The organism is Phenylobacterium sp., from assembly GCF_016124325.1.
Classification (GTDB): Bacteria; Pseudomonadota; Alphaproteobacteria; order Caulobacterales; family Caulobacteraceae; genus Phenylobacterium.
The window spans coordinates 339,571-380,239 of the sequence record NZ_WGNY01000019.1 but is presented as its reverse complement, the minus strand read 5'-3'; the positions used below and the strand labels follow the sequence as shown (position 1 = coordinate 380,239).

Genomic DNA, 40,669 nt, shown 5'->3' with positions numbered 1-40,669 from the left:
GATCCAACTACCTGCACGCCATGATGACCCTGCAGCCCGACGCGCTGAACCTGTCGGCCCGCGACACGGTCTTGCTGATCGTGCCGATGTATCACGCCAACGCCTGGGGCGTGATGTACTCGGCCCCGATGGTGGGGGCCAAGCTGGTGCTGCCGGGCCAGAAGCTGGACGGCGCCGCCCTGCACGAGCTGATGGAGACCGAGGGCGTCACCTATTCCGCCGGCGTGCCCACCATCTGGCAGATGCTGCTCGCGCACCTGAAGGAGACCGGCGGCAAGCTCTCCACCCTTCAGCGGGTGACGGTGGGCGGCGCGGCCTGTCCGGAATCGATCATCCGCACGCTGCACGACGACTACGGCGTCGACGTCATCCAAGGCTGGGGGATGACCGAGACCTCCCCGCTCGCGACCGTCTCGGTCCCTAAGGTCCCGGGCCTCGACTTCGAGGCGCAGCTGCCCGGCAAGCTCCGGCAGGGACGGCTGGTGTGCAACCTCGATCTGAAGCTGGTCGACGACGCTGGCCAGCGCCTGCCGCACGACGGCCGGACCTTCGGCCGCCTGATGATCAAGGGCCCGACGGTGGCCAGCGGCTACTTCCGCGCCGAGGGCGGCGAAGTGCTGGACGACGAGGGCTTCTTCGACACCGGCGACGTCTCCACCATCGACCCCGAAGGCTACATGCAGATCACCGACAGGGCGAAGGACGTGATCAAGTCGGGCGGCGAGTGGATCAGCTCCATCGACGTCGAGAACCTGGCCATGGGCCATCCCAAGGCCGCCCTGTGCGCCGTGATCGGCGTGGTCCATCCCAAATGGGACGAGCGGCCCGTACTCCTGGTGCAGCTCAAGCCGAACGAAGCGGCCGAGAAGCAGGAGTTCCTGGACTTCCTCGAGGACAAGATCGCCCGCTGGTGGATGCCCGACGACGTGCTGTTCGTCGACGAGATCCCCCTGGGCGCTACCGGCAAGATCGACAAGAAGCTGCTGCGCCAGCGGATGACCGGCTACGCCCTGCCCTTCGACGCGGGGCTCAGGCGGTAGGCGGCTCCAGCCGCTCGGCGAGGTCGATCACGCGGGCCACCATGCCCCCGAGAAGTTGCGCCGGCAGCGGCTCCTTCAGCGCGCCGGTCTCGTCGAAGGCGTTGAGCGCGAAGGGGATCATCACCTGCTCGGTCGCCACCACCACCTGGATGGTGGACAGGATCTGGCGCAGGTGAGCGACGCCCCGCAGCCCGCCGAACGGGCTGATCGAGGCGGCCATCAGGCCGGCCACCTTGCCGCGGAAGCCGCTCAGCGCCACGAGGCCCTCCCCGTCGGTCGGACGCGAAACCCAGTCGATGGCGTTCTTCAGCACGCCGCTGACGCCGCCGTTGTACTCCGGCGAGGCGATCAGGAAGCCGTGGTGGCTACGGAACAGCGCCTTGAGGTCGCGCGCGCCCTGCGGGAACGCATTGGCCTCGATGTCCCCGTCGTACAGGGGCAGGTCGAACGCCTTCAGGCTGATCTCGGTCACCTCGGCGCCGCGGGCGCGCGCCTCGGCGGCCGCCAGGGCGACCAGGGCCTGGTTGAGCGAGCCGGCGCGGGTGCTGCCGGAAAGGGCGAGAAGCTTGACGGGCATCGGTGTCCTTCGTGGTGGCTCAGACGGCGGAATCGGTGGGGACGTCCTCCTTGACGTCCGCGGCGAGGTTGCGGCCCACCTGGGTCAGGGCCTTCCTCAGCACCTCGATCTCGGTGGGGGTAAGGCCTTCGAGCGCGACGCGGTTGACCTCGGCGACGGCCGGCATCAGCACGGGGTGGAGCGCTCTCGCCTCCGGCGTCAGGAAGACGTGCACCTTGCGGCGATCCTCGATGCTCTTCTGGCGGGTGACAAAGCCGCTGCGCTCAAGACTCTTGAGGGCGATGACGGTCGTGGGTTCGCGCATGCCCACGCGGCGGCTGAGTTCGCGCTGGGTCAGGCCGTCCTCCCGCCACAGCACGCGAAGGAATCGCCACTGTCCGCTGGAAACGCCATGGGGCGCGGTTCGCACCTCCAGGGCGCGGGAAAACGCCCGGAAGGCGATGCGGGTGAGGTAGCCGATGCTGTTGCTGGGATCGGCGTAGAATCCGGTGTCGCTCATCGGCTGACCATTCCACCGCCAATCAAGCGCTGCAATCAGCGGCTGTTGACAGGCCCCTCTACCGTTTCTACGAAATGCATAGAATGCTAATTATTTAGGTCGTCAACCGATGTCGTTCCCCGGTCTGCCCCTCCTGCCGACAACGATCGTCGGCAGCTATCCGCAGCCGGACTGGCTGATCGACCGGGAGGGGCTGAAGAGCCGGCTGCCGCCGCGGGTGCGGGCCCAGGAGCTGTGGCGAATCGAAGGTCCGATGCTGGCCGACGCCCAGGAAGCCGCGACCCTGGTGGCGATCAGCGACCAGAAGCTGGCCGGCATCGATATCGTCGGCGACGGCGAAATGCGGCGCGAGAGCTATTCCAACCGGCTCGCCACGGCGCTGGAAGGCATCGACATCGACAATCCCGGCGTCGCCATCGACCGCACGGGCGCGGCCAACCCGGTGCCGCGCGTCACCGGGCCCATCCGCCGCGCCGGCCCTATCGAGGCGCAGGACGCGGGCTTCCTCAAGCAGCGGGCCGGCGGCTGGGTGAAGATCACCATCCCGGGTCCCTTCACCATGACCCAGCAGGCGCAGAACGACTACTACGCCGACGACCGGGCGCTCGCGATGGACTACGCCGACGCGGTCAACGCCGAGGCCCGCGACCTGTTCGCCGCCGGGGTCGACATCGTCCAGCTCGACGAGCCCTACCTGCAGGCCAAGGCCGACCAGGCGCGGGAATTCGCCATCGACGCCATCAACCGGGCCGTGAAGGACGTGGGCGGGCTGACCGCGCTGCACATCTGCTTCGGCTACGCCCACGTGCACAAGGGGGCCGCCAAGCCCAAGGGCTACGGCTTCCTCGAGGAGCTGGAGGCGTCGAACGTCGACATCATCTCGATCGAGGCGGCCCAGCCGAAGCTCGACCCCTCGATCCTGCGCGAACTGCCCAGCAAGCACATCATGTACGGCGTGATCGACCTGAACGATCCCAACGTCGAGACGCCCGAGATCGTGGCGGCCCGCATCCGTGAGGCCCTGCCCTACATCGACGCCGAGCGGCTGATCATCGCTCCGGACTGCGGGATGAAGTACCACAGTCGCCACGTCGCCTTCGGCAAGCTCAAGGCGATGGTGGACGGCGCGGCGATCGTGCGCCGCGAGCTGCAGGGCTAGCCAGCCGCCGTCAGCCAGTCGGCGAGGATGCGGTTGGTCGTGGCCGGCCGCTCCAGCGTCGGCAGATGACCGCAATCCTCGATCACCTCCAGCCGCGAGCCGGGAATCGCCGCCAGCATATCATCCTGGTGCGCCGGCGTGGTGATGCCGTCCTGCGCGCCGCGGATCAGCAGAGTCGAGCACGCGATGGCGCCCAGGGACGGGCGGCTGTCGGCGCGGGTCATGATCGCCCGCTGCTGGCGCAGGAAGGTCTCGGCCCCGGTCTCCGCCGCCATCCGCCGCACGACATCCAGCAGGGGCGTGTCCTCACGGCGCGCGGGGTGCACCAGGATCGGAATCCGCTCCTCGACCACTTCGGCGAACCGCCCGGATTCCACCAGCCGGATATAGCCCTGCCGCCGTTCGGTCTGGGCCGGCCCGTCGTTGGGGGCGAGCGTCGCGATCAGCACCAGCGAGATCACCCGTTCCGGCGCCTGGCGCAGCACTTCGAAGGCCGTGAAGCCGCCCATGGCGTGAGCGACCAGATGGAACCGGTCCGGCGCCTCGTCGAGCAGCCGGTCGGCGATGCCGGCGATCGTCTCGTCGCGGCTGTGGTCGGGGAAGCGCAGGTCGTAGTCGCGCGACAGGGCGGCGGCTTGCGGCGCCCACACCTCCTGGGTCAGGAGCTGGCCGGAGGCGAAGACGACGGCGGGACGGGGCATCAGACGACCTGGTTCTGCAACGGCTCGCCTGCCCGAAGGCGGCGGCAGTTCTCGAAGGCGGCGGCGAGGCTGCGCTCGAGCGTCTCGGGCGTCAGCCAGGCCATGTGCGGCGCGACTACAACATTGGGCAAGGCGAGCAGCGGATTCGCGGGATCGACGGGCTCCTGGCCGAACACGTCCAGCCCCGCCCCGCCGAGACGACCGGAAGCCAGCGCCTCGACCAGCGCCGGCTCGTCGACCAGCCCGCCGCGGGCGGTGTTGATCAGGATCGCGCCCGGCCGCATCGCCGCGATCGCCTCGCGCCCGATCAGGCCCTGAGTCTCATCGGTCAGCGGAATGTGGAGCGAGACGATGTCGGCCTTGGCCAGCAGGGTCTCCAGCGCCACGGCCTCGCCCGGCAGGTCCGGCTTCGGACTGCGTGCCGTGTAGATGACCTGCGCGCCAAGCGCCTCCAGCGCCATGCCCAGCCGCGAGGGCGCCGAGCCATAGCCCACGAAGCCGACCGTGCGCCCGGCGATCTCGCCCGTGCCGTCGATCTGCGCCGGATCCGGCGACCACCCCCACCCCGCCCGCGTCAGCGGATCGAGATAGGAGAGCCGGCGCAGCACGGCGAGCATCAGGGCCAGGGTCATCTCGGCGACCGCCTGGCTGTTGGTTCCAGGCATGTTGGCCACCGCCACGCCTGACGCTCGGGCGGCCTCGAGGTCGATGGTGTTCACGCCCACGCCCAGCTTCTGGACCAGCCTCATGCGCGGCGCCTGGGCCAGCATCGCCGCCGTCACGGGCTTGAGAACGTGCAGCAGCACCTCGGTGTCGGCGATTTCGCGGGCGAGGCCCTGTTCGTCGTCCTCGTCGACGACGACCGCATCGACGGCGAACTCGGCGGCGAACCGCGCCAGCTGGGCGCGGAAGCCCTCGCTGGCCCGATAGTGCAGCAGCGCCTTCACCGCAGGGCGGCCGCCACCGACGGCGCGAACGCCGAGGCGCCGGCGAAGGTCGCGCCCTCGCCCATCGCTTCCTCGATGCGCAGCAGCTCGTTCCACTTCGCCATGCGCTCGGAACGGGCGAAGCTGCCCACCTTGATCTGGCCGGCGTCCCAGCCCACCGCCAGATGGGCGATGCTCACGTCTTCGGTCTCGCCCGAGCGCGCCGAGACGATGGCGCCCCAGCCGAGCGCCTTGGCCGCGTCCAGCGCCGCCTTGGCCTTGGTGACCACGCCGGCCTGATTCACCTTCACCAGCACGGCGTTGCCCGCGCCGGCCGCGGCCGCCTTCGCGACTCGGTCGGCATTCGTCACCAGGATGTCGTCACCGATCAGCTGCACGCGGTCGCCGAACCGGGCCGTCGCGGCCGCCATTCCGTCGAGATCGTCCTGCGACACCGGGTCCTCCACCGACAGGATCGGATAGCGGGCCACCCACTCGGCCACTCGCTCCACCATGGCTTCGCTGGAAAATTCCGCGCCGTCGAGGCCCAGGCGATAGCGGCCGCCATCGAACAGCTCGTTCGCCGCCACGTCGAGCGAGATGAACACGTCCTCGCCCGGACGGTGGCCCGACATCTCGATCGACTTGGTGAGCGCCGCCAGAGCGTCCTCGTTGGAGTCGAACATCGGCCACCAGCCGCCCTCGTCTGCGGCGCCGGCGAGCCGTCCGGTCTCCTCCATCAGCCGGCCGGCCGCGCGGAAGACGTCGCCGGTGATCTCCAGCGCCTGACGCACGCTGTCGGCGCGCGGCGCCATGACCATGAAATCCTGCACGTCGGTGCGGCGGCCGGCATGCGCCCCGCCGCCGAAGATCTGGATCTCGGGCAGCGGCATGCGCGGGCTCGTCCCGTCGGCCAGATAGGCCCAGAGCGGGAGCCCTTCGGCCGCTGCGGCGGCATGCAGGGCCGCCAGCGAGACGGCGACGGTGGCGTTGGCGCCCAGGCGGGCCAGGTTGGGCGTCCCGTCCGCCTCGACCATCGCCGCGTCCAGGCCGGACTGGTCGCGCACGTCGCGGCCCTGCAACAGCTTGGCGATCTCGCCGTTGACCGCCGCCACGGCCCGATCGACCCCGAAGCCGCCGAACCGGGCCCCGCCGTCGCGCAGGTCGATGGCCTCGTGCGCCCCGCGCGAAGCGCCGGCCGGCGCGCAGGCCCGCCCGGTCGCCCCGCCTTCCAGCACGACGTCGGCTTCCACCGTGGGACGTCCCCGCGAATCCCAGATCTGGCGCGCGCGCACCGTCGTGATGGTCGTCTTCATCGGCTCTCCAGGCGCTCGCGCCACCGCGCGGCCAGTTGGGTCATGTCGGCGGCGGGCCTCGCCACCAGCGATCGCGCGGTCTCGCGCACGAAACCGCGGTCGGCCTCGGTCTGCAGATAGTCGGCCGGCGACTTGCCGTCGACGCGCGCCAGCAGGATCGCCGCGGTGAGCTCCGCCGCGCGCACGGCCAGACCCGCCTGCGCCTCCCAGGTCACGCCGTCCAGGTAGCCGGCCTGCAACGCTGCGAACGCGTCCAGGAACGCCGGGGCGTGCGCCGGCTTCCACACCGTCTTCAGCAACAGGTGCGTCGAGCAGAACGCCAAGTCGAAGGCCGGGTCGCCGTACCAGGCGCATTCGGCGTCCAGCAGCACGGGCCCGTTCGGCCCGCAGAGGATGTTCTTGGGGCTCACGTCGCCATGGACCAGCGAGATGCGCGACGCCGCCGTTCGATCGGCCAGCGCGGTCAGGGCCGGCGCCAAGTCCGCATGCGCCTCGGCGCAGCGGCGCAGGAACGGGGCCAGGCGCAGGTCCTCGAACAGCGCGGTGGTCTGGAATCGCTCGGCGATGTCGGCCCGGCCGGCCGCGCCGGCGTGGATGGCGGCCGCCATCCGCCCGACCTGCCCCGCGAACGCGACGTCGACGCGGCCCGCCGCAAGCTCCGCCTTCCAGACGCTGTGCGTGGCTGGATCGAAGAAGGCCATGACGAAGAGGTTGGCGTCTGGATCCTCGTAGAGCACCTCCGGAACGGCCTCGCCGGCGAACGCCCGCGCCGTACGGAGCCATTCGACCTCGTAGTGCGACCGCTCCACGGGCGCGCGCCAGTCGGCGGCCACCCGTAGTTTCGGGAGCGCGCGCTTCACGCAGACCGGGCCGGTCGGCAGGTCCAGGCGGAAGACGTCGCTCGAAACGCCGCCCGTCAAGGGATGCAGATCGGCGGTCGCCCCCTTGGGCAGGAAGCCGCCGACCTCCAGCAATCGGACAATCTCGGGATTGGTGGTCACGGCAGATACTTAGTATCCTAAGTGAAATTGGTCCAGACACCGTCGCCACGCCGGCGAACCGTCAATCAAATTGACGAAACGGCAATCCTGGCCTTTAATGCGCCCAATGATGATCGGGCGTAGGCTCGGAACGAACAGGAGGACAACATGGCTCAGCCGACCAATCGTGAATTCGACATCCGCGGCGTCAACCACCTCGCGCTGGTCTGCAAGGACATGGCCAAGACGGTGGAGTTCTACCGCGACGTGCTGGGCATGCCCCTGGTGAAGACCATCGACCTGCCCGGCGGCATGGGCCAGCACTTTTTCTTCGACATCGGCAACGGCGACTCGCTGGCCTTCTTCTGGTTCCCGAACGCGCCCGAGGCCGCGCCCGGCATTTCGGCCCCGGCGCAGCTTCCCGGCGGCGGCGACATCCGTTCGGCCCACGGCTCGATGAACCACATCGCCTTCAACGTCCCCGCCGAGCGGTTCGACGAGTACCTCGCGAAGCTGGAAGCCAAGGGCGTGAAGCTGGGCAAGGTGCTCAACCACGACAACTCCGCGAGCCAGGTCAGCGAAGAGATCACCGACGACGTGTTCGTGCGCTCGGTCTACTTCTGGGATCCGGATGGCGTGATGCTGGAGTTCGCGGCCTGGACGCACACCGGCTTCACCGACAAGGACGTGGCGCACGAGGCGGTCGACGCCGAGGGCAAGAAGTCGCGGTCCGTGGTGCTTCAGGCTGATACGCGAGCCCTCGAAACGGCAAAATAGCCACACCCGGCGGGAACCGTGAGCGACGCTGCGAAGGCGGCGTCGCTTCCCGTTGACAAGAACACTTAGGAATCTAATTATAAATCTAAGGACCGGCGCTGGAGCGGTGGTCCCGGCTTGCTCTCACGTCAATTTCCTTGACGATCAGGGCGAGCGAGCACACACGCGGACCAAGTTCGACCACGAGAACGTCGACGGGGTTTCAGAGGGGGAGGCGGCGATGAACGCCAGGATTCTATTTGCCACCACCATGCTGGTGAGCGGGCTCGCCGCGAGCGCGCTGGCGGCCGAGGCCACGGCGGCGACCGGCGTCACCGAGGTGGTCGTGACCGCCCAGAAGCGCGCCGAAAACCTGCAGGACGTGCCGATCTCGATGGAGGTCGTGTCGGCCAAGGCCATCGACGCGTTCCACGCCGACACCTTCCGCGCGATCAGCGTGCCGAACGTCAACGTCGGCAACATCGGCGGCAATGACGTCATCTACATTCGCGGCTTCGGCTCACCGTCGCAGAACTACTCCTTCGACCAGGCCGTCAGCATGTACGTGGACGGCATCTACGCCGGCCGCGGCCGCCAGTTCATGGCCCCGTTCTTCGACCTGGAACGCGTCGAAGTGCTGCGGGGGCCGCAGGGCGCTCTGTTCGGTAAGAACACCGCCGCCGGCGCCGTCAGCATCATCTCGGCCCAGCCGACCTCGACCTTCGAAGGCGCGGTCACCGGCGTCTACAACTTCAACCAGGATGGACCCGAGCTTTCGGGCTACGTCTCGGGGCCCATCTCCGATCAGGTCAGCGCGCGTCTGGCGGTCAAGCTGATGGACAAGGACGGCTTCATCGAGAATCTCGGCCAGAATGGCCGCGATGAGCTCACCACCAAGCAGGCGCTGGCTCGCCTCACGGTGAAGTACGCGCCGACCGACACCTTCGACTACGTCGGCAAGGTCGAGTACGCCCAGCTTCGGCAGCGGGGCAACGTGACCGTCGCGGGCCCGCTGACCGGCGGCCAACAGCCGGTCAAGACCCGCTACACCGACGACGGCCCGCTGGGCGAGGCCGGCTTCGACACCATCGCCTGGAACGTCGCCGGCACCGGCACCCTGGACCTCGGCGCGGTCACGGTCGTGTCGGTCAGCGGCTTCTCGACCTTCAAGGCCAAGCACACCAACGACTTCGACCAGGCGGTCCCGGGTGGGGGCCTCACGCCCCTGACGGTGGCGAACAACTATCCCGAAACGTTCCAGCAGTGGTCGCAGGAACTGCGCCTGCAGTCGCCGACCGGCGAGAAGCTGGAGTGGATCGTCGGGGCGTACTACGACAACCAGCAGTACATGGTTGACCAGTACAACTACTACTTCATCGCCGGCCTGGGCGAGTTCATCCCCTACAGCCACTTCAAGCAGCAGTCGGAATCCTGGTCGGCCTTCGCCCAGGGCACCTATCACGTGGCCGACAACTTCCGGATCCTGGGCAGCCTGCGGTACTCGCACACCAAGAAGCGGGGCGACTTCAGCGTGAAGTCCCTGCTTGGGCCCTTCCCGTTCCGGCCTCTGACCACCGCGAACGCCCGGATCTCGGAAGGCAACGTCGACCCGTCGGTCACGCTGCAGTACGACGTCGCGCCGGCGATCATGGTCTATGCGACCTATGGCCAGGGCTCGAAGTCGGGCGGCTTCGTCAGCAACACCTACGGCACGACCAACGCCACCTTCACCTTCGACCCCGAGAAGTCCCAGAACTACGAAGCGGGGATCAAGAGCACCCTGGCCGACGGCCGGCTGGTTCTGAACGGCGCGGTCTACGACACCAAGTTCAAGGATCTGCAGGTCTCGACCTACAATCCGAACATCCAGAGCTACATCGTCGGCAACGCGGCCAAGGCGAGCAGCAAGGGCGTGGAACTGTCGGCGACCTGGTATCCTGCCACGGGCTTCGACATCACCGCGCTCGGCGCCTACCAGGACGTGAAGTACGACGACTATCCGGGCGCCCAGTGCCTGGCCACCCAACCGATCACCGAGTGCAACCCGACCGTTCCGGCCAGCGTCGCGGCCAACAACCTCAAGGGCAAGCCGCTGCCGAACATCTCCAAGTGGAGCGGCACGCTGAAGGCGCACTACGTCACCCCGATCAGCGAGGATCTCCAGCTCGCGAGCACCGTGGCCGTGTCCGGCCGCTCGAAGTTCTTCAACTCGGACGACGAGAGCCCCGCCTACGGCAAGCAGAAGGGCTACGCCAAGGTCGATGCGCGCATCGAGCTGTCGCCGCCCGACAGCAAGTGGCACGTGGCCCTGGTCGGCACCAACCTGACCAACAAGCTGACCACCAGCGGCTCGTTCCGCCTGCCGGTGCCGGTGACGACGGTGACCCGCGCCCTCTACTGGGTCGAGCCGCCGCGCAACATCTCGATCGAGGCCGGCCTCAAGTTCTAGCCCTGGAGAGGCGGCGGGCCGGTTTCGGCGGGCCCGCCGCAGACTTCTGCCCGCCCCGATCCCGGCCATCCGGAGCCGCCGCATGATCGACGTCCACTTCGTGCCCACACCCAACGGGAACAAGGTGACGATCATGCTGGAGGAAGTGGGTCTTCCCTACCGGCTCGTCCCCTACAACATGCTTGAGGGCGAGCACCTGACGCCCGAGTTCCGGCGCATCAATCCCAACGGCCGGCTTCCAGCGATCGTCGACCACGAGCCGGCCGATGGCGGCGGGCCCTTCGCGGTCTTCGAGTCCGGCGCGATCCTGCTCTATCTGTCCGAGAAGGCCGGCGGCGCACTGATGCCGGCGGACCTGCGCCGCCGCTCTCTCGCCCAGCAATGGCTGATGTGGCAGATGGCGGGCCTGGGGCCGATGCATGGCCAGGCGCACCACTTCATCCGCTATGCGCCCGAGGGCCAGGACTACGGCGTCGCCCGCTACGGGGCCGAGGCCCGCCGGCTCCTGGCGGTTCTGGAGGCCCGGCTGGCGGTCGCCGAATACCTCGCCGAGGAATACTCGGTCGCCGACATCGCGTCCTGGCCATGGGTGCGGGCCACCTACGCCATCAGCTTCGACCTAGAACCCTACCCCTCGATCCGGCGCTGGATGGACGCGGTCGGCGAACGGCCGGCCGTCAAGCGCGGGACCGAGACCCGCAACGCCCCCAACCTGCAGAAGCTGCGCCCGGTGCTGACCCCACAGCAGTGGTCCAACCTGTTCGGCGAGAACATGCTCAAGAGCTTCGAGGGCTGATCGCGCCGGATGGATCAGGCCGCAGCCATCACCGCCGCCCCGCCGGCCGCCGCGCGGCCCGGGCGCGTCCTGGCGCTGCTGCTGCTGACGGCCGTCGGAACCACCAACTTCATGGATCGCCAGATCCTGTCGGTTCTGGCCGAGCCGATCCGCCAGGACCTGGGGCTCAGCGACACTCAGTTGGGCCTGCTCACCGGCCTCAGCTTCGCGTTCTTCTACGCGATCATGGGCGTGCCCGCCGCGATGCTGGCCGACCGCTATCATCGCGTCCGCCTCGTGGGCGCCGCCTGCTTCATCTGGAGCCTGTTCACGGGGGCCTGCGCCTTCGCGGGCTCGTTCCTGCACCTGGCGATCGCCCGGTTCGGCGTGGGCGTCGGCGAGGCCGGCGGAACCGCGCCGTCGCTCTCGATCCTGGCCGACTACTATCCGCCGCGCATGCGGCCGGCGGTGATCGGCCTCTTCACCGCCAACGGCCCGTTGGGCGTGTTCGTGGGCGCCACCTTCGGTGGCTGGGCCGCGGGCCAGTTCGGCTGGCGCAGCGCCTTCCTTCTGGTGGCCGCGGCCGGCCTGCTGGCCGCCCTTTGCCTCGTGATCTTCGTGCGGGAGCCGCAGCGCGGAGCGCTCGATCCCGCCTCCGCCGCGCGCACCAAGCCCGCCCCGCTGGGCGCGACGGCGCGCGTGTTCCTGTCGCGGCCGACGCTCCGCTGGCTGGTGGTGGCCAGCGCGCTGGGCGCCTTCGTCAGCACAGGCATGCTCGCCTGGATCCCGGCCTTCCTGATGCGCGTGCAGGGGATGCCCCTGGCGGAGCTGGCGCGCTGGTTCGGGCTGGCGGCGGGCGTCTGCTTCGGCATCGGCATCGCCGGCGGGGGCGCGCTGGTGAACTGGGCTTCGCGCCACAGCCTGACGGCTTATGCCTGGGTGCCCGGGCTTTCGATGCTGCTCACCGCGCCGACCCTGGCCCTGGCGCTACTGGCCGGCGACTGGCGGATCTCGCTGGCGCTGATGACCGTCCCGATGATCTTCTCGACGATCTACGTCGCCCCGGCGCTCGCCTTGGTGCAGAACCTCTCGCCCGTGGCCGCCCGCGCCACCGTCACGGCTCTGCTGATGCTGGCGTTCAACATCGTGGGCCAGGGCGGCGGCCCGGTGGCGATCGGCATGCTGAGCGACCTCCTGGCCTCCCAGGGCGCGCCCGACCCGCTACGCTTCGCCATGCTCGCGCTCACCCCGACCGCGGTGATCGCGGCGCTTTGCTACTTCGCCATGTCGCGTTTCGTCGTGCGCGACGCCGAGGCGGTCGCCCGCGAGGCCGGCTAGAGCCTTCCCGGATCAGGTGGGATCACCTGATCCGGACGAGAAGGCTCCATCTTCAGGAATTCAGAGCCTGTCCGGGCGGTGAACCGGTAGCCACTTCACCCTGACGGGCTCTAGGACCAGAAATCGTCCCAGTGGGCCTGGTCGCCGACGCTCTCCCAGTGATCGGTGAGCTTGCCATCCTCGAAGCGCCAGAGGCCGAAGCCCCAGGTGTCGAGGGTCTTGCCGTTCCGCTTCGCCGTCATGCGATGCACCACCAGCCCCCAGGTGTCGTCCGCAAAGAACGTGCCTTGCAGCGTCTCGTGGAAGGTGTTGTCGGTCAGGGCGTGGATGCGAGCGATGTGGGCCTTGAAAGCCTCCGGCCCCACGTAGGTGCCGGCCAGGATGTTCTGCCCGGGCGAATGCACCGTGAAGTCGTCGCGCATGTTGCCCCACAGGGCCTCGCGGTCCTTGGCGTAGATGCGCTTCAGAAGTTCGAGATTGTTCATGCGTCGCCCGTTCGTTCAGTTCGCCATCGTGCCGCCGTCGACGGCGATGTCGGTTCCGGTGATGAAGGCGCTCTCGTCCGAGGCCAGGAACAGCGCCGTGGCGGCGACCTCCTCAGGCTCGCCGATCCGCTGGAGGAGCTGGCGCGCGACCGCCCGTTCGGTCCAGCCCTGCTGCTTCATGAGAGGTTCGGTCTGAGCCGAACGGATCATGCCGGGCGAGATGGTGTTGGCGCGGATGCCGTACTGCCCGCCCTCGCAGGCGTACTGCCGCGTCATGGCCGTCACTGCGCCCTTGGCCGCGGAGTGGGCCAGCATCCCCTGCCCGCGCGACCCCTTCTTGGCCGCGGTCGAGGCGGTGTTGATGATCGAGCCGCCGCCCGCCGCGATCAGGTGCGGCCAGGCCGCGCGGCAGAGATGGAAAATGATGTCCACCTCCTCCACCTGGGTCTTGTTGAAGGTGGCGTAGTCCATCTCGCCGACAAAGGCGAAATAGGCCATGGCGGCGTTGTTGTAGACCACGTCGATGCGGCCGTAGTGCTCCAGCGCGAAGGCCACCAGCTCGTCCGCGCCCTCGGGAACCGACAGGTCGACGGGCTGCAGCGACACCATCTCGCCACCCGCGGCGCGCGCTTCGTCCGCCGTCCTACCCGCGGCGGAATTGATGTCACATCCCACCACTTTCGCACCCTCGCGGGCGAACATCAGAGCCGCCGCGCGGCCCATGCCGCTGCCCGTGCCCGTGATGATCGCAACCTTGCCTGCGAGACGTCCCGCCATCCTGCTCTCCCTCGCCTTTTGCGCCTATTTGCGATCCAGCAATGCGGCCACCACCGGCCGCGAAACGTCGGCGTCGCCGCGCTGGCCGCGGAACTGCGCCGGGACCTCGCCCAGCGTTCCGTCGCGCACGGGCTGGTCGTGACGCCATTCCACCAGCGTCTGCCGATCCGCGATCTTCCAGCGGCCGTCGCGGCGCTCCAGCCGGTCGACGTAGCGGCCGCCAGCCACGCCCTCGTAGGGCTCCTCGCGCCCGCCCCAGAAGGTGTCCGGGGGCGCCGTGGTCGGCACGGCGTGGAAAGCGGTGACGTAGGTCTCGGCCCAGGCCGTGTCGCCGTCGATCTCGATCAGCATGTTGCCGGTCTGGTGCAGCGTGCCGCTGAGCGGCCCCAGCATGTTGCGCCCGCTCTGCTCGACTTGCGGGATGGTGCGCACCGCGTCGAGGAAGCGCGAGGTCCCATCGGTGTGGAAGACGGTGTCGATCAGCTCCCAGCGCTGGCGGTCGACCATGTGGCAGAAGCGGTTCACGACGTCGGCGATCTCGGCCCGGGCGGCGAGTTCATCGAGGTCGGGGGTCTCGGCCTGTGCGGCGCCGCCTTCCCAGGCCGCGATCACCGGGCGCGAGACATCGGCCTCGCCCCATTGCCCGCGGAACTTGTCCGGCACTGCGGACAGTCCGCCTTCATTGGCCGGGCGGTAGTGGCGGAACTCGGCCGCGGACTGCCGCATGGCGATGCGCCACCGGCCGCCCCGCTTCTCGAAACGGTCGATGTAGCGGGCGCCGAACACGGCGTCGTAGGTCTCGCCCGTGCCGCCGAACGGCCCGCCCGGCGGCGCGTCGGCCGGCACGCGATGGAACGCGGTCAGATAGGTCTCGGTGTGCGCCACATCGCCGTCGAGCGCGATCAGGATGTTGCCCACCTGGTGATGGGTGACGCCGACAGGCTTCAGCAGCGCCTCGCCCTGCCGCACGAACTCGCGCCACGACCCGCCGATCACCGAGAGCTGACACGTGGCGTCCTCGTGGAAGACCGTGTCCATCAGCCACCAGCGGCGGCGGTCGGTGGCGTGGCAGTATCGGTAGATGACGTCGGTGATCTCGGCGCGCGCGGCAAGCGCGGCGGGGCTGTAGTCGGCGGAACTCATCGACACCATCCTCCCCAGACGGACGCCCGCTGTTGACGCGGGTCGTCACTTAGAAGCCTAACTAACTCGTCCTAGCAGACCAACCCGCATTCGTGAAAACCGTAAACTTGATTGACGTAACGGGACGCGCCCAGGCTGGGATCAAGGCGCGGAACAGCGTCGCCAGGGAGTGAGATGAAGGACCTCAGAGACAAGACCGCCTTCGTCACGGGCGCCGCGAGCGGCATCGGACTGGCGACCGCTCGCGCCTTGGCTGCGCGGGGGGCGCGACTGATCCTGGCCGACATCGACGGCGCCGGCGCGGAAGCGGCGGCGGCCGAACTCCGCGCCACGGGCGTCGACGCCCTGGGCCTCGCGCTCAACGTCGCCGAGGAAGCCGCTTGGATTCGGGCGGGTGAAGCCGCCTCGGCGTTCGGCCCCGTACGCATCCTGGTCAGCAACGCCGGCGTCGGCGGCGGCTCCGGCCCGCTGGAGACCTACGATCCCGAGGTCTGGCGCTGGGTCTATGCGGTCAACGCCCACGCCCACCTCTATGCCTGCCGAACCTTCCTGGGCGCGATGAAGGCCGCCGGCGAGCCAGCCCATGTGGTGCTCACCTCGTCGCTGGTGGCGATCGTGCCGCCGCCCATCTCGACGGCCTACATCTCGTCGAAGTTCGCGACCTTGGGCATCGCCATGGGTCTGCGCAACGAGCTGGCCGACACGCAGGTCGGCGTCTCTGTGCTGTGCCCCGGCATGGCGGCCACCGGGATCGTCGCCACCACCGCTCGGCTGCGGCCCGGCGCCGCCGAGCAGGGCGAGGCGGCCCAGACGGCGCAGAACATGACGGGAGTGCTCGCGGGCGGCATGGCGCCAGGGCCGATCGGCGAACGCGTCGTCCGCGCGATCGAGGCGGACGAGGCCTTCATCATCACCCACCCCGAGTGGAAAGATATGGCCGCGGCCCAGTTCGACGAGCTGCTCGCGGCTTTTGGCGAGTCCGCCGACCCCGACTATCCGGGCGACGACATTGCGGCCCTCGTGGTCGCCAACGGCGCCCGCCGCATGAACGTGGCCGTGGGCCGCTAGACCAGACATCAGGGAGATCGATCCATGTCCGATGACGCCGCAATGCGCGCGCTCGCCAAGCACTTCTTCGACTGTGTGGAAAAGGGCGACGTCGATGGGCTGGTCGCCTGCTACGCGCCCGACGCGAAGATCTGGCACAACACCGACGGTCTGGAGCAGTCGCCGGAAGACAACCGCAAGACGCTCAAGGGCATGGCCGAGCGCATCATCGATCGCCTCTATGACGAGCGGCGCGTCAACGTCTTCCCGGAGGGCTTCGTGCACCAGCACGTGCTGCGCGGCACGCGCAAGCACGACGGCGTCCGGGTCGCCCTGTCGGCCTGCATCGTCTGCCAGGTGAAGGATGGCAAGATCACCCGCCTGGACGAATACTTCGACTCCGCCGCCGTGGCGGAATTCCGCAAATTCGCTTGATTGGGAGGCCGCCATGCCCGTGCTGCGCCAGGTTCCGCGCTCCGAGGTCACCTCGGACGTCATCAACGCCTATTATGATCGCCTGTTCGGGCCGGGGCGCGATCCGGTCGCCGAGCCGGGCACCGCGACCGGCACCCCGGGCGATTGGTGGACCGTCTTCGCCATCGCGCCCGACATCTTCAAGCACGCGGTCGACGGCTTCGCGGTCTATCGCCACCCGGACCGCAAGCTCGACCCTGTGCTGCGCGAGCTGGGCCAGACCCGCGCCGGGTGGGTGAAGGGCAGCCAGTTCGTCTTCTCGCAGCACTGCAAATCGTTGCGCGCGCTCGACGTCCCGGAAGCGAAGATCGCGGCGATCCCGCACTGGCAGGTCTCCGACGTGTTCGACGACAAGGAGCGCGCGGTGCTTGCCTACGCCGACTGCCTGACCGGCGGTGACGGGCGTACCCCGCAGGCCGTCTTCGACAAGCTCAAGACGTTCTGGAGCGACGACGAGATTTTCGAGTTCACCTACATCACCACGCTCTACGCCATGCACGCGGTGATCACGCGGGCGCTGCGGATGGAGTTCGACGACCGCGACGAACCGATCGTCGAGGTCGCCGCTCCTGAAGGCTTCGACGCCCACGACTTCCTGGGCGGATCGCGCCGGTAGCAGCTAGTCCGACGCGAAAAGGGCCCCTCCCCGTGAAGGGAGGGGCCCCTTCAGCCTCACATCTTCCAGGTCAGCGTCACGCCGTAGGTGCGCGGCGGCGCGTAGGGAACGAGCACCTGCTGGTAGGGCGCGAACGCGGTCACATAGGTTGGGACCAGTTCGTTGCTGAGGTTTTTGCCCCAGACCGCGATCTCCCAGCGCTTGTCCGGCGAGGTCAACGACACGCGCCCGTCCCAGTTGATGAAGCCATCCTGCTTCTGGGTCGCGATGTTCGAGGCCTCGAAGTAGCTGTGCGACTGGTTGGTGTAATCGACCCGGCCGAGCACACCCCAACCCTGGATGTCGAAGCCGTACTGCGCGCCGAGGTGGATCTTGTCGTGCGGCGAACGCGGCAGGTCGTTGCCCGTGTAGTTGGCGCTCGCCCCGCTCGCAAAGTCAGTGAATCGCGCGTGCAGATAGGCGTAGCCGCCGTCGATCTGCAGGCCTTCGATCGGCGTCAGCACGAACTCGGCCTCGACGCCCTTGATCCGCGCGGTGGCCGCGTTGCCCACGACCACGCAGCACAGCGGCACCAGCTGCGAGACCTGCAGGTCCTTGTAGTCGGTACGGAATACCGAGAGGTTCACCAGCAGCCGCTTGTCCCACCAGCTGGTCTTGGCCCCGCCCTCGTAGCTCCAGGCATATTCGGGGTCGTAGGCCGTCGATTGGCTGGGGCCTGACCCGGCGATGCCCTGGAAACCACCGCTCTTGAAACCGCGGGTGGCCGATGCATAGACCATGGCGTCGGGCGTCACCTGCCAGTCGAGGGCGAACCGCGGGGTGAACGCGTTCCACGACTTGGAGCCGCGCACGTCGTAGTCGGCCGCCAGCGGCGGCGGCAGGCCCGTTCCCGACACCTTGCGGCCAATGAAGTGGCCGCTCTTCTTCTCCCACGTCTGACGCAGGCCGGCCGTGGCGGTGAGCGTGTCGGTGATGGCGTAGCTGGCCTGGCCGAACAGGGCCCAGCTATGCCCCTTCACCATCTGCGGATAGGTGGCCACGCCGGTGATCGTGGGCGCCGGGAAATCCTGGCGCAAATCCTCGATCCGCGTGTTGTCCTCGTTGAGGTAGTAGACCCCCACCTGCCCCTTCAGGCGGCCGTCCATGGTGTCGAAAGCCAGCCGCAGTTCCTGGCTGAACTGCTTGTTCTTCTCGTGGTCGGTCTCGGTGGACTCGATCTGGTTCGGCGGATTGACCGGGTTGGAGAAGAACGGGGTGCGGAAGTTCAGCGTCGCGGCGCGATAGGCCGTGATCGAGGTGATCTCGCCCAGCGGCGACTTCCAGTTCACCTCACCGCGGTAGGTCTGCAGCCAGCGCCGAAGATAGCCGTCGGTGTAGGCGTTGACGACACGCGGGTCGGGATTGATCCCGACACAGTGCACGCCGCCCTGGAACGCCGCGTTGCAGATGTTGTGCCTCGGGTTGCCGCGCTGATCCTGATCGGTGAAATCGGCCGCCAGCACGACATCCAGGTCGTCGCTCGGCAGATAGCGCAGCGCCAGCGTCGCAGTCTTGAGGTCCTGGTCGTTGACGTCGTGGCCCGTCGTCTCGTTGAACTCGTAGCCGTCGCGCTTCTTGAGCGAGCCGCCGATCGAGACGAACAACTGGTCGTTGATCGGCAGGTTGCCGCGCGCGTTCAGCGAAATCCGGTCATAGTTGCCGTACTGGCCTTCCAGGCGCAGGGCCGGATCGGCGCCGGGCTTGCGGCTGACGTACTGGATCAGGCCGCCGATGGTGTTCTTGCCGAACAGCGTGCCCTGCGGACCGCGCAGCACTTCGACACGCTGCAGGTCGAGAGCGTCGATGTCGGGCGTGCCGCCGCGGCCGGCGTAGACGCCATCGACGAACACCACGACCGAGGCGTCGCCGCCGGCGTTCTGGCTGATCCCGAAGGCCGAGCCGATGCCGCGGATGGCGAAGTTGGACTGGATCGGGTCGACCGCGCCGGCGGTGAAGCCGGGCGTGCGCAGGGCGATGTCCTGGATGGTCTCGATCGACTGCCGTTCCAGCGCCGCGCTCGAGAAGGCGCTGACCGCCACCGGCACCTTCTGGATGTTCTCCTCGACCCGCTGGGCGGTCACCACCAGTTCGGACACCTCGGCGGCCGAACTCTGGGCGGCCGCCTGGCCGGCCGCCATCAACGCGACGCCGAACGCCGCCCACGAAACGCCATTGGCGAGTGACTTGATCATTGCTTCTTCCCCCTGCGCTTCGTCGTCACGCGCGAAGCTTTGATGACAGGAGGCTACATCATATTCGATAGAATGCTAAGCATTTGGTGAGGCCGACGGCGCAGGTTCGTTCAAGGCTGCGGCCGGCTCAGCCGCCGGCCTGCTCGGCGGCCTCCACCGCGCGGGCGAAGGGCTTCAGGCCCAGGGTGAGAATCAGAGCCGACACGGGCAGCGCCACGCCGGTAACCAAGGCGAGGCCGTAGCGAAGGGCGCCGTCCGAACCGAACACCTGCTCGGTGACCAGCGCGATGGCCGTCGGGCCCAGCCCCAGTCCGACCAGGTTGGCCACCAGGAAGTAGATCGCCACCACCCGCGCGCGCAGCCGCGCCGGCGCGATCATCTGCAATGCCGCTCCGGCCACGCCGCCATGGATGGTGCCCAGCAGCATGCCCGCGATCAGCAGAGCCAGGGCGATCCCGGCCGTAGGCGCCAGCGCCATGCCCACGAACAGCGGCAGCAGGATCACCGCGTTCAGCCGGATCACGCGAAGGTGGGCGTCCTTGTAGCCGCGCCGGTAGAGCCGGTCGGCCAGCCAGCCGCCTAACAGCAGGCCGCAGGCGTCGCATCCGGCCGTGGCCGCGCCGAACCACAGCCCGGCCTCGGTCACCGCCATGCCATAGGTGCGATGGAGAAACTGCGGGATCCAGGCCATGGCGCCGTACATCACCAGCGCTACCAACGACATGCCGGCGAAGTGCGACGCCAGCGCCGCTTTGCGGGCCTGGAGGAAGGCGATGAACTCGCCGTTGTCAGCCGCTTGGACACCCGCGGCATGGCGGCGAGGCTCGCGCACCGTGAGCGCGATCAGGGCTGCGACCAGCAGGCCCGGCAAGCCGATCCAGACGAACGTCAGCCGCCAGGGCGCCATTTCGCCCAGCAGCGGGGTGACCACCGGTGGGCCTTCGGTGACGAACCGCACGACGAGCGACCCGGCCACCAGCGCGATGCCCGATCCCAGCGGGACGCCGATGGAATAGACCGCCATGGCCCGGCCCAATTTCTCGCGCGGGAAGTAGTCGCCCAGCAGCGAATAGGCGGCTGGCGACAGCGCCGCCTCGCCCACGCCCACGCCGATCCGCGCGGCGAACAAACCGGCGTAGTTGCGGGTCAGCGCGCAGGCCGCGGTCATCAGGCTCCAGGCGGCGACGCCGGCCGACATCAGGGTCCGCCGACTGCCACGGTCGGCGACCCAGGCCAGTGGGATGCCCAGGACGCTGTAGAAGATGGCGAAGGCGAAGCCCATCAACAGGCTCATCTGGGTGTCGGAAATGCCCAGATCCGCGCGGATCGGCCCCACCAGCAGGCTCAGGATCATCCGATCGATGAACGAGAGCGTGTAGGCCACCAACAGCACGGCCACGACGTACCAAGCATAGGCTGTCGACACCGGCGCCTCGGCCTCGGCGGCCGTCCCCCTCGGCGCCGCCATGATCTCCACGTCGGCCATGCGTTCCTCCAATTGCTTAGATCTCTACACAATTGGACGTGCGCGGAAAGGCGCGATCAGCCGTTGGCTTCGGCAACGATCTCGGAGGCCAGCTGGAACGCGGCGTTGGCGGCCGGGACGCCGCAATAGATCGCGCTCTGGAGGATCACCTCCTTCAGAGTTTCCAGCGCGACCCCGTGCTCGAGGGCGGCCTTGAGGTGCAGGCGCAGTTCGCCCTCGCGATTCAGCGCGATCAGCATGGCGACCGTGAGCAGACGCCGAGTGTCGTGGTCGAGGCCTGGCCGACTCCAGATCTCGCCCCAGGCGTAGCGCGTGATGAGGTCCTGAAACTCGGCGGTGAACGGCGTGGACCTTGCGGTCGCTGCATCCACGTAGGCCTCGCCCAGCACGGTGCGCCGGTTGGTCATCCCCAGGGCGTGGCGTTCGCGTTCGTCCATCAGCAGGACTCCAGGTGCTTCACGAGCGCGGCGGCGAAGGCCTTGGGCCGCTCGACGTTGGAGAGGTGCGCCGCGTCCAACTCGACGTAGGTCGCGCCAGGGATGGCGTCGGCCAGACTGCGCGTCTGCTCGGGCGGCGTCGAGACGTCGAGCGCGCCGCCGATCACCAACGTAGGCGCCGCGATCCTCGCGATCTGGCGGGTCAGGTCGGCGTCGCGCAGCACAGCGCAGCAACCCGCATAGCCCTGCGGCGAGGTCGCCAGCAGACCATTGCGGAAAGCCGCCACGTCGGCGGCATGTTCCGTACGGAAAGTTGGGGAGAAGAACCGGGCCATGGCCATCTCGGCGACGGCGCCCAGGCCCTCGGCGCGGACGAGGGCGGCCCGCTGGGTCCAGGCCTCGGCGGCGCCGATGCGGGCGGCCGTGTTGGCGAGCGCCAGCCCGCGCACCCGAGACGGCGCGCGCAAGGCGAGCGCCTGGGCGATCACGCCGCCCAACGAGAGGCCACAGACGACCGCCCGCTCGACGTCCAGGGCGTCAAGGATCCGCAGCACGTCGTCGGCCAGGCGCGGCAGCGCGTAGTCGCCAGCCGGTGCGTCCGAGCGGCCATGCCCACGGATGTCGGGCCGGATCGTGCGCCATTCCGCCAGCGCCGGCATCTGTTCCGTCCACATGCGATGGTCGCACCCGATGGAGTGCAACAGGACGACCGGCGGCGCGGCTTCGGGACCATCGACGGCGGCGAATAGGCGCGCGTCGTCCTCAGCGACGGCGAGCATCACGCGCCGTCCATTTCCAGCAGCCGCCGGGTCAGCGCCTCGGCCTCTCCCACGTCGTCTCCGACGTCGGCGGCCGCGAGGTTGCGGGCCATCGCCACTGTGTCGACCTGCAGGCCGGCGGCGACGTCCGCCATCGCAACGACCGCCCCGTGGGCCAGTTGGAACAGTTCGGCCAGCACCGGCGCCTCGGCCTGCCAGCCACCCAGGTCGCGTTCGTGCGCGCCGGGCGCCGCCGACATCAGGGTCGCCGCCAGGTGCGGCGTGCGGACCGCCGCTGACAGCGCGATCTGGCAGCCTGCGGGGTTGCGCTTGTGGGCCATGGCCGACGAGCCGCCTCGGCCCTGAACCCGCGGCTCGAACGCCTCGGCGACCTCTCCTTGCGCCATGAGAGCGACGTCGCGAGCGACCTTGGCGACGGCGCCGGTCAGGATCGCCAGCGCCGCGCCCAGCCCCGCCACGGCCTCGCGGCGCGCGTGCCAAGGGGCCGCCGACCCGGCAAGACCCAACGTTTCGGCGACGCGCTCGGCCACGGCCACGCCGCGACCGTCCATGTCGCCCAGAGCGCCCACCGGTCCGCCCAGTTGAAGCACCAAAGCCAAGCCTGCCTCGCGGTTCAGGCGCGCCACCGCGCCCATGATCCCCGCTCGCCATTGCGCGGCCTTCAGTCCGAAAGTGATCGGCGCCGCCGGTTGCAGCAGCGTGCGCGCTAGCATCGGCGTCGCGGCATGGGTTCGTGCGAGCGCCGCCAATGCGACCTCGAGCCGCTTCGCGTCACGCATCAAGAGGCCCATGCCAGCCTTGGCCTGCAGCATCAGCGCGGTGTCGGCGACGTCCTGGCTTGTCGCGCCCCGATGGACCGCGCCAGCCGCATCGGGAGCACGCTGGACGATGCGCTCCCGCAGAAGGGCGACCAATGGAATGGCGAGGGTTCCCGCATGAGCCGCCCGCTCGGCGAGATCGTCGATGTCGAAACGCGCCTCGCAAACCTCCGCGACAAGCGCTGCGTGCGCGGCCGGAATCACGCCTTCGGCGGCTTGGGCGCGCGCCAGGGCCGCCTCGAAGCTGAGCGCCGCCGCCACGAGCGATTCATCGCCGAACGCCTCAAGCATCTCGGCGGTCGACCCAGCCCGATCCCGAATCCTGGCGCCCATCAGCAGTCGAAGAAGACCGTTTCACGCGGTCCTTGCAGGACGATGTCGAAACGGTAGCGACCCGCCGCCACAGAGCGGGCGATCAGCGTCTCGCGGCGGTCATCGGGTACGACAACCAGGGCCGGATCCTCGTCCAGCCCAGGTTGCCCTTCGAAGTATATCCGGGTGACGAGCCGGCGCAGCAATCCGCGCCCCAGGACGCCGACGGCGATATGGGCCGCCTGGAGAGCGTTGCCATGGCCGGCGACGCGTCCAGGCATCACCGTCCGAAATGCATAGCGGCCGTCATCGGCGGTGGCGCAGCGGCCGAAGAGCGCTCCGAAGGCGCCCTCTCCGTCCGCCTGCCAGACCTCCACAAGTGCGTCCGGAACCGGCACGCCCTCGCCGTCGAAAACGTGGCCTTCAACCTCGATCACCTCACCGGGGGGCGTCACCCGGGCGGGCGGCGTCAGCAGGAAGTGGTCGGGGGGAGTCAGGTCTGGCCGCGCCCCGGCTTCGGAGAGCGAGACGAGATCGGCGCCGCCGGGTTGCGGCAGCGCGTAGTGGAAGAATGGCCCCACGGTCTGCCAAGGTGTCTGACCAAGCCGCCCAGCGCTCACGCTCAAGCCTCCATCGGCGTCGCCGCGTGACCGCGCAGCACGATATCGAAGGCGTAGCCCAACGCTTGGCTGGGCTCGGTCAGCGAGAGATCGAAGCGCGCCACGAGCCGCTCGCACGCGTCGGCCGGTACGGCCTGGGCGATCGGATCCAGCGCAATCAAAGGATCACCCTCGAAGTACATCTGCGTCACGAGCCGCGTGGCGAACGCCGGCCCCAGCAGCGAAAAGTGAATGTGCGCGGGACGCCATGCGTTGTGATGGTTGCCCCATGGATAGGCGCCCGGCCGAATGGTCGTGAAGAGGTAACGTCCCTCCTCGTCGGTGACGACCCGTCCCATTCCCGTGAAATTCGGATCGATCGGGGCGTCCCACTGGTCGCGGGCATGAATGTAGCGGCCCGCCGCGTTGGCCTGCCATATCTCGATGAGGGTGTTGGGAACGGCACGGCCGTCTTCGTCCAGCACGCGACCAGCGACCTTGATACGCTGGCCCAACGGCTCGCCACGGTGTTGCCGCGTCAGATCGGCCATCGCCGGGCCCAAAAGACCGGCGCCGCCGCCAACTGGACCGCTAAGCTCGCCCTCCATCTGCGGAAGGCGAATGAGAGGCTGCATCGGCGAGCGCAAGGCCGTCGATCGGTAGGCCTCGAAGAGATGCGGCGGATGCGCCGTCTCGTCCTCTCGGCGGTACTCGGAATCCAAAGTCATTCGATATCTAAGTATGTCGCCCCCGCCCTGTCCAGCGGGCGCCGGCCCATCCCTGCGGTTGCCAGCGGGACGGGCCGCCAGGCCGCACGGCGCCGCCGCAAGGCCCAGCGCCCAAGGCGGGGTCAGAGTCCGCGCCCGCCACGGACCGCGCCGAACATCGGCTGGGACGTGGAGCGGCGCACGCCGGCGTCGATCCAGGCCTGCAGGTCACCCACGGTGTAGACCACGCGCCCGCCCAACTTGCGGTAGGCCGGCCCTGTCCCGGTGCAACGGTGCTTCTCCAGGGTCCGGCCGGACAGGCCCAGCCAACGGGCGGCCTCCTCGGTCCTGAGCAGGCGGGGCGGCAGGGCGGACAGGGCGTCGGGCATGGCGGACCTCCGAAGCGACCCCGCCGTCGTACGCGTCCCTGCGCCCGGGCGGCAGGGCGCAAGCCTACCCACGCCTCGACCCTGCGAGCGCCGGCGCCACCGCGCCTGGACGCCGGCGTTCCCCTTCCGGCGAACGCGCGCTAGGAACATGGGCGCGGTCGCGACCGGCCGCGCGGCGAGCGCGAGATGTGCGACACCCTGGTCAGCCTGGCCGGCTCCACGCTTCGGGGCGGCGCCCTGTTCGCCAAGAACAGCGACCGCGAGCGCAACGAGGCCCAGGCGTTGGAGTTCGTCCCGGCCCGGCGCGCCGCGGCCCCGGGCGCCCTGAGGGTCACCTACATCGAGATTCCCGACGTCGGGTCGACCCACGCCTGCCTGATCAGCCGTCCGTTCTGGATGTGGGGCGCCGAGATGGGCGCCAACGAGCACGGGGTCGTCATCGGCAACGAGGCGCTTCACGCCCGGATCCCAGCCCAGCGTCGCCGCGCCCTCATCGGCATGGACCTCGTCCGGCTCGGCCTCGAACGTGGCGCCACGGCCGCGGAGGCCGTCGCCGTGATCACCGAGCTCCTCGAGCGCCACGGCCAGGGCGGAGACTGCGGCCACCTCGGCCGCTTCTACTACCAGAACGGCTTTATCATCGCCGATCCGCAGGAAGCGTTCGTCCTGGAGACCGTCGGCCGCGACTGGGCGCTCGAGCGCGTGCGCGACCGGCGGGCGCTGTCCAACGCCTACTCCATCGGCCCGGGATTCGACGCCATCAGCCCGGGCCTGCGGCGTCAGGGCGTCGCCGCCGGCCTGCCCGAACGCTTCGACGTCGCCGCCCTCCTGATCGACGAGGCCCGCGACGCGGTCTCATTCGGCAGAGGCCGTTGCGCCCGGGGCCAGGCGCTCCTCGACGGCTTCGGATCGGGCCTGGAGCCCGGCGCGATGATGAGGATCCTGCGCGACCACGGTGACGCCCCCGACTGGAGCCCGGCGAACACCCGCAACCGCACCCTCTGCATGCATGCCGCGCAAGGCGCCCGCCGCAGCCAGTCCGTCGCCTCGATGGTCAGCGAACTGACGCCCGGCCGCGCGGTGCACTGGGTCACGGGCGCATCCGCCCCCTGCCTCAGCCTCTTCAAGCCGATCGTCCTCGGCCAGGCGCTTCCGCCCTTCGGGCCGGCGCCGGACGACCGCTGCGACGGCGCGAGCCGGTGGTGGCGCCACGAACGCCTGCATCGCCGCGCGCTGCAGAGCGACTTCGGCCAGGTCCTGGCCGAGATCGCGCCCGAGCGCGACGCCCTCGAAGCGTCGTTCCAGGTCCGCATGGATCGCGCCCACGCGGAGGGCGGCCTCGACGCGGCCGTCGCCCGGTGTTGGCGCGAGGCCGACGCGGCCGAGGACCGCTGGCTCGCCGCCCTGCCGCCCCCGGTCCCGGCCGCCACGCCGCATCGCCGAAGCTGGGCGCGACTCGATCAGGTCGCCGGCTTGAGGCCGTTGGGCCGCTAGGCTCTCGAAAGGCGTGCAACGGCGCCCGTCTCCGCCGTCTTCACCCGGCGCGGATGGCTCGCCGCCCCCAGGCCGCCCCGCGGCGCGAACAGGTCGACGCCGTCCCCCGTGGGACAGGGCGAGTCCCATTCACGGGATGGCCAAAGTTCGTTGTCAGCGTCCGACTTCAAGGCATAAGTCTCCGACCGTTCCTGTCGGGGGAGATATGAACATGCTTCGGAAATCACTGTTCGCGGGCGTGGCGTTCTCGCTCTTCGCCACCTTGGCCTCCGCCCAAGAATCCCCGCCCGGCAGGATCCAACCCACCCAGGACAGGAAGCCGCCCGCCGCCACGACCGCCGAGCCCAACGCCGGCGTCCTGTTCGCGCCGGAACGGGTCGACTCCGAGGGAGTCGCCACGATCCGCGGGGAGAAGATCCCCTACCGCGCTGTGGCCGGGACCATCGTCGTGCACCCCAGGGGCTGGGACGACGCGGCCCGGCGCGAGAAGAGCCCGGAAGGGAAGGAGCTGGGCGCGGGCGCCAACCCCGAAGCCGAGGCCTCGATGTTCTATGTCGCCTACTTCAAGAAGGGCGCGCCGAGCGCCGAGCGGCCGGTCACCTTCATCTACAACGGCGGCCCCGGATCCTCGACCATGTGGCTGCACATGGGCGCGTTCGGTCCGAAGAAGGTGGTGACCGTCGACAACGGCACGCACACGCCGGCGGCCCCCTACAGCATCGTCAACAACGACAATTCGATCCTGGACGCCACCGACATGGTGTTCATCGACGCGCCGGGAACCGGGTTCTCGCGGATCGCCGGCAAGGACAAGGAGAAGGCCTTCTGGGGCGTCGACCAGGACGCCTACGCCTTCGAACAGTTCATCCTGGCGTTCCTGAGCCAATACGGTCGCTGGAACTCCCCCAAGTTCCTGTTCGGCGAGAGCTACGGCACCCCGCGATCCGCCGTGCTCATCAACAACCTGACCACCGGCGACAGCGTCGACTTCAACGGCGTCATGCTGCTGTCTCAGATCCTGAACTTCGCCCTCAGCGTCGACGGGGTCGACAACAACCCCGGCAGCGACACGGCCTACATCACCGCCCTGCCCACCTATGCGGCCACCGCCTGGCACTACAAGCTCGTGCCGAACGCGCCCGCCGACGTGACCACGTTCCTGAAACAGGTGGAGCACTGGGCGACGACGGACTACGCCACCGCACTGCTGGCCGGCGCCGAGCTCGATCCCGCCGCCAAGCGAAAGGTGGCCGAGCAGTACGCCGCCTACACCGGCCTGCCGGTCGACTATGTGCTGAAGGCGGACCTGCGCATCACCGGCGGCATGTTCGAGAAGACCCTGCAATCGGCGCGCGGCCTGACGACCGGCCGCATCGACACCCGCTTCTTCGGACCCGACATGGACCCGCTGTCCAAGGAGGCGGACTACGACCCGCAGGGCGCGGCCCTCTCGTCCGCCTATGTCACCGCCTTCAATGAATATGCCCGGGGCGTGCTCGGCTACGGGGCGGGCAAGACGTTCAAGCCCTCGATCCCGGTCTTCCGCTTCTGGGACAACGCCCACCAGCCGCCGGGCGCGCGCTTCCCCCCGCGCGCCATGCTGAACGTCATGCCCGACCTGGCGACGGCGATGAAATACAATCCCAACCTCAAGGTCTCGCTCATGGGCGGCTACTACGATCTCGCCACGCCCTACTTCCAGGGCTGGTACGAGATGCACCACCTGCCGATCCCCGACAGCCTGCAGGCCAACATCGAGTACCACTACTACCCGTCCGGCCACATGGTTTACGCTCAGGACGCCTCGGCGCGGGCGCTGCACGACGACGTGGCGGGCTTCATCACCAAGAACCGTCGCTAGCGGCTCGCCGAAGCCGGGCCCCTCGCAGCGCCCAGCGACCAAAATGCACACGGGCGGCCAAGCCGGTGCGCCGGGGGGAGCGTCGAAGCGTCGCCGCCATACGGATCCGGTTCGACGTCTAGGTGCGGTTGGGCGCGGCGGCGTCGACCGTCCGCACAAGGTCGCCTACGAAGCGATGGTTCAAGGCGATCAGGGCCTCGCGATCACGCGCCGACCAACCGGCCAGCGCATGCGCCAGGGCCTGGCGCCGGGCGCCTACGATCGCATCGACCATCTCGCGGCCGGCCGCCGTCGCCTGCGCGGTCCGGATGCGGCGGTCGTTGGAGGCCACGCGCCTTCGCACCAGTCCAAGCGCCTCGAGCTTCGCGATCTGACGGCTGACGGTCGTGGCGTCGCGCCCGGCCTGATCGGCCAGCTCGGCCACGCCCAGCGCGCCCTGCATGCCGAGGCGGACGAGTAGCGGAAACAGAGCGCGGTCCAAGTCCACGCCCGCAAGCCGAAGCAGCATCGCATCACGCTGCGGGCTGTTCAGAAAACTTGTCAGGTCGAGCAGCACGGCCGCGAGCGCGTCCAAACTCCGTGTATTTTGCATCTTTACTCAGCCTGGCCTTCGCGACAAATTAGCTGCATGATACATGCTTGCTCCGTGCTCGTCATCGCCGGCAGCGTCCGGCCGAAGCGCATATGCCTCGACGTCGCCGCGTGGGTCGCCGCCGCCGCGCGCGACGTGCTGTCCAATCAGGTCGAGGTGATCGATCTGAAGGACTGGGCCTTGCCGATGGACGGGGAGCCGGGCCTTCCGCATCGTGGGGACTATCGCCTCGAGGCGACGCGCGCCTGGAGCCGCAAGGTCGGGGCGGCGCAGGGGATGGTCTTCGTCACCCCGCAGTACAATTGGGGATACCCGGCGCCGCTGAAGAACGCCCTGGATCATCTCTACACGGAGTGGGCCGGAAAGCCCGCCGTCATCGTCGCCTACGGCGGCCACGGGGGCGACCGCTGCGCCCGCCAACTGCGGGAAGTGTTGACCGGACTGCACATGCGCCCGATGCGCACGACGCTGCGCCTGCCGCTACGTCGCGACCTGATCGAAGCCGACCTCGCCTCGATCGACGCCGCGGTCGAGTTCGCGCCTCAGGAACGTCGGCTTCGCCGGGCGCTTGGCCAGCTGGGGCGCTGCCTGCCGGGGCCGGGTTGAGCGCCCGCATCGCGCCTCAATTGCGAATAGTTCGCAACTAAGGCATCCTGCATCCAGGAGGCCCCATGACATCCGAGATCGCCACCATCGCGGAGTTGGAAGCCTGCGTGGGCGTCGCCGCCCTCCCGGTGAAGATGAAGATCATCGACCACCTGGATCCTCAGGCTCAGGCCTGGATCGCCGCATCGCGGCTCGCCTTCGTCGCCGTCGGCGGCGAGACCGGACCCCGGGTCAGCATCGCCGGCGGTGACCCCGGATTCGCCGAGACGCCCGATGCGCGGACGGTTCGCGTGCCGCTCGAACGTCTCGATGACGCCCGCGATCTCGCGCCCGGACAGGGGGCCGGCCTGCTGTTCCTCGCCGACGGCGTCGGCGAGACGCTGCGCGCCAACGGCCGGGTCAAGGCCGTCGCGACCGGCGCCGTCGAGGTCGAGATCCAGGAGTGCTTCCTCCACTGCGCCAAGGCGCTGATCCGCTCCGATTTCTGGACCGCCTCAGCGGCCGACGCGCCGCCGGACATCCCCGCCTTTCTGGCCGCCACCCGCTTCCTCGCGCTCGCCACCATGGATGGGTCCGGCGGTGTTGACATCAGTCCCAAGGGCGACCCCGCCGGCCGGCTCGTCCGGGGCGATACCGGCCGCGTCATCCTGGCGGAACGCCCCGGCAACCGCCTTGCCTTCGGCTACCGCAACATCCTCCAGCGACCGGAGGTGGCGGCGCTCTGTATCGTCCCCGGCGCCACGGCCGTGACGATCCTGCGCGGCCGGGCGAGCCTCACGTCGGACGAGACCGTGCGCGCGGCCTTCGCCGTCGAGGGCAAGACACCCGTCCTGGCCACCCGGATCGATCTTGGGGCCGCCGAACGCCGCGAAAGCCCAGCGCTGGCGCGCGCCGAGCCTTGGACGGGCGGGCGCAAGGCGCCCATCGATCCGGCCGCGGTCTCCGTCGCCCATGTGAAGCTGAACAAGGCCCAGGGCGTGCCGGCGACTCTCGTGCGCCTGGCCATCAATCGGGGCCTGGTGGCCAAGGGGCTGGAGCTCAACTACCGCACCGAGCTCTACTGAGCGCGCCTCCGAAACGTCCACGCCGAACCGCAGGTGCGTGTTGCGAAGGCCGGCAGGACCCGGGGGGTCGGCCTCGGCGATCGATGGACATCGCGTCGGGACTTCGGCCCTTCCCCTTAGAAATCGCCAGATCGGCCCGATCTTAATTGCAAATGACTCGCAACTGCAATTAGGCTTGCGGGATGGAACCGCGGCAGACAGGGAGCGCCCGAACCCATGGATCGCGCCATCCGACCCGACCCGGCGGCCGCTTGCGACCTGCGCCAGCTCGACTACGGCGAACATCTCCTGGTCTGGAGCTTCCGGGCGATCGTCGCGGGACGCTGGGACTGCGAGGCGATCCGGCGCGAGCACCGGCAGGCGTTCGGCGCGGCGGCCGAACCGGCGCGCCAGGCGCTGCGGGCCTTCGCTCTTGAGACCGAGCGGAGCGCGCGACATCCGATCACGCTCGGACAACCCGGTCTGCTCGGCGTCACCCGCGACGAGCAGCGGATCCTGGCGGCCCACGCCGCAGCCCAGTCCGATGACCGCCCCGGCTTCGAAGCGCACATGTCCCGGCTGATCGGCCGCGCCGCGGGGCCCGCCTTCTACCCCCTGGCGCGCCTGACGGCCCGGGCCCTGGCGGACCGCGGCCACCGCCTGGGCGCGGCGACGCGCGCGCCGCTGCGGGCCCCGCCGCCGGCGCGTGACGCCGCCCCGCCCGCCGCCCCTGTCCCCTTGGAGCCCACAATGAGCCGCCACGACCCTCGCCCCATCGCCCCCTCGACCTCGGCGCCCGGCCCGACCCTGGCGCCAGCCGAGCGCCTGCTGATCGCCAGCCTGTTGGCATGGGCGCAGGCGCGCCGTCAGGGTCTGCCGCCGCAACGCGCCCTCGGCGCACTGCTGGCCGCGCGCGCCTCGCCCCGGGCGGCGGCGCTGTTCGCGGCCTGGGCGCAGGCGATCGAGGCCGACAGCCTGCGCCCGCTCCAGGCGGAGTGTCCGCATTGCGGCGGAGCCGGCCCCGACGTCCAGCGGCTGGTGGCGGCCTGCGGCGTCGCCCCCGTCGACCTCGGCCTCGGCGAGCGCCTGCTTGCGCCGCTGGTGCGCGACCCTGCGATGGTGATGATCCTCGCCCGTTCGCTCAACGCCGCCCTCGCCGCCAGCGGCTGGCCCCTGCCGGCCCGCCTGGGCCCGCCGCCCGAGGGGTCGGCCGGCGAGCCGCCGCAGACCCTCCACTGACACTTGGGACGCCAGGCGGACGACCGACGCCGGCTTCGCCTGCGCGAGGATCAGGCCGGTGCGCGTCCAACGGCGCGGGACCCGGCCGACCCGTGACAAGGTCGGGATCGCGACCGCGGGGATATCGATCGGCGGCCTCCAGGCGATCCATCGCGAAGCCGACGGAACGACCGACTTCGCGCGGGCGCCGGGCGGGCCGAAGCCGGCGTCACGACCAGATCTCGAACGGCTCGAAGATCTCGCGGCCGTTCAGGAACTCCGGCAAGAGGGTCGCCAGCCGCCCCGGATAGAAGCGCGCGGAGCTCGCTGCGATTTCGGCGAGCGTCCACCAGCGGTGATCGAGGTGGTCTTCCTGCTCATAGTCGAGCCGCGCGGCGTCATCGATCTTCGGGGTCGCCGCCCGCAAGACGATCTTGACCACCAGCTCATGCTGCAATCGCCGTTCGCGCCTGTATCGAAACGTCGCCGTGCGGCGCCATGACGGCGGACCCACGTCGCGGGCCTCAGCCGAGATGCCGGTCTCTTCGCGCAGCTCGCGCAACGCCGCCTCCAGGTAGGTCTCGCCCGGATCGACGCCGCCGCCGGGGAGCTCCCACCAGTCGCCGAATTCGGGCGCCGTGGCGTCGCGGGTTCGCAACAGCAGGATGCGGCCGTCACGATCCAGCACCACCGCCCGTACGGCGCTCCGCTCCACAAGCGGCAGATCGTCCGGCAAGCTGACCAATACGCCCCCAGGGATGCAATCGCCCAATCGCGCCGACGACCCGGCTCAGAACGAGCCTTCCAGCGTCACCCCGAAGGTCCGCGGCTCGCCATACAGCGCCTGCTGGCGCGTGACATTGAGGTAGCTGTAGTCGAAGTAGTGGCGGTCCAGCAGGTTGGTCCCGGTAAGGTAGACGCCCCAGCGAGCGCGACGCCAGCCGACCTTCGCATTCACCAGCGTCCGCGCCTTGAGCTGGCGCTGGCCCTGGTCAAGGACCGCCTGATAGGCGGCCGAGCGGTAGCTGGCGCCGAGGTTGACGAACCAGCCGTCGGGGCTGGCCCAGGTTCCTCCGAGCGCCAGCGTCCAGCGCGGGGCGCTGGCGAACTCGTTTCCGGACAGGTCGTCGACGGCTGCGCCGGTCACCTGGAAGTCCTTGAAGTGCGTGTTGGCGTAGCCGGCGGAGGCGTAGAGATTGAGCGTCTCGGTCGCCTGGAAGCGACTCTCAAGCTCGAAGCCGTAGACCCGGGACTTGCCGGCGTTCTGGGTCTCGTAGTCGTAGACGTTGCCCGACAGCTGCACGTTCACCTGCTGGTCCTTCCAGTCGATGTAGAAGGCGTTGGCGTTCAGCGCGAGCCGGCGATCCAACCACAGCGACCGGAGCGCGAGCTCGTAGTTCCAGGTGTATTCGGGCTTGTAGGCGTAGAGCGCGCCGCGGCCGGGGTTCACACCGGAGCCGCCGGAGCGATAACCGCGCTGAACCGTGGCGCTCAGCGACACATCGTCGTCGAACGCGTAGGTGACGCCGGCCTTCGGCAGGAAGGCCTTGAAGCTGGTCTTGGCCGCAGGCGACGAGGCATTGGCGGCCGCCACCTGGGCCAGGATCAGGCTGTTGATGTAGGCGACGGTGTCGCCTAGCGGCCCGAACGCGGCCGGATCGGGCAGCGGGGTGGTCAGCGCCACCGTGTTGTCGTTGGCTCGCACCTGACGCTCGTAGTCGTAGCGAAAGCCGCCGTGCAGCGTCACATGCGGGGCGACCCGCCAGGTTCCGTCGCCGAACAATGCCGCGGTCTCCACCGTCTGCGGATAGAACTGGCTCGTGTCGATGTAGAGGCGCGCGGGATAGAAGGCGCCGATCGCGGCGGGCAGGCCCAGATCGCCGACCGGGCTCAGGCTGAAGACGCTGTGCGAGCGGTCATGCTTGTTGTCGAGGCGGGAATAGTAGGCGCCGACCAGGCCCTGCAGGGGGCCGGCGTCGACATTGAGCCGCACCTCCTCGCTGAAGGTCTTCTGGTCCTGGGCGAAATCGCCGTACGCGCTGTCCTGCGGGAGGTTGTCCCCGTCGTAGACCGTGGTGCTGCGGATGTGGCTCCAGGTGGTGACCGAGGCCAGCGTCAGGGTCGACCACAGGCGCTGGCTGACGTCCAAGGTGGCGATGTCGCTGCGGGCCCGGTCCTCGGTGTCGCGATTGCCCAGGATCTGGCGATCGCCCCAGCTGTCCGCCACGTCGGCGAAGGAATAGGCGGCCCCGTTGCTGTGCAGGTCGTGAAGATACGCGATCTGAACCCGCAGGCCCGGCAGGGCGTCGGGCGTGACCAGCAGCTTGGCCCGCACCGAGTCCGAATCGCGGAAGCCGGCCCGGTCGTCGTCGCGGGTGGGATTGTCGATCACCCCGTCGGCGCGGGCGTGCTCGGCGGCCACGCGGAAGGCGACCTGGCCGGCGACGATGGGCCCGCCGATCGCCGCGCCGAACCGGCGCTGCCCGTCCGCGCCGGTCACGATCGCCCGCGCCTTGCCGGTCCAGTCGAAGGTCGGATCGGCGGTCTTCAGGATGATGGCGCCGGCGAGCGCGTTGCGGCCCTGCAGCGTCGACTGCGGCCCCCGCAGGATCTCCACCTGGGCGAGGTCCCACAGGTCCAGCGGTCCCGTGTTGACCGCCGAGCGGGGCAGCGGCGAGCCGTCGAGGTAGACGGTCGCCAGGTCGCCGGTGCCCACGCCGGTGACGTTGTCGTTGGCGATGCCGCGGATCGTGAAGCCCTGCTTGCCGAAGGTGGAGTTGAGGTTGGCGGTGCGGTTGATGAGGTCGTAGACGTCCACGAGGTTCTGCTCGGCGATGTCTCGCGCCGTGACGAGCGCCACGCTGGTGGGCGTGTCCTGGATCGAGCGGTCCGTCTTTTCCCCGGTGACCACCAGCTCCTCCAGCTGGGTGGGATCCGCGGCGGCGTCGGCCGCCAGGGCCCCCTGCGCGACGCCCGCGAGCAGCGCGGACAGCAGGACCGATCGAGCAATGTGCATGCGAACCCCCAAGGACTAGACCCGTCGGCTCGCTAAGAAAGTTGCAGTTGCGAGTCAATCTCATTATCAATTTCTCGCCGAACGACTGGAGAGCGGGCGCGGCCCGCCGGGGAGAGGAGTTGCAGCTGACCGTGGCCACCCTCGCCCTGACGGCCGGCCTCCTGGCCGCGGCGATCCTGAAGACGGCCTGGCGCGGCGCCTCCGAGGCCCCGCGGGGCCGGGTGGTCGCGGCCTGGGCGCTGGTCGCGGCGGCCCTGGCGGGATCTCAGCTGGCCCTGGGGCCGGCGCTGGGGCCCTTCGCGGTCGCAAGCTTCCTGTCGCTGGGCGCCCTGGTCTGGATCGCCGCGGGCGTGAGCGTCCGCCGGCCCCGAAGCCGCGCCGCCCGCGACGTCGCCCTCGAGCCCTCGGAACGGCCATCGATCGTCTGGCGCGGCTGGCTGCGGGCGCTGCTTGCCGGCCCGGTCGGGGGGCTCGCCGCCCTGGGTGTCGGCCTGGCCTGGGCCGTCTGGATCCCCGGCGCCCCCCAGACCCGGATGGTGGTCGGCGGGATCCTCGTGGCGCTGCTCTGGGCCGGCGCCATGGCCTGGACCCTGGCCGACGACCGGATCCTGCGCGCCGCCGGCGTGCTCTTCGGCGTGGCCCTCGTCACCTTCACCGCGTCCGCGCTCCGGGGATTCGCATGACCGCCGCACGACCGACGCCCTGGCCGAAGGTTCCGGCGCCCTTCGTCCGCGCCGTCCTCGCAGGCCATTCCGCGCTCGGCCTCGCCTTCGCGGCCCTGATCTTCCTTGTCTGCTTCTCCGGCTCGGCCGCGGTCTTCCTGCAGGAGTTCCAGCGCTGGGAGCGGCCGGCCGATCCCATCGTCGAGGCCGTTTCGCCCACCGCCCTCCAACATGGACTCGAGGAAGGCCTTCGTCTGCAGCCGCAGGCCAAGACGCTGTTCCTGAACCTGCCCGCCCCCGGCCTGCCGCGTTACCGGCTGATCGCCTACGGTCCCGCCGGCGACAAGAGCTGGGCCCTGGACGCCGACGGTCGCGCCGTCGCCGTGCGCGAGGCTCCTTGGTCCGACTTCGTGCAGGATCTCCACATCGCCCTGGAGCTGCCGACGACCTGGGGCCGCTTCGTGGTCGGCGCCACCGGCGTGGCGCTGCTGTCCTCGCTGATCTCAGGCCTGCTCGCCCATCCCCGCATCTTCCGCGACGCCTTCCACCTGCGCCGCGGCGGCGCAAAGCGCCTGCAGGAAGCCGACCTCCACAACCGCATCGGCGTCTGGGCCCTGCCGTTCCACCTGACCATCGCCCTGACCGGCGCGCTGCTCGGCCTGGCGACGATCATCGTCGGCGTCCTGGCGCTCATGGTCTTCAAGGGCGACGTGGAGAAGGCCTACGCCCTCTTCGCCACGCCGGAGCCGGCGCACGACACGCGTCCGGCGCCGCCGCCCAACCTGCCCGTCATGCTCGCGACCCTCTCGCGGCTCGCCCCGGACGCCACGGTCACCTACGTCATGGTCGAGGACCCGCGCCAGGGTGGCCAGCACATCAACATCGGGGTGGAGCGCCCTCGCCGGCTGTCGCGCGAAGCCTACGGCTTCGATCGCTCGGGCAGGCTCCTGGGCGGATCGGCCTATGGCGCGCGCAATCTCGGCGAACGGCTCTACTCTTCGATCGGGACCGTGCATTTCGGCTGGTTCGGCGGCCTGCCCGTGAAGGTCGCCTACGGCCTGCTCGGCGCAGGGCTGACGGCGGTCACCGCCAGCGGGGTCTCGATCTGGCTGGCGCGCCGCCGCGACAAGGGCCGGCCGGCCCCGGGGTGGGAACGGGTCTGGATCGCCGCGGTGTGGAGCCAGCCGCTCGCCTATGCGGCGGCGGCGCTGGCCGCCCAGCTCGGCGGCCCGACGCCCCTCGCCGTCTGGGCCGGCGCGACCCTGGCGGCCCTGGCGCTGACCGCCCGTGTCCGGGCCGAGCCGCTGTCCCGCGGCCTGCGCGCCGCCGGGGCCGCGGCCCTGGCGATGTCCGTCGCGGCCCATGCGATCCGGTGGGCGGGCCGGTCGACCGACCCGGCCGGCTGGGCGGTGGACCTCGCGTTCCTGGGTCTGGCGCTGCTTCTCGTCGCCCCGGAGGCCGCCCGCCTGCCCATCGTCCGGCGCCGCCGGCGCGCATCCGTGGCCGACGCGCCCTGACCGCGGCAAGGCGCCGCTCGGCGGCGAATCCGGCGCCAGGCCGGCGACGACCGGCTCGGCTTCTCCGCCGCTCCGCCACAGCGACTTTGACACAGACACAGAGTGCATGAACAACTTGTGACAAGTTCAGGTTGTTCGCGTGCGTGGCATGGATCTCTTGCAGGACCAGGATGCGGTCGCCCGGCGCGCGACGCTCAGGACCGTCCTGAAGCACTTCCGAAAGCGCAGCGGGCTGAAGTCGGCCGAGATGGCAAAACTGATGGGCAAGGGGCTGCGGACCTACCAGCGCTGGGAGTCCGGCTACTACGGCGTCCAGGTCGAGCCGATCCGCCGCTTCGCCGAGATCGTGCACGCCGATCCCTGGGGGATCATCCTGGCCGTGGAATTCGGCTCGGCGGATTTCGCGGTCGACACGGCCGGAAACAACGCCGCCTCGCTCCTCCTCGTCGCCCTGCGTCGTCTGCATCGCCGGCCCGGCGGCAAGGCGCTGCGCGACCTCGATCCGCGCTCTCTGCTGCTGACCTACACGCGCGGCTTCGACCTCTTGGTCAAGCGGGCGGAGGAATACGCCGCCGACCTCGAGCAATGGATGTTCGACGCCGGGCTCGGCGGCGGCGACGACGACGAAGATCCGGACGACCGTTCGCGCTAGCCGAGCCGGGCGGCGACGGTCGGCGACGGCGGGTCGGCGATCAGCCCCAGGGTTCGAGCGCGGACCACGGCCTGCACCCGGGTGCGCACGCCGAGCTTGGCGCACGCGCGGGCGACGTGTCGCTCCACGATCCGGTGGGAGACCCCGAGGATGACACCGATGTCTCGCGAGCTCTTCCCTTGCTGAACCCAGAACAGGCATTCGGTCTGGCGGGGCGACAGGGTCACCTCCTGGTCCTGGGTTCGAACTTCCGAGATCGCAGCCCGATCTTCATGCAGCGCACGCATCACAGCATTCCTTCGAATACCGGGCGCCCAACACGTCCCGGCCTTCGAAGGCGTGCAATTACTGAGTCTCGCCCGCGGTTCCCCGGCCGCCGCCGCAGGACGACCTAAGTCGTTCCACGCGCCAGGATCGGCGCGTCACGCGCCAGATTGTGGCGCATCCGGCCCGCCGGGCGGGCGGAAGCTTACGCCCTCGCCGCATGGGGCCCGGCCCGGCAGCCTTCTGGCGAAAGGACGCCGCCATGCTGGACCCCCAAGCCTTCGTCGATCTCGCCGCCCGGTGCGCGCCCGGCGTCGCGCCGGCCACCCTGCTCGCGGTCGCGCGGACCGAAAGCGGCCTCGACCCGCTGGCGATCGGCGTGAACGGCCCGCGCGCCCGTCGCCCCGTGGCCGCGACGCCGGCCCAGGCCGCCACGGCCGCCCGGGCCCTGATCGCCGCCGGCCGGGACATCGACCTCGGCCTCGCCCAGATCAACGTCCGCAACCTGCCGCGCCTGGGCCTGTCGCTCGAGGCGGCGTTCGATCCGTGCCGCAACCTGGCCGCCGCCGGGAGTCTCCTGCGCGAAGCCTACGCCCGCGGCCGCGCGCGGCGCGGGTCCCGGCAGGCGGCGCTGCGGGTGGCGCTCAGCCTCTACAACACCGGACGCGTCGAGGGCGGGTTCGCGAACGGCTACGTGGCCCGTGTGGTCGCCCATGCCCGGTCCCCCGCCGCCCCCGCTCGGCCCGAGGCGCGTCCGGACCCGGCCGACTGGGACGTCTTCGCACGCGCCGCACGGCGCCCGGACCGCTTCGTCATGACCCTCTCAGGAGCCACGCCGTGATTCTTCCGCGCCGGACCCGCCGCCTCGTCCTCCTCGCCGGCTGCGCGTCGTTCGCCGCCGGCCCCGCCTTCGCCCAGGCGGTCGGCGGCGATCTCGGCGGCTTCATCCAGAACATCATCGACCTGCTGAACAGCGGCGTCGTGCGCGGCCTCGCCGTCCTGGCGGTGATCATCACCGGCATCGTGTGGATGTTCGGTCAGATCGACCTTCGCCGCGCGGGCACCGTGGTGGTGGGCATCATCGTGATCTTCGGCGCCTCGACGATCGTCGACCTGATCACCGGCGGCGGGGCGGGCTGATGACGACCGAGCGCCTCCGGGAGGATGTCCTCTTCCTGGCCTGCACGCGGCCGGCCCTGGCGCTCGGGGTCCCGATGGAGGCGATGGGCGTCAACCTGATCGTCTCGACCGTGGCGTTCCTGGGCGGCGGCTCGCTGCTCTACCTGCTGATCGCGCCCGCCCTGCACATGGTCTTCCGGGCGATCTGCCAGGCCGACCCCAACGCCTTCCGCGTGCTCCACCTGTACCTGGAGACCAAGGGCCGCGCCCGGGACGCCGGCCTGTGGGGCGGCAGCTCCGCGGGCCCATTGCCGGCGCGTCGCCGGTCGGGACAGGGGCGCCACGATGTCTGAGCTGGCCCGCCACGCCGTCCCGGAGCCCGCCCGCCGCCGGGGGGCGCCCGCCGCGCGCGCCCTGCCCTACGCCCGGCACGTGAACGACCGCGTCGTCGCCCTGGACACCGGGGCGCTGATGCTCTGCTTCCGCCTGGACGGCGCGAGCTTCGAGACCGCCGACATCGGCGACCTCAACGCCCGTCACCTCCGCCTCAACGGGGTCTGGCGCAACCTCGCCTCGGACCGCCTGGCCATCTGGCACCACCTGGTCCGCCGCCAGGCCGATCCTCCGGGCGAAGGCGCGTTCCGATCCGGCTTCGCCCGCGACCTCGACGCTGCCTACCGGGCGCGGCTCGGGCGCGAGCGGCTCTACGTCAACGAACTCTATCTCACCCTGGTGCTGCATCCGGGACGCGACGCGGGGCGCCGGACCCAGGCCTGGGTCGGCCGCCTGCTGCGCGCGAGCCAGGTCGATCTCGAGACCGACGACGCCGTACGCACGCTCGAGGAGGCGGGCCGGGCCCTGGTCCAGCATCTGGCCCGGTACCGGGCCGAGCCGCTCGAGCTCTACGCGCGCGACGGGCTGGTGTTCTCGGCGCCGATGGAAATGCTGCGCCGGGTGCTGACCGGCGAGCCGGGCCGCGTCCCGCTGGTCCGCGGCCACCTGGGCGAGGCGATATACGCCGCGCGCCTGATCTTCGGCCGGGAAGCGCTGGAGATCCGCGACGCGGCGAGCGCGCGCTACGCCGCGATGCTCGGGATCAAGGAATACCCCGCCGTCACCCGCCCCGGGATGTGGGACGGCCTGCTCTCCGCGCCCTTCCCGCTGATCGCGTCCCAGTCGTTCAGCTTTCTGTCGAAGGCCGCGGCCCAGGCGGTGATGGCGCGCAAGCAGAACCAGATGCTCTCCGCGCGGGACCGGGCGGCCTCGCAGATCGAGGATCTCGACGGCGCGCTCGACGAGCTGGCGTCGAACCGGTTCGTGATGGGCGAGCACCAGGCCTCGGTGCTGGTCCAGGGCGAGACCCCGCGCGCGCTCGCCGAACATCTCTCGCGGGCCCGCGCCCTGCTCGCCGACGCCGGCCTGGTCGCCGCGCGCGAGGACCTGGGACTCGAGGCCGCGTTCTGGGCGCAGTTTCCCGGCAACTTCCGCCTGCGCCTGCGGCCGGCGGCGATCACCAGCCGCAACTTCGCCGCCTTCGCGCCCTTCCACACCCATCCCGCCGGCCGCGCCGACGGCAATCACTGGGGCGCGGCCGTCACCACCTTGCGCACCTCGGCGGGTTCGCCCTACGCCTTCAGCTTCCACAGCGGCGACCTCGGCCACACCTTCATCTGCGGCCCCTCGGGGTCCGGCAAGACGGTCGTCCAGAACTTCATGCTGGCCCAGCTCGAGAAGCTGGGCGTCCAGCAGGTGTTCATCGACAAGGACCGCGGCGCGGAGATCTTCGTCCGGGCCTGCGGCGGGACCTAT

Annotated in this window: 42 protein-coding genes (1 of these 42 cut by a window edge); 21 read left to right on the top strand and 21 right to left on the bottom strand. The window is 69.9% G+C overall.

Features of this window, described 5'->3' with window-relative positions:
- The coding region (locus GC203_RS12570; protein WP_293454824.1) for an AMP-binding protein at positions 1 to 1,040 on the top strand (1,040 nt) is incomplete at its 5' end.
- Here the strand turns inward: GC203_RS12570 and GC203_RS12565 are convergent.
- Positions 1,030 to 1,617 carry an NAD(P)H-dependent oxidoreductase gene (locus tag GC203_RS12565; protein WP_293454821.1) on the bottom strand — a complete coding sequence of 196 codons (588 nt, stop codon included), beginning with the start codon at positions 1,615 to 1,617 and terminating at the stop codon, positions 1,030 to 1,032. The genes GC203_RS12570 and GC203_RS12565 overlap by 11 nt on opposite strands.
- A gap of 19 nt (positions 1,618 to 1,636) precedes the next feature.
- Complete coding sequence (locus tag GC203_RS12560; RefSeq protein WP_293454818.1) at positions 1,637 to 2,116, bottom strand: MarR family transcriptional regulator; 480 nt, start codon at positions 2,114 to 2,116, stop codon at positions 1,637 to 1,639.
- A gap of 109 nt (positions 2,117 to 2,225) precedes the next feature.
- Here GC203_RS12560 and GC203_RS12555 point away from each other — a divergent pair, with 109 nt between their 5' ends.
- Positions 2,226 to 3,275 (top strand): hypothetical protein, encoded by a 1,050-nt coding sequence (locus GC203_RS12555; protein WP_293454816.1) that lies wholly within the window; start codon positions 2,226 to 2,228, stop codon positions 3,273 to 3,275.
- Here the strand turns inward: GC203_RS12555 and GC203_RS12550 are convergent.
- The 4 genes from GC203_RS12550 to GC203_RS12535 are packed head-to-tail and all read right to left on the bottom strand — an operon-like array spanning position 3,272 to position 7,219.
- Positions 3,272 to 3,976 carry an alpha/beta fold hydrolase gene (locus GC203_RS12550; RefSeq protein WP_293454813.1) on the bottom strand — a complete coding sequence of 235 codons (705 nt, stop codon included), beginning with the start codon at positions 3,974 to 3,976 and terminating at the stop codon, positions 3,272 to 3,274. The two genes, GC203_RS12555 and GC203_RS12550, sit on opposite strands and share 4 nt — an antisense overlap.
- Positions 3,976 to 4,923, bottom strand: coding sequence for a 2-hydroxyacid dehydrogenase (locus tag GC203_RS12545; RefSeq protein ID WP_293454810.1), 948 nt, complete (start codon positions 4,921 to 4,923; stop codon positions 3,976 to 3,978). Before GC203_RS12545 ends, GC203_RS12550 begins: the two co-directional genes overlap by 1 nt.
- Positions 4,920 to 6,218: a phosphopyruvate hydratase gene (gene eno, locus GC203_RS12540; protein ID WP_293454807.1), complete on the bottom strand. Its 1,299-nt coding sequence runs from the start codon at positions 6,216 to 6,218 to the stop codon at positions 4,920 to 4,922. Before eno ends, GC203_RS12545 begins: the two co-directional genes overlap by 4 nt.
- On the bottom strand, positions 6,215 to 7,219 hold the full coding sequence (locus GC203_RS12535) for a phosphotransferase (RefSeq protein ID WP_293454804.1): 1,005 nt from the start codon (positions 7,217 to 7,219) through the stop codon (positions 6,215 to 6,217). The genes eno and GC203_RS12535 overlap by 4 nt, the downstream gene beginning before the upstream one ends.
- A gap of 147 nt (positions 7,220 to 7,366) precedes the next feature.
- Here GC203_RS12535 and GC203_RS12530 point away from each other — a divergent pair, with 147 nt between their 5' ends.
- The 4 genes from GC203_RS12530 (at position 7,367) to GC203_RS12515 (ending at position 12,516) form a co-directional block, all read left to right on the top strand.
- Positions 7,367 to 7,975: a VOC family protein gene (locus GC203_RS12530; protein WP_293454801.1), complete on the top strand. Its 609-nt coding sequence runs from the start codon at positions 7,367 to 7,369 to the stop codon at positions 7,973 to 7,975.
- Between the two features lie 220 nt (positions 7,976 to 8,195).
- The gene (locus GC203_RS12525; protein WP_293454798.1) at positions 8,196 to 10,403 is read left to right on the top strand and encodes a TonB-dependent receptor; all 2,208 of its coding nucleotides are present in this window, start codon (positions 8,196 to 8,198) and stop codon (positions 10,401 to 10,403) included.
- 82 nt (positions 10,404 to 10,485) lie between these two features.
- A complete protein-coding gene (locus GC203_RS12520) occupies positions 10,486 to 11,199 on the top strand; it encodes a glutathione S-transferase N-terminal domain-containing protein (RefSeq protein WP_293454795.1) in 714 nt (237 codons plus the stop codon).
- Positions 11,200 to 11,208: 9 nt separating this feature from the next.
- On the top strand, positions 11,209 to 12,516 hold the full coding sequence (locus GC203_RS12515) for an MFS transporter (RefSeq protein WP_293454793.1): 1,308 nt from the start codon (positions 11,209 to 11,211) through the stop codon (positions 12,514 to 12,516).
- 110 nt (positions 12,517 to 12,626) lie between these two features.
- On the opposite strand, the gene GC203_RS12510 is transcribed toward GC203_RS12515, so the two are convergent.
- From GC203_RS12510 to GC203_RS12500, 3 genes are read right to left on the bottom strand one after another with little or no spacing between them, the layout of a single operon-like run.
- Positions 12,627 to 13,001 carry a nuclear transport factor 2 family protein gene (locus tag GC203_RS12510; RefSeq protein ID WP_293454790.1) on the bottom strand — a complete coding sequence of 125 codons (375 nt, stop codon included), beginning with the start codon at positions 12,999 to 13,001 and terminating at the stop codon, positions 12,627 to 12,629.
- A gap of 15 nt (positions 13,002 to 13,016) precedes the next feature.
- Positions 13,017 to 13,778 (bottom strand): SDR family oxidoreductase, encoded by a 762-nt coding sequence (locus GC203_RS12505; RefSeq protein WP_293454787.1) that lies wholly within the window; start codon positions 13,776 to 13,778, stop codon positions 13,017 to 13,019.
- Positions 13,779 to 13,802: 24 nt separating this feature from the next.
- Positions 13,803 to 14,921 carry a nuclear transport factor 2 family protein gene (locus tag GC203_RS12500; RefSeq protein WP_293454784.1) on the bottom strand — a complete coding sequence of 373 codons (1,119 nt, stop codon included), beginning with the start codon at positions 14,919 to 14,921 and terminating at the stop codon, positions 13,803 to 13,805.
- A gap of 174 nt (positions 14,922 to 15,095) precedes the next feature.
- On the opposite strand from GC203_RS12500, the gene GC203_RS12495 reads away from it, so the two are divergent.
- The 3 genes from GC203_RS12495 to GC203_RS12485 are packed head-to-tail and all read left to right on the top strand — an operon-like array spanning position 15,096 to position 17,058.
- Positions 15,096 to 15,989: an SDR family NAD(P)-dependent oxidoreductase gene (locus tag GC203_RS12495; RefSeq protein WP_293454781.1), complete on the top strand. Its 894-nt coding sequence runs from the start codon at positions 15,096 to 15,098 to the stop codon at positions 15,987 to 15,989.
- Positions 15,990 to 16,013: 24 nt separating this feature from the next.
- Positions 16,014 to 16,403, top strand: coding sequence for a nuclear transport factor 2 family protein (locus GC203_RS12490; RefSeq protein ID WP_293454778.1), 390 nt, complete (start codon positions 16,014 to 16,016; stop codon positions 16,401 to 16,403).
- A 13-nt stretch (positions 16,404 to 16,416) separates the two neighbouring features.
- Positions 16,417 to 17,058, top strand: a complete 642-nt coding sequence (locus tag GC203_RS12485; protein ID WP_293454776.1) for a carboxymuconolactone decarboxylase family protein — start codon at positions 16,417 to 16,419, stop codon at positions 17,056 to 17,058.
- A gap of 56 nt (positions 17,059 to 17,114) precedes the next feature.
- Here the strand turns inward: GC203_RS12485 and GC203_RS12480 are convergent, their stop codons facing one another.
- From GC203_RS12480 to GC203_RS12445, 8 genes are all read right to left on the bottom strand, one after another.
- Positions 17,115 to 19,289 (bottom strand): TonB-dependent receptor, encoded by a 2,175-nt coding sequence (locus GC203_RS12480; protein WP_293454775.1) that lies wholly within the window; start codon positions 19,287 to 19,289, stop codon positions 17,115 to 17,117.
- Positions 19,290 to 19,416: 127 nt separating this feature from the next.
- Positions 19,417 to 20,775 carry an MFS transporter gene (locus GC203_RS12475; protein ID WP_293454773.1) on the bottom strand — a complete coding sequence of 453 codons (1,359 nt, stop codon included), beginning with the start codon at positions 20,773 to 20,775 and terminating at the stop codon, positions 19,417 to 19,419.
- A gap of 56 nt (positions 20,776 to 20,831) precedes the next feature.
- Positions 20,832 to 21,212, bottom strand: a complete 381-nt coding sequence (pcaC, locus tag GC203_RS12470; protein WP_293454770.1) for a 4-carboxymuconolactone decarboxylase — start codon at positions 21,210 to 21,212, stop codon at positions 20,832 to 20,834.
- Positions 21,212 to 21,991, bottom strand: a complete 780-nt coding sequence (gene pcaD, locus GC203_RS12465; RefSeq protein ID WP_293454768.1) for a 3-oxoadipate enol-lactonase — start codon at positions 21,989 to 21,991, stop codon at positions 21,212 to 21,214. Before pcaD ends, pcaC begins: the two co-directional genes overlap by 1 nt.
- Positions 21,991 to 23,142, bottom strand: a complete 1,152-nt coding sequence (gene pcaB / locus GC203_RS12460) for a 3-carboxy-cis,cis-muconate cycloisomerase (protein WP_293454767.1) — start codon at positions 23,140 to 23,142, stop codon at positions 21,991 to 21,993. The genes pcaD and pcaB overlap by 1 nt, the downstream gene beginning before the upstream one ends.
- Positions 23,142 to 23,741 carry a protocatechuate 3,4-dioxygenase subunit alpha gene (gene pcaG / locus GC203_RS12455; RefSeq protein WP_293454848.1) on the bottom strand — a complete coding sequence of 200 codons (600 nt, stop codon included), beginning with the start codon at positions 23,739 to 23,741 and terminating at the stop codon, positions 23,142 to 23,144. The genes pcaB and pcaG overlap by 1 nt, the downstream gene beginning before the upstream one ends.
- Before the next feature lie 2 nt (positions 23,742 to 23,743).
- The gene (pcaH, locus tag GC203_RS12450) at positions 23,744 to 24,448 is read right to left on the bottom strand and encodes a protocatechuate 3,4-dioxygenase subunit beta (protein WP_293454766.1); all 705 of its coding nucleotides are present in this window, start codon (positions 24,446 to 24,448) and stop codon (positions 23,744 to 23,746) included.
- A gap of 122 nt (positions 24,449 to 24,570) precedes the next feature.
- Complete coding sequence (locus GC203_RS12445) at positions 24,571 to 24,816, bottom strand: helix-turn-helix domain-containing protein (RefSeq protein WP_293454765.1); 246 nt, start codon at positions 24,814 to 24,816, stop codon at positions 24,571 to 24,573.
- 186 nt (positions 24,817 to 25,002) lie between these two features.
- Here GC203_RS12445 and GC203_RS12440 point away from each other — a divergent pair, with 186 nt between their 5' ends.
- The gene (locus GC203_RS12440; RefSeq protein ID WP_293454764.1) at positions 25,003 to 26,310 is read left to right on the top strand and encodes a C69 family dipeptidase; all 1,308 of its coding nucleotides are present in this window, start codon (positions 25,003 to 25,005) and stop codon (positions 26,308 to 26,310) included.
- Between the two features lie 211 nt (positions 26,311 to 26,521).
- Complete coding sequence (locus GC203_RS12435) at positions 26,522 to 28,171, top strand: hypothetical protein (protein ID WP_293454762.1); 1,650 nt, start codon at positions 26,522 to 26,524, stop codon at positions 28,169 to 28,171.
- Positions 28,172 to 28,289: 118 nt separating this feature from the next.
- Here the strand turns inward: GC203_RS12435 and GC203_RS12430 are convergent, their stop codons facing one another.
- Positions 28,290 to 28,745 carry a MarR family transcriptional regulator gene (locus tag GC203_RS12430; protein ID WP_293454760.1) on the bottom strand — a complete coding sequence of 152 codons (456 nt, stop codon included), beginning with the start codon at positions 28,743 to 28,745 and terminating at the stop codon, positions 28,290 to 28,292.
- A 72-nt stretch (positions 28,746 to 28,817) separates the two neighbouring features.
- On the opposite strand from GC203_RS12430, the gene GC203_RS12425 reads away from it, so the two are divergent.
- From GC203_RS12425 to GC203_RS12415, 3 genes are all read left to right on the top strand, one after another.
- A complete protein-coding gene (locus GC203_RS12425; protein WP_293454758.1) occupies positions 28,818 to 29,369 on the top strand; it encodes an NAD(P)H-dependent oxidoreductase in 552 nt (183 codons plus the stop codon).
- Between the two features lie 65 nt (positions 29,370 to 29,434).
- The gene (locus GC203_RS12420) at positions 29,435 to 30,433 is read left to right on the top strand and encodes a pyridoxamine 5'-phosphate oxidase family protein (RefSeq protein ID WP_293454755.1); all 999 of its coding nucleotides are present in this window, start codon (positions 29,435 to 29,437) and stop codon (positions 30,431 to 30,433) included.
- Positions 30,434 to 30,649: 216 nt separating this feature from the next.
- Positions 30,650 to 31,651 (top strand): hypothetical protein, encoded by a 1,002-nt coding sequence (locus tag GC203_RS12415; RefSeq protein WP_293454753.1) that lies wholly within the window; start codon positions 30,650 to 30,652, stop codon positions 31,649 to 31,651.
- Positions 31,652 to 31,859: 208 nt separating this feature from the next.
- On the opposite strand, the gene GC203_RS12410 is transcribed toward GC203_RS12415, so the two are convergent.
- Together GC203_RS12410 and GC203_RS12405 are read right to left on the bottom strand one after the other, a co-directional pair.
- Entirely contained in the window at positions 31,860 to 32,366 is a 507-nt protein-coding gene (locus tag GC203_RS12410) for an NUDIX domain-containing protein (RefSeq protein ID WP_293454752.1), read from the bottom strand.
- A gap of 54 nt (positions 32,367 to 32,420) precedes the next feature.
- Positions 32,421 to 34,646 (bottom strand): TonB-dependent receptor, encoded by a 2,226-nt coding sequence (locus GC203_RS12405; RefSeq protein WP_293454751.1) that lies wholly within the window; start codon positions 34,644 to 34,646, stop codon positions 32,421 to 32,423.
- A 119-nt stretch (positions 34,647 to 34,765) separates the two neighbouring features.
- Here GC203_RS12405 and GC203_RS12400 point away from each other — a divergent pair, with 119 nt between their 5' ends.
- The 3 genes from GC203_RS12400 to GC203_RS12390 all read left to right on the top strand — a co-directional run bounded on the left by GC203_RS12400 (position 34,766) and on the right by GC203_RS12390 (position 37,477).
- Positions 34,766 to 35,329 (top strand): hypothetical protein, encoded by a 564-nt coding sequence (locus GC203_RS12400; protein ID WP_293454750.1) that lies wholly within the window; start codon positions 34,766 to 34,768, stop codon positions 35,327 to 35,329.
- Positions 35,326 to 36,825 carry a PepSY-associated TM helix domain-containing protein gene (locus tag GC203_RS12395; protein ID WP_293454749.1) on the top strand — a complete coding sequence of 500 codons (1,500 nt, stop codon included), beginning with the start codon at positions 35,326 to 35,328 and terminating at the stop codon, positions 36,823 to 36,825. Before GC203_RS12400 ends, GC203_RS12395 begins: the two co-directional genes overlap by 4 nt.
- A 148-nt stretch (positions 36,826 to 36,973) precedes the next feature.
- Positions 36,974 to 37,477: a helix-turn-helix transcriptional regulator gene (locus GC203_RS12390; protein ID WP_293454748.1), complete on the top strand. Its 504-nt coding sequence runs from the start codon at positions 36,974 to 36,976 to the stop codon at positions 37,475 to 37,477.
- Here GC203_RS12390 and GC203_RS12385 read toward each other — a convergent pair.
- Positions 37,474 to 37,764, bottom strand: a complete 291-nt coding sequence (locus GC203_RS12385) for a helix-turn-helix transcriptional regulator (RefSeq protein WP_293454746.1) — start codon at positions 37,762 to 37,764, stop codon at positions 37,474 to 37,476. The genes GC203_RS12390 and GC203_RS12385 overlap by 4 nt on opposite strands.
- Before the next feature lie 239 nt (positions 37,765 to 38,003).
- Between GC203_RS12385 and GC203_RS12380 the strand changes: the two genes are divergently transcribed.
- The 4 genes in view from GC203_RS12380 to GC203_RS12365 are tightly spaced (each overlapping or abutting the next) and all read left to right on the top strand, a layout consistent with a single transcriptional unit that may run on beyond the window.
- Positions 38,004 to 38,582 carry a lytic transglycosylase domain-containing protein gene (locus tag GC203_RS12380; protein WP_293454744.1) on the top strand — a complete coding sequence of 193 codons (579 nt, stop codon included), beginning with the start codon at positions 38,004 to 38,006 and terminating at the stop codon, positions 38,580 to 38,582.
- Positions 38,579 to 38,881, top strand: a complete 303-nt coding sequence (locus GC203_RS12375; protein WP_293454741.1) for a TrbC/VirB2 family protein — start codon at positions 38,579 to 38,581, stop codon at positions 38,879 to 38,881. Before GC203_RS12380 ends, GC203_RS12375 begins: the two co-directional genes overlap by 4 nt.
- Positions 38,881 to 39,213: a type IV secretion system protein VirB3 gene (locus GC203_RS12370; protein ID WP_293454739.1), complete on the top strand. Its 333-nt coding sequence runs from the start codon at positions 38,881 to 38,883 to the stop codon at positions 39,211 to 39,213. Before GC203_RS12375 ends, GC203_RS12370 begins: the two co-directional genes overlap by 1 nt.
- Positions 39,206 to 40,669 carry the 5' portion of a VirB4 family type IV secretion/conjugal transfer ATPase gene (locus tag GC203_RS12365; RefSeq protein ID WP_293454736.1) on the top strand. Its footprint extends 921 nt past the window's final position, so 1,464 of the gene's 2,385 nt are visible here — the first part of the coding sequence; the start codon lies at positions 39,206 to 39,208; its stop codon lies beyond the right edge, outside the window. Before GC203_RS12370 ends, GC203_RS12365 begins: the two co-directional genes overlap by 8 nt.

Bases quoted from the DNA above. Each gene is read 5' to 3' on its own strand.
- GC203_RS12480 (WP_293454775.1), bottom strand. From the start codon at position 19,289: ATGATCAAGTCACTCGCCAATGGCGTTTCGTGGGCGGCGTTCGGCGTC.
- GC203_RS12515 (WP_293454793.1), top strand. From the start codon at position 11,209: ATGGATCAGGCCGCAGCCATCACCGCCGCCCCGCCGGCCGCCGCGCGG.
- GC203_RS12475 (WP_293454773.1), bottom strand. From the start codon at position 20,775: ATGGCCGACGTGGAGATCATGGCGGCGCCGAGGGGGACGGCCGCCGAG.
- GC203_RS12370 (WP_293454739.1), top strand. From the start codon at position 38,881: ATGACGACCGAGCGCCTCCGGGAGGATGTCCTCTTCCTGGCCTGCACG.
- pcaC (WP_293454770.1), bottom strand. From the start codon at position 21,212: ATGGACGAACGCGAACGCCACGCCCTGGGGATGACCAACCGGCGCACC.
- GC203_RS12445 (WP_293454765.1), bottom strand. From the start codon at position 24,816: ATGCCCGACGCCCTGTCCGCCCTGCCGCCCCGCCTGCTCAGGACCGAG.
- GC203_RS12500 (WP_293454784.1), bottom strand. From the start codon at position 14,921: ATGAGTTCCGCCGACTACAGCCCCGCCGCGCTTGCCGCGCGCGCCGAG.
- GC203_RS12395 (WP_293454749.1), top strand. From the start codon at position 35,326: ATGACCGCCGCACGACCGACGCCCTGGCCGAAGGTTCCGGCGCCCTTC.
- GC203_RS12385 (WP_293454746.1), bottom strand. From the start codon at position 37,764: ATGCGTGCGCTGCATGAAGATCGGGCTGCGATCTCGGAAGTTCGAACC.
- GC203_RS12440 (WP_293454764.1), top strand. From the start codon at position 25,003: ATGTGCGACACCCTGGTCAGCCTGGCCGGCTCCACGCTTCGGGGCGGC.
- GC203_RS12490 (WP_293454778.1), top strand. From the start codon at position 16,014: ATGTCCGATGACGCCGCAATGCGCGCGCTCGCCAAGCACTTCTTCGAC.
- GC203_RS12380 (WP_293454744.1), top strand. From the start codon at position 38,004: ATGCTGGACCCCCAAGCCTTCGTCGATCTCGCCGCCCGGTGCGCGCCC.
- pcaH (WP_293454766.1), bottom strand. From the start codon at position 24,448: ATGACTTTGGATTCCGAGTACCGCCGAGAGGACGAGACGGCGCATCCG.
- GC203_RS12415 (WP_293454753.1), top strand. From the start codon at position 30,650: ATGGATCGCGCCATCCGACCCGACCCGGCGGCCGCTTGCGACCTGCGC.
- GC203_RS12525 (WP_293454798.1), top strand. From the start codon at position 8,196: ATGAACGCCAGGATTCTATTTGCCACCACCATGCTGGTGAGCGGGCTC.
- eno (WP_293454807.1), bottom strand. From the start codon at position 6,218: ATGAAGACGACCATCACGACGGTGCGCGCGCGCCAGATCTGGGATTCG.
- GC203_RS12565 (WP_293454821.1), bottom strand. From the start codon at position 1,617: ATGCCCGTCAAGCTTCTCGCCCTTTCCGGCAGCACCCGCGCCGGCTCG.
- GC203_RS12555 (WP_293454816.1), top strand. From the start codon at position 2,226: ATGTCGTTCCCCGGTCTGCCCCTCCTGCCGACAACGATCGTCGGCAGC.
- GC203_RS12560 (WP_293454818.1), bottom strand. From the start codon at position 2,116: ATGAGCGACACCGGATTCTACGCCGATCCCAGCAACAGCATCGGCTAC.
- GC203_RS12550 (WP_293454813.1), bottom strand. From the start codon at position 3,976: ATGCCCCGTCCCGCCGTCGTCTTCGCCTCCGGCCAGCTCCTGACCCAG.
- GC203_RS12405 (WP_293454751.1), bottom strand. From the start codon at position 34,646: ATGCACATTGCTCGATCGGTCCTGCTGTCCGCGCTGCTCGCGGGCGTC.
- pcaB (WP_293454767.1), bottom strand. From the start codon at position 23,142: ATGGGCGCCAGGATTCGGGATCGGGCTGGGTCGACCGCCGAGATGCTT.
- GC203_RS12520 (WP_293454795.1), top strand. From the start codon at position 10,486: ATGATCGACGTCCACTTCGTGCCCACACCCAACGGGAACAAGGTGACG.
- GC203_RS12390 (WP_293454748.1), top strand. From the start codon at position 36,974: ATGGATCTCTTGCAGGACCAGGATGCGGTCGCCCGGCGCGCGACGCTC.
- GC203_RS12420 (WP_293454755.1), top strand. From the start codon at position 29,435: ATGACATCCGAGATCGCCACCATCGCGGAGTTGGAAGCCTGCGTGGGC.
- pcaD (WP_293454768.1), bottom strand. From the start codon at position 21,991: ATGCTCGCCGTCGCTGAGGACGACGCGCGCCTATTCGCCGCCGTCGAT.
- GC203_RS12495 (WP_293454781.1), top strand. From the start codon at position 15,096: ATGAAGGACCTCAGAGACAAGACCGCCTTCGTCACGGGCGCCGCGAGC.
- GC203_RS12435 (WP_293454762.1), top strand. From the start codon at position 26,522: ATGCTTCGGAAATCACTGTTCGCGGGCGTGGCGTTCTCGCTCTTCGCC.
- GC203_RS12530 (WP_293454801.1), top strand. From the start codon at position 7,367: ATGGCTCAGCCGACCAATCGTGAATTCGACATCCGCGGCGTCAACCAC.
- GC203_RS12510 (WP_293454790.1), bottom strand. From the start codon at position 13,001: ATGAACAATCTCGAACTTCTGAAGCGCATCTACGCCAAGGACCGCGAG.
- GC203_RS12505 (WP_293454787.1), bottom strand. From the start codon at position 13,778: ATGGCGGGACGTCTCGCAGGCAAGGTTGCGATCATCACGGGCACGGGC.
- GC203_RS12485 (WP_293454776.1), top strand. From the start codon at position 16,417: ATGCCCGTGCTGCGCCAGGTTCCGCGCTCCGAGGTCACCTCGGACGTC.